The organism is Saccharopolyspora dendranthemae (assembly GCF_007829955.1).
GTDB lineage: Bacteria > Actinomycetota > Actinomycetes > Mycobacteriales > Pseudonocardiaceae > Saccharopolyspora > Saccharopolyspora dendranthemae.
The window spans coordinates 342,423-389,266 of record NZ_VIWX01000007.1; the positions used below are offsets into that span (position 1 = coordinate 342,423).

Annotated in this window: 45 protein-coding genes and 1 tRNA gene (1 of these 46 only partly in view); 35 read left to right on the forward strand and 11 right to left on the reverse strand. The window is 69.5% G+C overall.

Going from position 1 to position 46,844, the window contains the following annotated elements; translation table 11 throughout:
* The 5 genes from mfd to FHU35_RS28350 all read left to right on the forward strand — a co-directional run.
* Nucleotides 1-2,317, forward strand: the 3' portion of a protein-coding gene (gene mfd, locus FHU35_RS28330) for a transcription-repair coupling factor (RefSeq protein ID WP_145745317.1). Its footprint begins 1,268 nt before the window's first position; the window shows 2,317 of its 3,585 coding nt (coding positions 1,269-3,585); its start codon lies beyond the left edge, outside the window; it ends in the stop codon at nucleotides 2,315-2,317.
* Nucleotides 2,318-2,662: 345 nt separating this feature from the next.
* Nucleotides 2,663-3,595 carry a SurA N-terminal domain-containing protein gene (locus FHU35_RS28335; RefSeq protein WP_246110625.1) on the forward strand — a complete coding sequence of 311 codons (933 nt, stop codon included), beginning with the start codon at nucleotides 2,663-2,665 and terminating at the stop codon, nucleotides 3,593-3,595.
* An 84-nt stretch (nucleotides 3,596-3,679) separates the two neighbouring features.
* Nucleotides 3,680-4,669 carry a nucleoside triphosphate pyrophosphohydrolase gene (locus tag FHU35_RS28340; RefSeq protein ID WP_145745319.1) on the forward strand — a complete coding sequence of 330 codons (990 nt, stop codon included), beginning with the start codon at nucleotides 3,680-3,682 and terminating at the stop codon, nucleotides 4,667-4,669.
* Nucleotides 4,662-5,414, forward strand: a complete 753-nt coding sequence (locus FHU35_RS28345) for a lytic transglycosylase domain-containing protein (protein WP_145745321.1) — start codon at nucleotides 4,662-4,664, stop codon at nucleotides 5,412-5,414. The genes FHU35_RS28340 and FHU35_RS28345 overlap by 8 nt, the downstream gene beginning before the upstream one ends.
* A gap of 65 nt (nucleotides 5,415-5,479) precedes the next feature.
* The gene (locus FHU35_RS28350) at nucleotides 5,480-6,295 is read left to right on the forward strand and encodes a lytic transglycosylase domain-containing protein (RefSeq protein ID WP_145745323.1); all 816 of its coding nucleotides are present in this window, start codon (nucleotides 5,480-5,482) and stop codon (nucleotides 6,293-6,295) included.
* Between the two features lie 16 nt (nucleotides 6,296-6,311).
* Here the strand turns inward: FHU35_RS28350 and FHU35_RS28355 are convergent, their stop codons facing one another.
* Nucleotides 6,312-6,689: a tetratricopeptide repeat protein gene (locus tag FHU35_RS28355; protein WP_145745325.1), complete on the reverse strand. Its 378-nt coding sequence runs from the start codon at nucleotides 6,687-6,689 to the stop codon at nucleotides 6,312-6,314.
* A gap of 316 nt (nucleotides 6,690-7,005) precedes the next feature.
* Between FHU35_RS28355 and eno the strand changes: the two genes are divergently transcribed.
* The 3 genes from eno to FHU35_RS28370 are packed head-to-tail and all read left to right on the forward strand — an operon-like array spanning nucleotide 7,006 to nucleotide 9,344.
* Nucleotides 7,006-8,292, forward strand: coding sequence for a phosphopyruvate hydratase (gene eno, locus FHU35_RS28360; RefSeq protein WP_145745327.1), 1,287 nt, complete (start codon nucleotides 7,006-7,008; stop codon nucleotides 8,290-8,292).
* A gap of 3 nt (nucleotides 8,293-8,295) precedes the next feature.
* Nucleotides 8,296-8,847 carry an FtsB family cell division protein gene (locus FHU35_RS28365; RefSeq protein WP_186459656.1) on the forward strand — a complete coding sequence of 184 codons (552 nt, stop codon included), beginning with the start codon at nucleotides 8,296-8,298 and terminating at the stop codon, nucleotides 8,845-8,847.
* Nucleotides 8,841-9,344, forward strand: a complete 504-nt coding sequence (locus FHU35_RS28370) for a DUF501 domain-containing protein (RefSeq protein ID WP_425474194.1) — start codon at nucleotides 8,841-8,843, stop codon at nucleotides 9,342-9,344. Before FHU35_RS28365 ends, FHU35_RS28370 begins: the two co-directional genes overlap by 7 nt.
* A gap of 130 nt (nucleotides 9,345-9,474) precedes the next feature.
* On the opposite strand, the gene FHU35_RS28375 is transcribed toward FHU35_RS28370, so the two are convergent.
* A complete protein-coding gene (locus FHU35_RS28375) occupies nucleotides 9,475-11,064 on the reverse strand; it encodes an acyl-CoA dehydrogenase family protein (RefSeq protein ID WP_186459667.1) in 1,590 nt (529 codons plus the stop codon).
* A 231-nt stretch (nucleotides 11,065-11,295) separates the two neighbouring features.
* Between FHU35_RS28375 and FHU35_RS29745 the strand changes: the two genes are divergently transcribed.
* The 7 genes from FHU35_RS29745 to FHU35_RS28410 all read left to right on the forward strand — a co-directional run bounded on the left by FHU35_RS29745 (nucleotide 11,296) and on the right by FHU35_RS28410 (nucleotide 19,689).
* Nucleotides 11,296-12,801: a lytic transglycosylase domain-containing protein gene (locus FHU35_RS29745; RefSeq protein ID WP_246110626.1), complete on the forward strand. Its 1,506-nt coding sequence runs from the start codon at nucleotides 11,296-11,298 to the stop codon at nucleotides 12,799-12,801.
* 138 nt (nucleotides 12,802-12,939) lie between these two features.
* A complete protein-coding gene (locus FHU35_RS28385) occupies nucleotides 12,940-13,893 on the forward strand; it encodes a Ppx/GppA phosphatase family protein (protein ID WP_145745331.1) in 954 nt (317 codons plus the stop codon).
* A 206-nt stretch (nucleotides 13,894-14,099) separates the two neighbouring features.
* Entirely contained in the window at nucleotides 14,100-15,728 is a 1,629-nt protein-coding gene (locus FHU35_RS28390; RefSeq protein WP_186459657.1) for a peptide ABC transporter substrate-binding protein, read from the forward strand.
* A 63-nt stretch (nucleotides 15,729-15,791) separates the two neighbouring features.
* Nucleotides 15,792-16,718: an ABC transporter permease gene (locus tag FHU35_RS28395; protein ID WP_145745333.1), complete on the forward strand. Its 927-nt coding sequence runs from the start codon at nucleotides 15,792-15,794 to the stop codon at nucleotides 16,716-16,718.
* On the forward strand, nucleotides 16,711-17,676 hold the full coding sequence (locus tag FHU35_RS28400; RefSeq protein ID WP_145745336.1) for an ABC transporter permease: 966 nt from the start codon (nucleotides 16,711-16,713) through the stop codon (nucleotides 17,674-17,676). Before FHU35_RS28395 ends, FHU35_RS28400 begins: the two co-directional genes overlap by 8 nt.
* Before the next feature lie 11 nt (nucleotides 17,677-17,687).
* The gene (locus FHU35_RS28405; protein ID WP_145745338.1) at nucleotides 17,688-18,698 is read left to right on the forward strand and encodes an ABC transporter ATP-binding protein; all 1,011 of its coding nucleotides are present in this window, start codon (nucleotides 17,688-17,690) and stop codon (nucleotides 18,696-18,698) included.
* On the forward strand, nucleotides 18,691-19,689 hold the full coding sequence (locus FHU35_RS28410) for an ABC transporter ATP-binding protein (RefSeq protein WP_145745340.1): 999 nt from the start codon (nucleotides 18,691-18,693) through the stop codon (nucleotides 19,687-19,689). Before FHU35_RS28405 ends, FHU35_RS28410 begins: the two co-directional genes overlap by 8 nt.
* 67 nt (nucleotides 19,690-19,756) lie before the next feature.
* Here the strand turns inward: FHU35_RS28410 and sepF are convergent, their stop codons facing one another.
* Nucleotides 19,757-20,002 (reverse strand): cell division protein SepF, encoded by a 246-nt coding sequence (gene sepF, locus FHU35_RS28415; protein ID WP_145745343.1) that lies wholly within the window; start codon nucleotides 20,000-20,002, stop codon nucleotides 19,757-19,759.
* A 207-nt stretch (nucleotides 20,003-20,209) separates the two neighbouring features.
* Nucleotides 20,210-21,676: a S10 family peptidase gene (locus tag FHU35_RS28420; RefSeq protein ID WP_145745345.1), complete on the reverse strand. Its 1,467-nt coding sequence runs from the start codon at nucleotides 21,674-21,676 to the stop codon at nucleotides 20,210-20,212.
* Nucleotides 21,677-21,743: 67 nt separating this feature from the next.
* On the opposite strand from FHU35_RS28420, the gene FHU35_RS28425 reads away from it, so the two are divergent.
* From FHU35_RS28425 to FHU35_RS28440, 4 genes are all read left to right on the forward strand, one after another.
* Nucleotides 21,744-22,499: a uracil-DNA glycosylase gene (locus tag FHU35_RS28425; RefSeq protein ID WP_425474195.1), complete on the forward strand. Its 756-nt coding sequence runs from the start codon at nucleotides 21,744-21,746 to the stop codon at nucleotides 22,497-22,499.
* A 28-nt stretch (nucleotides 22,500-22,527) separates the two neighbouring features.
* Entirely contained in the window at nucleotides 22,528-22,848 is a 321-nt protein-coding gene (locus tag FHU35_RS28430) for a HigA family addiction module antitoxin (RefSeq protein WP_145745349.1), read from the forward strand.
* Nucleotides 22,849-22,970: 122 nt separating this feature from the next.
* Entirely contained in the window at nucleotides 22,971-23,396 is a 426-nt protein-coding gene (locus FHU35_RS28435; RefSeq protein ID WP_145745351.1) for a hypothetical protein, read from the forward strand.
* Nucleotides 23,397-23,484: 88 nt separating this feature from the next.
* Nucleotides 23,485-23,796 carry a VOC family protein gene (locus FHU35_RS28440; RefSeq protein ID WP_145745353.1) on the forward strand — a complete coding sequence of 104 codons (312 nt, stop codon included), beginning with the start codon at nucleotides 23,485-23,487 and terminating at the stop codon, nucleotides 23,794-23,796.
* A gap of 167 nt (nucleotides 23,797-23,963) precedes the next feature.
* On the opposite strand, the gene FHU35_RS28445 is transcribed toward FHU35_RS28440, so the two are convergent.
* The gene (locus FHU35_RS28445) at nucleotides 23,964-24,404 is read right to left on the reverse strand and encodes a DUF3224 domain-containing protein (RefSeq protein ID WP_145745355.1); all 441 of its coding nucleotides are present in this window, start codon (nucleotides 24,402-24,404) and stop codon (nucleotides 23,964-23,966) included.
* Nucleotides 24,405-24,469: 65 nt separating this feature from the next.
* Between FHU35_RS28445 and FHU35_RS28450 the strand changes: the two genes are divergently transcribed.
* From FHU35_RS28450 to FHU35_RS28485, 8 genes are all read left to right on the forward strand, one after another.
* On the forward strand, nucleotides 24,470-25,276 hold the full coding sequence (locus tag FHU35_RS28450; protein ID WP_145745357.1) for a helix-turn-helix domain-containing protein: 807 nt from the start codon (nucleotides 24,470-24,472) through the stop codon (nucleotides 25,274-25,276).
* Nucleotides 25,277-25,306: 30 nt separating this feature from the next.
* Complete coding sequence (locus tag FHU35_RS28455; protein ID WP_145745359.1) at nucleotides 25,307-25,876, forward strand: DinB family protein; 570 nt, start codon at nucleotides 25,307-25,309, stop codon at nucleotides 25,874-25,876.
* Nucleotides 25,877-26,190: 314 nt separating this feature from the next.
* Nucleotides 26,191-27,513, forward strand: a complete 1,323-nt coding sequence (locus FHU35_RS28460; protein WP_145745361.1) for an NAD(P)/FAD-dependent oxidoreductase — start codon at nucleotides 26,191-26,193, stop codon at nucleotides 27,511-27,513.
* Nucleotides 27,514-27,826: 313 nt separating this feature from the next.
* On the forward strand, nucleotides 27,827-28,960 hold the full coding sequence (locus FHU35_RS28465) for an ATP-grasp domain-containing protein (protein ID WP_145745363.1): 1,134 nt from the start codon (nucleotides 27,827-27,829) through the stop codon (nucleotides 28,958-28,960).
* Between the two features lie 99 nt (nucleotides 28,961-29,059).
* Nucleotides 29,060-29,133: transfer RNA gene (locus FHU35_RS28470), tRNA-Leu, on the forward strand.
* A 276-nt stretch (nucleotides 29,134-29,409) separates the two neighbouring features.
* Entirely contained in the window at nucleotides 29,410-30,276 is an 867-nt protein-coding gene (locus FHU35_RS29495; protein WP_246110627.1) for a hypothetical protein, read from the forward strand.
* A gap of 267 nt (nucleotides 30,277-30,543) precedes the next feature.
* The gene (gene yidC, locus FHU35_RS28480) at nucleotides 30,544-31,581 is read left to right on the forward strand and encodes a membrane protein insertase YidC (protein WP_145745366.1); all 1,038 of its coding nucleotides are present in this window, start codon (nucleotides 30,544-30,546) and stop codon (nucleotides 31,579-31,581) included.
* Between the two features lie 143 nt (nucleotides 31,582-31,724).
* Complete coding sequence (locus FHU35_RS28485; RefSeq protein ID WP_145745368.1) at nucleotides 31,725-32,516, forward strand: Bax inhibitor-1/YccA family protein; 792 nt, start codon at nucleotides 31,725-31,727, stop codon at nucleotides 32,514-32,516.
* A 163-nt stretch (nucleotides 32,517-32,679) separates the two neighbouring features.
* On the opposite strand, the gene FHU35_RS28490 is transcribed toward FHU35_RS28485, so the two are convergent.
* Together FHU35_RS28490 and FHU35_RS28495 are read right to left on the reverse strand one after the other, a co-directional pair.
* Nucleotides 32,680-33,900, reverse strand: a complete 1,221-nt coding sequence (locus tag FHU35_RS28490) for an acetyl-CoA C-acetyltransferase (protein ID WP_145745370.1) — start codon at nucleotides 33,898-33,900, stop codon at nucleotides 32,680-32,682.
* Between the two features lie 159 nt (nucleotides 33,901-34,059).
* A complete protein-coding gene (locus tag FHU35_RS28495) occupies nucleotides 34,060-34,983 on the reverse strand; it encodes an SGNH/GDSL hydrolase family protein (RefSeq protein WP_145745372.1) in 924 nt (307 codons plus the stop codon).
* Between the two features lie 241 nt (nucleotides 34,984-35,224).
* Between FHU35_RS28495 and FHU35_RS28500 the strand changes: the two genes are divergently transcribed.
* The 3 genes from FHU35_RS28500 (at nucleotide 35,225) to FHU35_RS28510 (ending at nucleotide 39,051) form a co-directional block, all read left to right on the forward strand.
* Nucleotides 35,225-36,592 (forward strand): cystathionine beta-synthase, encoded by a 1,368-nt coding sequence (locus FHU35_RS28500; RefSeq protein WP_145745374.1) that lies wholly within the window; start codon nucleotides 35,225-35,227, stop codon nucleotides 36,590-36,592.
* Nucleotides 36,593-36,690: 98 nt separating this feature from the next.
* Nucleotides 36,691-37,806, forward strand: a complete 1,116-nt coding sequence (locus FHU35_RS28505; protein WP_145742729.1) for an MFS transporter — start codon at nucleotides 36,691-36,693, stop codon at nucleotides 37,804-37,806.
* 105 nt (nucleotides 37,807-37,911) lie between these two features.
* The gene (locus FHU35_RS28510) at nucleotides 37,912-39,051 is read left to right on the forward strand and encodes a cystathionine gamma-synthase (RefSeq protein ID WP_145745376.1); all 1,140 of its coding nucleotides are present in this window, start codon (nucleotides 37,912-37,914) and stop codon (nucleotides 39,049-39,051) included.
* A gap of 141 nt (nucleotides 39,052-39,192) precedes the next feature.
* On the opposite strand, the gene FHU35_RS28515 is transcribed toward FHU35_RS28510, so the two are convergent.
* Complete coding sequence (locus tag FHU35_RS28515) at nucleotides 39,193-39,438, reverse strand: hypothetical protein (RefSeq protein WP_145742731.1); 246 nt, start codon at nucleotides 39,436-39,438, stop codon at nucleotides 39,193-39,195.
* 116 nt (nucleotides 39,439-39,554) lie between these two features.
* On the opposite strand from FHU35_RS28515, the gene ilvA reads away from it, so the two are divergent.
* Complete coding sequence (gene ilvA, locus FHU35_RS28520) at nucleotides 39,555-40,766, forward strand: threonine ammonia-lyase (RefSeq protein WP_145742733.1); 1,212 nt, start codon at nucleotides 39,555-39,557, stop codon at nucleotides 40,764-40,766.
* Between the two features lie 15 nt (nucleotides 40,767-40,781).
* Nucleotides 40,782-41,309, forward strand: coding sequence for an Lrp/AsnC family transcriptional regulator (locus tag FHU35_RS28525; RefSeq protein ID WP_145742736.1), 528 nt, complete (start codon nucleotides 40,782-40,784; stop codon nucleotides 41,307-41,309).
* A gap of 133 nt (nucleotides 41,310-41,442) precedes the next feature.
* Here FHU35_RS28525 and greA read toward each other — a convergent pair whose 3' ends face one another.
* Both greA and FHU35_RS28535 read right to left on the reverse strand, forming a co-directional pair.
* A complete protein-coding gene (greA, locus tag FHU35_RS28530) occupies nucleotides 41,443-41,931 on the reverse strand; it encodes a transcription elongation factor GreA (protein ID WP_186459549.1) in 489 nt (162 codons plus the stop codon).
* A 192-nt stretch (nucleotides 41,932-42,123) separates the two neighbouring features.
* Entirely contained in the window at nucleotides 42,124-42,564 is a 441-nt protein-coding gene (locus FHU35_RS28535; protein WP_186459550.1) for a DUF4307 domain-containing protein, read from the reverse strand.
* A gap of 203 nt (nucleotides 42,565-42,767) precedes the next feature.
* Between FHU35_RS28535 and mca the strand changes: the two genes are divergently transcribed.
* From mca to FHU35_RS28550, 3 genes are all read left to right on the forward strand, one after another.
* Nucleotides 42,768-43,652 (forward strand): mycothiol conjugate amidase Mca, encoded by an 885-nt coding sequence (gene mca / locus FHU35_RS28540; protein WP_145742742.1) that lies wholly within the window; start codon nucleotides 42,768-42,770, stop codon nucleotides 43,650-43,652.
* A complete protein-coding gene (locus tag FHU35_RS28545; protein WP_145742744.1) occupies nucleotides 43,649-43,975 on the forward strand; it encodes a hypothetical protein in 327 nt (108 codons plus the stop codon). Before mca ends, FHU35_RS28545 begins: the two co-directional genes overlap by 4 nt.
* A 106-nt stretch (nucleotides 43,976-44,081) precedes the next feature.
* Nucleotides 44,082-46,094 carry a thioredoxin domain-containing protein gene (locus tag FHU35_RS28550; RefSeq protein ID WP_186459551.1) on the forward strand — a complete coding sequence of 671 codons (2,013 nt, stop codon included), beginning with the start codon at nucleotides 44,082-44,084 and terminating at the stop codon, nucleotides 46,092-46,094.
* On the opposite strand, the gene trhA is transcribed toward FHU35_RS28550, so the two are convergent.
* Nucleotides 46,085-46,762, reverse strand: a complete 678-nt coding sequence (gene trhA / locus FHU35_RS28555; RefSeq protein WP_281290256.1) for a PAQR family membrane homeostasis protein TrhA — start codon at nucleotides 46,760-46,762, stop codon at nucleotides 46,085-46,087. The two genes, FHU35_RS28550 and trhA, sit on opposite strands and share 10 nt — an antisense overlap.
* Nucleotides 46,763-46,844: the final 82 nt, after the last annotated feature.

Here is a 46,844-nt window from a genome sequence, read left to right on the forward strand (position 1 = left end):
CCAGCGCGCGGCGCAGCAGTTGCGCGAAGCGGAGCTGCCCGCCTCGCTCGCCGAGGACGGGCTCGCCGACGAACCCGCCGCCGGAGTGGTCACCGTGGTGCGCGGCGGGCTCGAAGACGGTTTCGCCGCCCCCGAGATCGCGCTGGTGGTGCTCACCGAAGCCGACCTGACCGGCGGCAGGCACGGCACCTCCACCAAGGACATGCGCCGGATGCCCTCGCGGCGTCGCAACGCCGTGGACCCGCTGGCGCTCAAGACCGGCGATTACGTGGTGCACGACCAGCACGGCATCGGCAAGTACGTCGAGATGGTGCAGCGCACCGTCGGCGGCGCGACCCGCGAGTACCTGGTGCTGGAGTACGCCTCCAGCAAGCGCGGCCAGCCCGGCGACCGGCTCTTCGTGCCCACCGATCAGCTCGACGAGGTCACCCGCTACGTGGGCGGCGAGACGCCGACGCTGAACCGGCTCGGCGGCTCGGACTGGAAGAACACCAAGGCCAAGGCGCGCAAGGCGGTCAAGGAGATCGCCGCCGAGCTCGTGCAGCTCTACGCCGCGCGGCAGTCCTCGCCCGGCCATCCCTTCGGCGCCGACACGCCGTGGCAGCGCGAGCTGGAGGACGCCTTCCCCTACACCGAGACCGGCGACCAGCTCGCCGCGATCGACGAGGTCAAGGGGGACATGCAGCGCTCGGTCCCGATGGACCGGGTGATCTGCGGCGACGTCGGCTACGGCAAGACCGAGATCGCGGTGCGCGCGGCGTTCAAGGCGGTGCAGGACGGCAAGCAGGTCGCGGTGCTCGTGCCGACGACGCTGCTCGCGCAGCAGCACCTCAACACCTTCGCCGACCGGATGCGCTCGTTCCCGGTGACCGTCAAGGGCCTTTCCCGCTTCACCGACCCGGCGGAGTCCGAGCAGACGGTGAAGGGGCTCGCCGACGGCGAGGTCGACATCGTCATCGGCACGCACCGCCTGCTGCAGACCGGAGTCCGCTACAAGGACCTCGGCCTGGTGATCGTCGACGAGGAGCAGCGCTTCGGCGTCGAGCACAAGGAGCACATCAAGGCGCTGCGAACCCACGTCGACGTGCTGACGATGTCGGCGACGCCGATCCCGCGAACGCTGGAGATGAGCATGGCCGGCATCCGCGAGATGTCGACCATCCTGACCCCGCCGGAGGAGCGGCACCCGGTGCTGACCTACGTCGGCGCCTACGACCCGAAGCAGGTGGGCGCGGCGATCCGCCGCGAGCTGCTGCGCGACGGGCAGGTGTTCTTCGTGCACAACAGGGTCAGCGACATCGAGAAGGTGGCCCGCCAGCTGCGCGAGCTCGTCCCGGAAGCGCGGATCGTCACCGCGCACGGCCAGATGAACGAGGAGCGGCTGGAGAAGATCATCCAGGGGTTCTGGGAGCGCGAGCACGACGTGCTGGTGTGCACCACGATCATCGAGACCGGCCTGGACATCTCCAACTCCAACACGCTCATCGTGGACCGCTCCGACATGCTCGGCCTCGCCCAGCTGCACCAGCTGCGCGGGCGCGTCGGCCGGGCGCGCGAACGCGGGTACGCGTACTTCCTGTACCCGCCGGAGAAGCCGCTGACCGACACCGCGCACGACCGGCTGGCCACGATCGCCCAGAATTCCGAGCTCGGTGCGGGCATGGCCGTGGCGATGAAGGACCTGGAGATCCGCGGCGCGGGCAACATCCTCGGCGCGGAGCAGTCCGGGCACATCGCCGGCGTCGGCTTCGACCTGTACGTGCGGCTGGTGGGGGAGGCCGTGGACGCCTTCCGCAAGCACGCGGGCGCCGAACCCGCCGAAGGCGAGGACGAGCTCACCGACGTGCGGGTGGACCTGCCGATCGACGCGCACATCCCGCACGACTACGTGCCCGGCGAGCGACTGCGCCTGGAGGCCTACCGGAAGCTGGCCGCAGCGGCGAGCCCCGACGACCTGGAGTCCGTGCGCGCCGAGCTCACCGACCGCTACGGGCCGCTGCCCGAACCCGTGGAACGGCTGCTCAAGGTCGCCCGCTTCCGGCAGGTGTGCCGCGAGCACGGCGTCCGCGAGGTGACGTTGCAGGGAACGTCGCTGCGGTTCGCCCCGCTGGAGCTCCCGGATTCCAAGCAGGTCCGGCTCAAGCGCCTCCACCCGAAGGCGGTCTACAAGCCGGCCCTGCGCACGATCTCGTTGCCGCGTCCCACCGAAGGTGCGGCCGGGGGTCGGATGGGGGCGCCGCAGCTGCGGGATGAAGCGCTGCTGGAGTGGTGCGCCGACTTCCTCGAAACGCTTACTGCGAACCCTGTTCCGGCTTAGTGGGTTTCAGGCTCTGCGGTCTTGCTGGTGGGCGGTGCCGGTTTACTGAAACTACTCAGTGGTCTTGCTGCTGGGCGGTGCGGGTAGCGGAACCTCAGACGCCTTCTGGGTCCGGGATCCGAGACTTGAGTATGAACGGATACGCGGCGCTACGGCTGTCCTCCCCAGAAGGCGTCTGAGAACCCGCGGCGGTGCCGGTTGCTCAGGTGGGGCAGCGAGAAAGCGACTTCGTCGCTTGCCTGACGGGGCTCGGGTTGCTGGCTTGCCTCTCGTTGGTTGGCGAGATGTTGACTTCGGACAGTGTTTTGTCTTCATCTGAGGGTTACTTCGTGAGAAGGTGCCCGCGTGACGATCTCGCTGCGCCGTGGCCGCTTGTTCGCCTCTCTCGCCGTCGCCGGTGTGCTGCTGTCGGGTTGTGGGTCCGGCCCCAGCCAGGTCGGGGCCGCCGCGATCGTGGGTGATCAGCGGATTCCGGTGTCCGACGTGCAGTCCTGGTTCTCCGAGGTGCTGGCCAAGGAACCGGAGCTGAAACCGCAGCTGCGGCAGCAGGGTCAGTTCGACGAGCTCGGGCGGAGCCTCGCCGGGCAGCTCGTGCGCAAGGAGCTCGTCGAGCAGGCGGCGCGGGAGGACGGTCTCACCGTGTCCGAGCAGCAGGTCGACGACATGATCAACCAGTGGGGCGGTCCGCAGGCGACCGAGGGCAAGATCTTCACGCCCCAGAACCTGCGCGAGATGGCCCGCACCGAGGCGCTGGTGACCGAGCTCGGCAGGCGTCACTTCGACGGTCTCGCGGTCACCTTCGACTTCACCCAGGCCACCACCCGCTCCGAGGCCGACCGCAAGGCCCACCAGATGGCGCAGGGCGATGCCGCGGTCCGCGACCTCATCGCCGCTGACGCTCAGGCGGGCGTTCCTGCCGCCGCCGGCCAGAGGCTGCGCGCGGTGGACAGCCCGAAGCTCGCGGCCTCCACCCCGCTCTTCGGCGCCGAGCCGGGAACGGTCCTGGCGTTCGAGCCCGAGCCCAACTCGGGCCAGTGGCTGGTCGCGCTCATCCGCCAGCGCGAGGCAGCGCCCACGCCCCGCCCCGCGGGCGGTGTGGACGACCAGACCTTGCAGGGCGTCGGCACGTTCCTGCTGGGCGACACCGCCGATCGCGTCGGCGTCACCCTCAGCCCCCGCTACGGCGTCTGGGACCCGATCGGCCTCCAGGCGGCGCCGAACGAGAACGAGACCACCGGCTTCCGCATCGAGCCCGACCAGCAGGCGCAGGACAGCTGACCGCTCGTCGTGGGAACTCCCGCGATCCGCGGGTGTGGGGTACGTCGCTGAACCGCGGGTGTTCCGGGTTGGGACAATCGAGGCATGAGCGAGATCCGGGTGGCCGAAGGCACGGCGATCGTCCTGGTCGACGACCGGCTCGGCGAGGCGTTGCCGGCGGCCGCGTTGCCGCTGGTCCGCAAGGCTGATGCCCTCTACGCCGACAGCGGTCTGTCGGCCTCGACCCGGGTCGCTCTGGGCGTTCCGGTCGTCCCGGAGGACGTCGTCGAGCAGGCGGCGTCCGCGTCGGTCGTGCTGATCACCGGCGAGATCGACGCCACCGCCGAGGCGCTGCGCGCGGCCGGTGCGCCGGTCGTCGGATCACCCGCGCCCGCCGGTGTGGAGCTGCTGGACGCCGTCAACGTGATGGACCGGTTGCGCTCGCCCGGAGGGTGCCCCTGGGACGCCGAGCAGGACCACGACTCGCTGCGCCAGTACCTCGTCGAGGAGACCTACGAGCTGCTCGACGCGATCGCCGAGAAGGACCGCGAGGCGCTGCGCGAGGAGCTCGGCGACGTGCTGTTGCAGGTGCTCTTCCACGCCAGGGTCGCCGCCGAGGACTCCGGTGACCCGTTCGGCATCGACGCCGTGGCGGCGGGTTTGGTCAGCAAGCTCGTCAGCAGGCACCCGCACGTCTTCGCCGACGACGCGACGGTGCTCGACACCGAGTCGCAGCACGCGCGCTGGGAAGAGCTCAAGCAGCAGGAGAAGCGGCGGGAGTCCATCGTGGACGGAGTTGCGCTCGGGCAGCCGGCGGTGGCCCTGGCCGCCAAGCTCACCCAGCGGGCGAACCGTGCTGGAATCCCGCTGGCCGCAATGCCTTCCGGCGGGGACACCGGTTCCGCGCTGTTCGCGCTGGCCGCTGCGGGCAAGCTGGACGGGATCGACCCGGAGGACGCGCTGCGCGAAGTGGCGCTGTCCTTCGCCGCGCGCGTTCGCGAAGCCGAGCGCAGCGCCCGGGAATCGGGGAACACCGCGCTCACCGCCGACGACTGGTGCGAGCTGCTCGGTTCCTCGGCGGGATCCGATGCGTGACCGCTGGGTGCTGGCGTTACCGCTGGTGCTCGCCCTGGCCGCCTGCTCTCCGCCGCCCGCGGCCACGTTCGAGCTGCCCTCGGCGTCCGCTCCGCCCGATCCCGGTGTCGGTCCGCCGCCCGTCCGGCTGCTCGCGGCGGGCGAGTCGTCGCCGGAACGGCCGCAGGCGCAGCTGACCGACTGGTCCGAGCGGATGTCCGACGAGCTCAACGTCCCGCGCGCCGCGTTGCAGGCCTACGGCTACGCGCAGCAGATGATGAACACCTCCGCACCCGACTGCGGGCTGACCTGGACGGTGCTGGCGGGCATCGGCGCGGTGGAGTCGAGCCACGGCAGGCACGGCGGCTCCCGGCTCGACGGGACCGGCAGGCCCGAACCCCGGATCATCGGCCTGCCGCTCGACGGCAGCGCGGGGGTCAAGCAGATCCACGACACCGACGGCGGGGTGCTCGACGGGGACCCGGTGTGGGACAGGGCGGTCGGACCGCTGCAGTTCATCCCGTCCACCTGGCGCAAGTACCAGGCGGACGCCGACGGCGACGGCGTCGCCGACCCGCAGGACATCGACGACGCGGCGCTGACCGCAGGGCGGTACCTGTGCGCGGTCGGCCACGACCTGCGCGACGAGGACCGCTTCTGGGCTGCGCTGCTGGACTACAACCAGTCCCGCAGCTACGGCCAGGACGTCCTCGATCACGCCGACCACTACGGGAGGACCAGCCGGTCACTGCCGGCAGAGGGCTGATTCCGGAGGGTGGTCGGTGTCCTGAAGTGCTGGAACCCGACGCTACCTGCAAGTAGCCTGTCCGAGTGATCAGGATCTCGCCAACGGTGCTCGCGGCCCTCGGACGTCTCGCGCTCGCCGTATCGCTGCTGGCCGCACTGGTCGTCGGCGTCGCCCTGATCAACCTCCTCGGGGCCCCGCCGAAGGCGCAGGTGGCGGCACCACCCCGACCTGAGGACCCGAAACCCGCGCAGGTCGCGCCCGGTTCCATCGCACCCCCGGTCGAGGCGCCGCAGGTGGTGGAGGCCCAACCGCAGCCCGAGCCCGGCGTCGATCCGGTGCGCGAGTGGGCGAACCAGGTCTCGGCGTCCGTCGACATCCCGGCTCGCGCCGTCGTGTCCTACGTCAACGCGGACCTGGCGATGCGGCAGCACCAGCCCAGCTGCCAGATCTCCTGGACCACGCTGGCCGGCATCGGCCGCATCGAGTCCAACCACGGCCGCTTCGGCAACCGGCAGCTGCGCGAGGACGCCCGCCCGTCCGTGCCGATCATCGGCATCAAGCTCGACGGCGGACCCAACGTGCGGCTCATCCCGGACAGCGACGGGGGAACGCTCGACGGCGACGTCGAGCACGACCGCGCGGTGGGCCCGATGCAGTTCATCCCCTCGACCTGGCGCAAGTGGGCGACCGACGGCAGCGGCGACGGTCGAGGCGACCCGCAGAACCTCGACGACGCGGCCATCGCGGCGGGTCGCTACCTGTGCGCCAGCGGGCGCGACATGTCCACCGGGTCCGGCTGGTGGCAGGGCGTGATGTCGTACAACAACTCGGTCGAGTACGCCCAGAAGGTCTTCGGCCTCGCCGAGAACTACGCGGCCGCGGGCAACATCCGCCGCTGACCGGCCTGGGGCCGGGTCAGGACGAGCGGACGGCGATGTGGGCGTTGATCTCGCCGAGGGCTTCTTGGTACGCGGGATCCGGGTGCATGGTGGCGGCGAGGCGGAGCTGGGCCCTGGCCTCGTTCAGCCGGCCCTGGCGTTGCAGGGTGCGGCCGAGCACCAGGCGCGCGTAGTGGTCCGACGGGTCGAGGTCCAGCAAGCGCAAGAAGGCGCGCTCGGCCTTGCGCAGTTGCGCGGAGAAGAAGTACGCCCGCCCCAGCAGCAGCTGCACGCTGGGCTCGTCGCGGGCGACGTCGACAACGGGTTCGAGGACGCTGAGGGCTTCCAGCGGGCGGCGCTGCGTGACCAGTCGCTCCGCTCGCCGGAACGCTTCGACCGTGCCTTCTGTCGTCATGGCGCGGACAACGTTAATTCGCGATCGGCTGTTCCGAGACGTCCGACCGGATGGTCTTGTGGTGACGCACAGGCATCGGGCGCGCGTCACCGGGCCGACGTCGAGGTGCCGTGACCTCCGCGAAGGCGAACGGACGGCGAACACCGGGTGTGGAGATCGAGCGGCGCAGATCACGGCATCGCGAGTCTGCGGCGAGCGCTGCGCGGGCCCGGTTAGGCTCGTAGTCGGTTGTCGGGGCGGACAGCCGGTTCGCGGCGTGCGGGAACGTCGTGTCGGTTGCTCACGTCCTATGAATCCAAGCTGGTTAGGAGCACACGTGGCGATCATCGAACAGGTCGGCGCCCGCGAGATCCTCGATTCGCGCGGTAACCCCACCGTCGAGGTCGAAGTGGCATTGGAGGACGGCACGCTCAGTCGCGCCGCGGTCCCCTCGGGCGCCTCGACCGGCGAACACGAGGCCGTCGAGCTGCGCGACGGTGACGCCGGCCGCTACGGCGGCAAGGGCGTGGAGAACGCCGTCTCGGCCGTGCTGGACGAGATCGGCCCCGAACTGACCGGCCTGGACGCCACCGAGCAGCGCGTGGTCGACCAGAAGCTGGTGGACCTCGACGGCACGCCGGACAAGTCCCGGCTGGGCGCCAACGCGATCCTCGGCGTCTCGCTGGCGGTGGCCAAGGCCGCCGCCGAGGCCTCGGAGCTGGAGCTGTTCCGCTACGTCGGCGGTCCGAACGCGCACGTCCTGCCGGTGCCGATGATGAACATCCTCAACGGTGGCGCGCACGCCGACACCGGTGTGGACATCCAGGAGTTCATGATCGCGCCGATCGGTGCGGACACCTTCGCCGACGCGCTGCGCTGGGGAGCGGAGACCTACCACGCGCTGAAGTCGGTCCTGAAGTCCAAGGGCCTGGCGACCGGTCTGGGCGACGAGGGCGGATTCGCCCCCGACCTGCCCAACAACCGCGAGGCGCTGGACCTGATCGCCTCGGCGATCGAGAAGGCCGGCTACAAGCTGGGTCGCGACATCGTGCTCGCCCTCGACGTGGCCGCCACGGAGTTCTTCACCGAGGGCACCTACAACTTCGAGGGCTCCAAGCGCACCGCGGACCAGATGGCGGAGTACTACCAGGAGCTCGTGTCGGCCTACCCGCTGGTGTCCATCGAGGACCCGCTGGGCGAGGACGACTGGGACGGCTGGACCAAGCTGACCAAGCAGGTCGGCGACAAGGTGCAGCTGGTCGGCGACGACCTGTTCGTCACCAACCCGGAGCGCCTGGAGGACGGCATCAACAAGGGCGCCGCGAACGCCCTGCTGGTCAAGGTCAACCAGATCGGCACGCTCTCGGAGACCCTGGACGCGGTCAACCTGGCCACCTCGTGCGGTTACAAGAGCATGATGAGCCACCGCTCCGGCGAGACCGAGGACACCACGATCGCCGACCTGGCGGTGGCCACCGGCTGCGGCCAGATCAAGACCGGTGCCCCGGCGCGGAGCGAGCGGGTTGCCAAGTACAACCAGCTGCTGCGCATCGAAGAGGGCCTCGGCGACGCCGCCCGCTACGCGGGTGAGCTGGCGTTCCCGCGGTTCAACGCGGAGGGCTGAGCCATGCCGGCCGGGCGCGCATCCGATCCGCAGGGGCGCGGCGAGCGGAACGTTCCGCCGTCGCGTCGACGGGTGCGCGCCCGCCGCGCCCCGGCGAAGGGGCGCCCGGCCGGCAACTCGCCGAGGAGCAACAGCCAGCACCCGAAGCGCCGCCCGGCGAACCGCGCGAAGTCCAGCACCGGGGGAGCGTTCAAGCTCTCCTCGACGCGTCGCGCGGCCGTGCTGGCGCTGCTGGTGTGCGTGATGGCGCTGAGCGTCGCGGTGCCGCTGCGCACCTACCTCAGCCAGCGCGACGAGCTCGCCGCGCAGGAGACGCAGCGGGCGGAGCTGGAGATCCAGGTCCGCCAGCTGGAGCAGCGCAAGCAGGAGCTCTCCGACCCGGCGCAGGTCGAGGCGGAGGCGCGGGCGCGGCTCGGCTACGTGCGGCCGGGCGAGACGCCCTACATCGTGGAGGTCCCGCAGGCTCCGGCACCGCCGCCTCCGCGGGCGCCCGGTGACGACGGGGTGCCGTGGTACGAGGAGATGTGGAACTCGGTGTTGGGGAAGGAATCGTGACGGTGGATACGTCGCTGGTCAGCGAGGCGGACCGGGAGTGCGTCCGGCGCCAGCTCGGACGGCCGCCCAGAGGCCTGCGCGCGATCGCGGCGCGGGACGCCTCCGGTGATCCGACGGTCGTGCAGACCTGGCCCAGGCTGGAGGACGGCACGCCGTTCCCGACGCTCTACTACTTGACGGCCCCGGACCTCACGGCCCACGCCTCGACGTTCGAGGCCGAGGGCCTGATGAAGGAGATGCAGGACCGCTTGGCGACCGACGCCGAGCTGGCCGAGGTCTACCGGCGGGCTCACGAGTCCTACCTGGCCGAGCGCGACGCGCTGGAGTCGTTGGGCACCGACGTCAGCGCGGGTGGGATGCCGGACCGCGTGAAGTGCCTGCACGTCCACATCGCCCACTCGCTGGCGAAGGGGCCCGGTGTGAACCCGTTCGGAGACGAGGCCGTCGACCTCATTGCCGAGCGCTGGCCAGAACACCGCTACCTCGTCAACCCCTGACGCCCCTACCGCGCGTTGCGCACTAGCGGTGCGCACTGTCGGTGGTCGTCCTGTCCCAGTTTTAGTCCAAACCGAGCCATGATCATGTCCGAAATGTCGGCTCAGTTTGGACTAAAACTGGGAAATGCCCTCACTGGCCTGGGGCGATGCGGTCGAGGAGGTACTTCGGGTTCGAGATCGGGGTTGCGCCGAAGGTGCGGCCCGGTTCCGCCAGGCGCGTCGTGATGAAGGCGTCCGCGACCGAGGCCGGCGCGTAGCGCTGGAGCAGCGAGGCCTGGAGCGTCAGCGCCATCGACTCCGCCAGGGCCCTGGCCCGCTCCGGGCGAGGATCGGCCAGTTCCGCGCGGAGGCGGCGCAGAGCGTCGTCGTAAGCGGCGTTCTCGCCCGCGGCGACGTCGAGCTCGGCGAGGAGCGCGTCCCGGCTCGTCGGCTGCTTGGCCAGCGCGCGCAGCAGGTCGAGCGAGGTGACGTTGCCGGAGCCCTCCCAGATCGACATCAGCGGTGCTTCGCGGTAGAGCCGGGGCATCCCCGACTCCTCCACGTAGCCGTTGCCGCCGAGGCACTCCAGGGCCTCCGCCACCACGTACGGAGCGCGCTTGCAGACGTAGAACTTCGTCGCGGGCAGCGCCAGTCGCAGCAGGTCGTGCTCCTCCTGCTCGACGGCGGCGGACAGCCGCATCGCCAGCGTCGTCGCGGCCTCGGACTCCAGCGCGAGGTCGGCGATCACCTGCTGCATCAGCGGTTGGTCGGCCAGCCGCGCGCCGAACGCGCTGCGCTGCTGCACGTGGTGAGCGGCTTCCGACAGCGCGATCCGGATGTTCGCCGAGGCACCGAGCACGCAGTCCAGCCTGGTCATCGACACCATCTCGATGATGCAGCGGACCCCGCGCCCCTCCTCCCCGACGAGGTGCCCGATCGCGCCGGAGTACTCGATCTCGGAGGAGGCGTTGGACTTGTTGCCCAGCTTGTCCTTCAGCCGCTGCAGCCGGATCTCGTTGCGGGTGCCGTCGGGCAGCACCCTGGGCACCAGGAAGCAGCTCAGTCCGCTCGCGGTCTGCGCGAGCGTCAGGAACAGGTCGTTCATCGGCGCCGAGGTGAACCACTTGTGCCCGACGAGCCGGTAGGTGCCGTCGGCCAGCGGCTCGGCGGTGGTGGTGTTGGCGCGGACGTCGGAGCCGCCCTGCTTCTCGGTCATCGACATGCCGGCCAGCAGCGCCCCCTTGTCCTGCGGTGGGCGCAGCCCGAACTCGTAGCGGTCGGTGGTCAGCTTCGGCTCGTACTCGGCGGCGAGCTCCGGCGACCAGCGCAGTGCGGGGACTGCGGCGTAGGTCATCGAGATCGGGCACCCGTGCCCGGCCTCGGCCTGGGACCAGAGGTAGAACCCGGCGGCGCGGCGCAGGTGCGCGCCCGGCCCTTGCCCCCACGGGGCGGCGTGCAGGCCGTGCGAGATCGCGCGTTCCATCAGCCAGTGCCAGGACGGGTGGTACTCGACCTCGTCGATGCGGTTGCCGTAGCGGTCGTGGGTCCGCAGCTGCGGACCGTTCTCGTCGGCGAGCCTGCCGTGCTCGCGGGCCTCGGCCGAACCCGCCTCCAGCGCGAGCGGGGTCAGGTCGCCGACCGCGTAGCGGGTGAGCGCGGATCCCAGGGCCGGGTCGCAGGCGAGCGGGTCGAAACCGGACAGCGGAGTCGCCTGATTCGTCACCTGGTGGGTCGCTCCCACGCGCGGCTCGTCGATGAGCGTCATGCCCGGAGCGTAGGCACAAATCTCGGTGAGTTGAACGCCTCGCGCGATTGCAGGTCGATTCCGCGGGGGTGACAGTGGCGCTGGGGCGGCACCTCCGCTGGAGCGGCTCGGTCGGGTGAAGTCGGTCGGCGATCCCGCCAGGGGTGGTGTATCCAGGGATTCGGCTCTTTGGCGGATGTGCTCGACTCAGGCGTGGGGGTTTGACGAGTGGGGGACCGCAGGAAGCGCGACAAGGCCCGGCGGAACTACTCCCCGCCGGGCGCACCGGTGCGGGGGAGGAAGTGGCTGGCGGCCACCGCGATGGCGCCGATCCTCGCGCTTCCGGCGGCTCTGCTGAGCGCGTCGGCGCTGCCCGCGGGGCCGGGGGCGCACCACTCGCCGGAGCTGCGGGAGCTGGGCGCGAGCGGAAACCTGCCGCAGGCTCGCGAGCTCAACCCCGGGCTGCGGCACGGCGCCGCCGCCCCGGCGGAGCTCGGCGCCGTGCCGCAGGCCGCGCCCAGGGTGGAGCTGCCGACCGGTGAGCTCGGCATCCCGGAGCCCGTGCTGGCCGCGTACATGCAGGCCGCCCGGGAGGTGGAGCAGACGCAGGCGTGCGGACTGCACTGGTCGGTGCTGGCGTCGATCGGGCGCATCGAGTCCGGGCACGCCCGCAACGGCGACATCGACGTCCACGGCACGACGGCCCGCGCGATCCTCGGCCCGCAGCTGTCGGGCGGCCCGGGCGTCGCGGCGATCCCGGACACCGACGCCGGCACCCTCGACGGTGACGCGGTGTGGGACCGCGCGGTGGGGCCGATGCAGTTCATCCCGTCGACCTGGCGGAAGGTCGCGACCGACGGCAACCTCGACGGCGTCGAGAGCCCGCACAACCTGCCCGACGCGGCGGCCGCGGCGGGCACCTACCTCTGCCGAGGCGGCGAGGACCTGAGCGACCAGCGCGCTCTCGCGGCCGCCGTGTTCCGCTACAACCACTCGGAGGAGTACGTCCGCACGGTCCTGGTCTGGGCCGATGCCTACCGGCGCGGTGTCACGCCGACTCCGGCGGAGCTGGCACCGGAGACCAGCGACGTGCTTGCCGGTGCGCGGGTGACCGAGAGCCTGGACGCGATGTCGATGCCGGAGCCCGAGCCGCTGACGATCCCGGGGATCGACCCGGTGCCGCTGCCGGAGGACCCGCAACCGCAACCGCTCACGCTCGCGGAGCCCGCCCCGGAAACCGCTGCCACGCAGCCCGTTCCCACGCAGCCCGCGCCGGAGCAGTCCGTTCCTACGCAGCCCGTGCCGGAGCAGCCGCCGCTGGTGGCCCCGGTGGAGCCGACCGCGCCGGAACCGCCGTCCGCGCAGCCGACTCCGGAGACGAAGCCGTTCCCGCACCCGACGCCGGGACCCGAGACCACGTCGGCCCCCGAGGCCACGTCGGTTCCGGAGACCACGTCGGTTCCCGAGACGAAGCCCTCCCAGGAGACGACCCAGCCCGCAACGCCGTCCGAGCCGCTGCTGCCGACGTCGCCCTCCGGGAGCGCGGAGCAGTGCGAGACGTCCCTGCTCGACCGGGGCGAGTTCGCGATCATCGAACCGCACGCGGGTGACGACTTGGAACCGGGGGAATCGACTCCGCTGCTCGCGCAGCCGGGCAACGAGGTCTTCACCGATGCCGAGGGGATCGCGAAGGCCTGCACCGTCCCCGACGGCTACACCCCCACGCCGCAGTAATCGCCGGACCCCGGCACCGGGCCGCCCGCGTTTCACCCGAAATGTGGGCGGCCCGGCGCTTTTCCCGGCCCCCGCTCCGCCCGATAGCGTGGGGGAGCGCCGGAGGCACCGGTGCGCAGCTGGGCGAGGAGGGTGCTGATGGCACGGGTTGCGGCGATCGACTGCGGGACGAACTCGATTCGCCTGCTGGTCGCGGACGTCACGGTGCACGACGACGGCCGCAAGGATCTGCGCGACATCTACCGCACGATGCGCATCGTGCGGCTCGGCCAGGGCGTGGACGCCACCGGCCGGCTCGCGCCGGAGGCGATCGAGCGCACCCGGGAGGCACTGGTCGACTACGCCGCGATGGCCGCGCGCAAGGGCGTCGAGCGGGTCCGGATGGTGGCGACCTCGGCGACCCGCGACGCGGAGAACCGCGAGGACTTCTTCTCGATGGTCCGCGAGACGCTGGGCGTCGACGCCGAGGTGATCACCGGCGACGAGGAGGCGCGGCTGTCGTTCGTGGGCGCCGTGGGCGATCTCGACCCGCTGGACGGCCCGTTCGTGGTCACCGACGTCGGTGGCGGTTCGACCGAGGTCGTGGTGGGCAACTGGGACGGTGCGAACGCCGACATCATCGCGGCCCACTCGGCCGACATCGGCTGCGTGCGGCTGACGGAGCGCTGCTTGCGCAACGACCCGCCGACCGACGAAGAGGTGCTGGAGGCGGAGAAGGTCGCGCGGCAGGTGCTCGACGAGGCCTTCGCCCGGGTCGACGTCAGCGAGGCCCGGACCTGGGTCGGAGTGGCCGGAACCGTGACCACGCTGTCGGCCATCGCCCAGGATTTGCCTGAATACGACCCGCAGGCGATCCACCTTTCCCATATTTCCCAGAATCGTGTCGAACAAATCGCCGAACGACTTCTTTCTGAATCTCATGAGGAGCGCGCGAAGATCGGTTCGATGCACCCGGGTCGAGTGGACGTGATCGGCGGTGGTGCGCTGGTGGTCAAGGTCCTCGCCGCCGAGTTCTCCGAGCGCAGCGGCATCTCGTCGATGACGGCGAGCGAGCACGACATCCTCGACGGCATTGCCCTGTCGATCAGCTAGTTCCCACATGGTGGACACTCGGTCCCGATTGCAAAGAACGGGAACGGAGAATCGATTCAGAAAGTGACGGCTTTGTGACACTGCATTGCCGCCGCCCGGTTCTCACTTATGTTTACGCACGTCTGACGCGACGGTGAAGAACCGTCGTGCGTGATGACCCCGGAAAAAACCAAGGCTGGGGCGCGCGTGGAAGCGGGAGGACCTACATGCGAAAGGGACGTTTGGCCGCAATGGTCGCGGCCCCGCTGGTGGTGGCGATGCTCGCCACCGGCTGCGGTGGCGGTGGCAGCGGCTCGGGAGAGGACGGCATCGTCTCCTTGCACTGGAGCGAGCCCGAGAACCCTCTGGTCCCGGCGAACACCACCGAAGAGATGGGTGGGTTCATCGTTGACGCCCTGTTCACCGGCTTGGTGAAGTACCGGGCCACGGACATGGAGCCGGAGAACGCGGTCGCGCAGTCGATCGAGACTACCGACAACACGAACTACACCATCAAGTTGAAGCCGGGCTGGACGTTCCACGACGGAACTCCGGTCAAGGCCAAGAACTTCGTGGACGCCTGGAACTACGCGGCCTACGGCCCGAACGGTCTTCAGGGTGCGAGCTTCTTCGAGCAGATCGACGGCTACGAGGCCATGCAGAGCGAGGACCCCGACGAGGACGGTCCCGCGCAGGCGCCGAAGCCGGCGGCGGACAAGCTCTCCGGCCTGAACGTCGTCGACGACACCACGTTCACGGTCAAGCTCAAGGCCCCGCTGACCATCTTCCCCGTGATGCTGGGTTACTCGGCCTTCATGCCGATGCCGGACTCCTTCTTCCAGAACCCGGAAGCGTTCGAGGAGCACCCGATCGGCAACGGTCCGTTCAAGTTCCAGGACCGGACCCCGAACGTCGAGCTGAACGTCGCCGCGTACGACAAGTACGCGGGTGCCGACAAGCCGCAGATCAAGGGCGCCAACTTCAAGGTCTACAACGAGCTCGACACCGCCTACCAGGACCTGGTTTCCGGGAACCTGGACTTCCTGGAGGCCATCCCGGTCTCCGCCCTGGTCGGTGACAAGTGGAAGCAGGACCTCGGCGAGCGCGCGAAGCAGAAGCCGGGTCTGCTCACCCAGAACGTGGGCTTCCCGATCTACGACGAGCGGTTCAAGAACCCGCTGGTCCGCAAGGCGATCTCGATGTCGATCGACCGCAAGACCATCACGCAGCAGGTCTTCTCGGGTGGTCGTGACCCGGCGGACGGCTTCGCCACCGCCGCGGTCGAGGGCTACCGCCCGGGTCAGTGCGGCGAGGCGTGCGAGTTCAACCCGGAGAAGGCCAAGCAGTACCTGGCGCAGGCCGGTGGCTTCCCGGGCACGTTGACCCTCGAGTCCAACGCCGACGGCGGGCACGGCGAGTGGGTCCAGGCCGTGGCCGCGAGCATCCAGCAGAACCTGGGCGTCCCGACCCAGTTCGTGCCGGTGCCGACCTTCAGCGAATTCCGCCAGAAGGCCAACGCGTTCCAGTTCACCAGCATGTTCCGGACGGGTTGGAAGGCCGACTACCCGAACCTGGAGACGTTCCTGACGCAGCTGTACCGCACGGACGCGTCGTCGAACGACTACAAGTACTCCAACCCGGCGTTCGACAAGGCGCTCGACAAGGCGAACGCGGCCCCGACCATCGAGGACGCCACCAACGCCTACGCCGAGGCGGAGAAGATCCTGGGCGAGGACCTGCCGGTCGTTCCGCTCTGGACTCAGCCGGTGCAGTACGGCTTCTCGGAGAAGGTCGCCCAGGGTGAGGTTCTGGCCAACCGCAGGCTCGACCTCACCACGGTCAAGCTGAACCCGTAAAAATCGAGTCCGTGCCCGGCCCGCCGCGACCCGGCGGGCCGGGCACCTCTGAAGGAGGCCCGAATGGGTCGCTACGTGTTGCGGCGGTTGCTGCAACTGATCCCGGTCTTCATCGGGACGACTTTCATCATCTACCTGCTGGTGTGGGCGATCCCGGGCGATCCGTTCGCGGGCAAGTGCGGTGACCGCGGCTGCCCGCCGTCCTACATCGCGGAGATGAACGAGAAGTACAACCTCAACGATCCGCTGGTCGTGCAGTACTTCAAGTACCTGGGGAAACTGCTCAGCGGTGACTTCGGGGAGACCTACTCCGGAACCGCGATCTCGTCGCTGCTCGAACAGGCATACCCGGTCACCATCCGGCTCGCCATCGTCGCCCTGATCATCGAGGGCGTCATCGGCCTGCTCGCCGGTGTCCTGACCGGCCTGCGCGGCCGCGGCTTCCTGGACAACCTGGTGCTGGTGTCGACGCTGTTCCTGATCGCGCTGCCGGTGTTCGTCACCGGGTTCGTGCTGCAGATCGTGCTCGGCGCCGAGCTGGGGCTGATCAAGACCACGGTGTCCTCCGACCCCTCGATCGGTGAACTCATCGTTCCCGGTTTCGTCCTCGGGTCGCTGTCCATGGCCTACGTGTCCCGGCTGACGCGCACCAGCATCATGGAGAACAAGCACGCGGACTTCGTGCGCACCGCCGTCGCCAAGGGCCTCGCGCCCCGCCGGGTCGTCGGCGTGCACATGCTGCGCAACTCGATGATCCCGGTGGTCACCTTCCTGGGAACCGACCTGGGCGCCCTCATGGGCGGCGCGATCGTCACCGAAGGCGTGTTCAACATCCGCGGCATCGGTGGTCTGGTCTACAAGGGCATCACCACCCAAGAAGGCACGACGGTGACCGGGATCGTCACGGTCCTGGTCCTGGTCTACCTGCTGATGAACCTGCTGGTGGACGTTCTCTACGCGGTGCTCGACCCGAGGATCCGATATGACTGACCCACGCCCCACCACCCGCCTCGCCGAAACCACCGTTGCGGACGAGGTACCACGAGCGGACGGCCACAACGAGCGGTCCACGAACGAGAAGCCCCGGGGTCTCTGGAGCGACGCGTGGCGCGATCTGCGCCGGCGTCCGCTGTTCCTGGTCGCCTCCGCGCTCATCCTCCTGCTGCTGATCATCGCGGCGTTCCCGCAGCTGTTCACGCACGTGGACCCGAACTTCCAGATCCTGACCAAGGCGCGCGACACCCCGTCTGCGGAGGCGTGGTTCGGCTACGACAACCTCGGCCGCGACCTCTACGCCAGGACCATCATCGGCGCCCGCGCGTCGATCCTGGTGGGTCTGGCGGCGACGCTGCTCACCGTGCTGCTCGGCGGCCTGATCGGCATCGTCGCCGGGTACTTCGGCGGCATGGTGGACACCCTGATCTCGCGGTTCTCCGAGATCTTCATGGGACTGCCGTTCGTGCTCGGCGCGATCGTCATCCTGACCACCTTCAACGCCGACATCAAGACCCCCAGCGGCACCCGGATCATCACCCAGGTGGTGCTGACCATCGCGGTGCTGTCCTGGCCGATCTCGATGCGCATCATGCGGTCGGCGGCGATCGCCGCCAAGCAGCAGGACTACGTCAAGGCGGCCCGCGCGCTCGGCGCCAGTCCGAGCCGGATCATCATGCGGCACGTGCTGCCCAACACGCTGGCGCCGGTGCTGGTCTACGCGACCATCGCGCTCGGCGGGTTCATCGGTGCCGAGGCGACGCTGTCGTTCCTGGGCATCGGCCTGCGGGAGCCGGTCGTGTCCTGGGGCGTGATGATCGCGGACTCGCGCAACTACATCCAGGCGGCACCGCACCTGCTGCTGTTCCCGGCCGGTTTCCTGGTGATCACGGTCCTGGCGTTCGTGATGCTCGGTGATGCCGTCCGCGACGCGCTCGACCCGAAGCAGAAGTAGGAGAAACCGCTGTGTCTGAACACGAACAGAAGACCTCGGCGGAACCCCTGCTGGAGGTCGAGGACCTCCACGTCGAGTTCCGCACGCGGGACGGCGTCGCGAAGGTCCTCAACGGCGTCAACTACCACGTCGCCGCGGGTGAAACGCTGGCCGTGCTGGGCGAATCCGGCTCCGGCAAGAGCGTCACCGCGCAGACCGTGATGGGCATCCTGGACATCCCCCCGGGTGCGATCACCGGAGGTTCGATCCGCTACCGCGGTGAGGACCTGCTGACCGCCACCGAGGACCGCAGGCGAGAGCTGCGCGGCGACTCGATGGCGATGATCTTCCAGGACGCGCTGTCGGCCCTGAACCCCGTCTACACGGTCGGGTTCCAGATCTCCGAGCAGCTGCGCACCCGTCGCGGCATGTCCCGCAAGGACGCCACGAGCAAGGCCGTGGAACTGCTGGACCAGGTCAAGATCCCGAACGCCAAGCAGCGCGTGAAGGAGTACCCGCACCAGTTCTCCGGCGGCATGCGGCAGCGCGCGATGATCGCGATGTCGCTGGCGCTGGACCCGGACCTGCTCATCGCGGACGAGCCGACCACGGCGCTGGACGTCACCGTGCAGGCCCAGATCATGGACCTGCTCGACGAGCTGCGGCGAGACCGCGGGATGGGTCTGGTCCTGATCACCCACGACCTGGGCGTGGTCGCCGAGGTCGCGGACCGGATCGTGGTGATGTACGCGGGCCGCATCGTCGAGAAGGCCGACGCGCACTCGCTGTACAAGGCACCGGGCCACCCCTACACCGACGGTCTGATGCGGTCGATCCCGCGCCTGGACCTCAAGGGCCAGGAGCTGGAGACGATCAAGGGCCTGCCGCCGAACCTGATGGCGGTGCCGCCGGGATGCCCGTTCCACCCGCGCTGCCCGCGGGCCGAGGACAAGTGCCGCACGGAGGTGCCTGCCGACCACAACCTCGGGTTGGGCCGGATCAGCGCCTGCCACTTCGCGGAGGAGATGATGAGCCGTGGCTGAGCCGATCCTCCAGGTCCAGGACCTGGTCAAGCACTTCCCGGTGCGCGCGGGGCTCCCGCGGCGCACCGTGGGGCACGTGCGGGCTGTCGACGGCGTGTCCTTCGACCTGCAGCGCGGCGAAACCCTCGGTGTCGTGGGGGAATCCGGCTGCGGCAAGTCCACGCTGGCGCAGGTGCTGATGCGGTTGGAGAACCCGACCGGTGGCACCGCGCTGTTCGAGGGCCGCGACATCTTCAAGATGCGCGGTTCGGAACTGCGGAAGCTGCGCCGGGACATGCAGATCGTGCTGCAGGACCCCTACACCTCGCTGAACCCGCGGCGCACCGTCGGTGACATCGTCGGCGAGCCCTTCGAGATCCACCCCGAGGTGGCCCCGAAGGGCGAGCGGCGCCGCAAGGTGCAGGAGCTGCTGGACGTCGTGGGCCTCAACCCGGAGCACATCCACCGCTACCCGCACCAGTTCTCGGGCGGTCAGCGGCAGCGCATCGGCATCGCCCGCGCGCTGGCGCTCAAGCCGAAGGTGATCGTCTGCGACGAGCCGGTGTCGGCGCTGGACGTGTCGATCCAGGCGCAGGTGATGAACCTGCTGGGTGATCTGCAGGACGAGTTCGGGCTGTCCTACGTCTTCATCGCCCACGACCTGGGTGTTGTCCGGCACCTGTCGGACCGGGTCGCGGTGATGTACCTCGGCAAGATCGCCGAGGTGGGCACCGAGGACGACATCTACGAGCACCCGCAGCACCCGTACACCCAGGCGCTGCTGTCGGCCGTCCCGGTCCCGGACCCGACCCTGCGCGGCAAGCGCGAGGTCATCCGCCTCACCGGCGACGTCCCCAGCCCGGCCAACCCGCCGTCGGGCTGCCGCTTCCGCACCCGCTGCTGGAAGGCGCAGGACATCTGCGCCGAGAAGGCCCCGGAACTGGAGGTCCGCCTCGGCGGCCACCCCTCGGCCTGCCACTTCGCCGAGGAGCACCCGCACGTCATCGCCTGACGCCGCGCGAGAACCGGGCGCCCTCACCGAACTCGGGTGGGGGCGCCCTTTCGCGCGCTGCGTCGGGTCAGCGCCGCTCCGGCTGCTCGGGGTGGCTGAGGAGGAAGACCCTGGGGGCGACTCGTTGCATCTCGCCGCCCCGGGCGACGACCAGGCCCGCCGCGAAGTCGACGAGCTGGGTCGCTTCGGAACCCGGGACGTCGGTGAGATCCATCAGGACTGCGTTGCCCTGGCGGTAGTAGTCGCCCACGTAGTAGACGTCCTGGTAGTTCTGCGGGTGCAGCGTCTTGACCACCTGATCAGTGTCACCCACCGTCCGGCGGTGTCAAACGCAAGCGACCCCGTGCCGCCCCGAAATTTTCCAGATCGCGCGGCACCCGCAGGTGGGATTCGAATCCCGTAGGAGCTGTAGGCGCTCAGGTTCCGCTACCCGCACCGCCACGCAAAATGATTCATCAACAGCTCTTAGCCGGGCACGTCCCTGAACTGCTGAGATGTGCCCGGCTGTGCGGGGATTGAGTCAGGAGCCCGCGACGAAGTTCGCCAAGTCTTCGGACTGCTGGATCCGGGACGGCTCGTGGACGTACATCATGTGGCCCGCCGGGTAGTAGCGGACGTCGATGTTCTCCCGCAGCTCCTCCGGGACGGGCAGCCGTGCCAGCACGTGCTCGGCGGCGAAGTACGGCGTGGCGCCGTCGGTGTACCCGCAGCCCACGTGCACCCGCAGGTGCGGGTTGGCCTGCATCGCCGAGCCGAGCCGGTCCACGACCGACACCGCCGCGCCCTCGAACTCCTTGTACGACCAGGGCTGCACCCGGCCGGTCAGGGTCTCGTAGGGGAGGTCGTTGCGGTAGTCGAGCTCTTCGCGCAGGTAGTGGTTGATGGCCGCGGAGTAGGCGCCGCGGATGCCGGAGATGCTCGGGTCGTCGGTGAAGCGCTCGACCGCCGCGTCCGGCTCCCACCCGGTGAAGCGGCCGTCCATCCGGCCGACGGTCTTGCGCTCGTCGCGCAGCAGCTCGGTGAAGAAGCGGAGGTGCTCGATGCGCAGGTTGACGCGGTCCACGTAGTCCTCGGACAGGCCCGACAGCTCGGCGACCTTGCGCACCACACCGGCCCGCTCTTCGGCGGTCAGCCGGGCGCCCCGCGCCAGCGCCCACGCGTAGTCGCCTGCGGCGAACTTCTCGGCCTCGTCGAGGACGTCGCGCAGCGGGCGGTCGCCGTGCTTGCCGTGGTGGTGCGCGATGGCGGCGTAGGTCGGCAGGTACAGCGAGAACGGCAGGTCGTTGCCCTCGGTGAACCGGATCGTGCCCATGTCCAGTACCGACGAGATCAGCAGCAGTCCGTTCGGGTAGAGCCCGTGCCGCGACTGCAGGTGGTCGGCCACGGCCGCCGCGCGCAGCGTCCCGTAGGACTCGCCCGCGAGGTACTTCGGCGACATCCACCGGCCGTTGCGGGTCGTCCACAACCGGATGACCTCGGCGATCGACTCGATGTCGCCCTGGAAACCGTGGAACTCACCGGGTTTTCCGCCCTCGACGGCACGCGAGTAGCCGGTCGACACCGGGTCGATGAACACCAGGTCACTGTGCTTGAGCAGCGTCTCGGGGTTGTCGGCGAGCTCGTAGGGCGGCGGCGCGAGGTCGCCGGCGTCGCCCGAGAGCACCCGTCGCGGCCCGAGCACGCCCAGGTGCAGCCACACGCTCGCCGAACCCGGACCGCCGTTGAAGGCGAAGGTGACCGGGCGGTTGTCCTCCGGTGCGGCGTCGACGACGTAGGAGGTCAGGAACACCTCGGCCTTGGGCTTGTTCCCGTCGAACTTGCCGTCGGTGTAGACCTCGTCGCGGAGCACGACACGTCCCGTGGTCGCGGTGTAGGACAGCTCGGTCCCGTCCGCGGTGATCGCGTGGTGCGTGCTGACCAGATCGTCCACCGGCTCGGCGGGGGTGGTGTCCTGCTGCGTCGCCTCGTCGGCCTTCTCCTCTGCCATGCCGCCCACATTACGTGCCGGCGGAGGCGTTATCTGTCAGTTTTGCGGGGTGGACACGACCCCGGAGTTGATCACCGATCCGGTCGGCGACCCCGCCGACGCGGCCCCCGGCGCAGGCGATCTGACCGAGCTGGACGAGCTCGTCACCCGGTGCGCGGCCTGCCCCCGGCTCGTCGAGTGGCGGGAGGAGGTCGCCCGCGTCAAGCGGGCCGCATTCCGCGACCAGGAGTACTGGGGACGTCCGATCCCGGGCTTCGGGCCACCCGACGCGGAGATCGCGATCGTCGGCCTCGCCCCCGCGGCCCACGGCGCGAACCGCACCGGCCGGATGTTCACCGGCGACCGCTCCGGCGACGTCCTCTTCCGAGCGTTGCACGAGGTCGGGCTGGCCTCCCAGCCCGAGGCGGTGTCGCCGCACGATGGCCTGACCCTGCGCAACATCCGGATCACCGCCCCGGTCCGCTGCGCCCCGCCAGCCAACAAACCCACCCCGGCCGAACGCGACACCTGCCGCCCCTGGCTGGTCCGCGAGCTCGACCTCATGCGCCCCACCCTGCGCGTCGTGGTGGTCCTGGGCGGTTTCGGCTGGCAAGCCCTGCTCCCGGTGCTGGCCGACGCGGTCTGGCAGGTCCCGCGCCCCCGCCCCAAGTTCGGCCACCTCGCCCACGCGGAACTCCCCGCCACCGACGGGGGAACCCCGCTCCACCTCCTCGGCTGCTACCACGTCAGCCAGCAGAACACCTTCACCGGCAAGCTCACCCCGAAGATGCTCCGCGAGGTCTTCCAGCAGGCGAAGCAGCTGGCGGGCCGGAGAACGTCGTGAGCGTGAACTACCGCTGAAGGGAGCGAGGATGCCTGACGAGTTCGTCATGCCTCCGATTCACCCGGGGGAGAGCCTCGCCGAGGAGTACCTCGATCCGCTTGGCGTGACCCAGCACCGGCTGGCTGCGGCGATCGGTGTTCCGCCGCGCCGTATCAACGAGATCGTGCACCGCAAGCGCAGGATCTCGGCCGACACCGCACTGCGGCTAGCGCGCTTCTTCGGCACCTCGGGGCGGTTCTGGCTCAACCTCCAGTCGAGTTACGACCTGGAGCGGGAGAAGGACGCTCTCGGTGAGACCTTGGACCGGATCCGCCCTTTGGCGCGTGGGTACGACAACGCGAGCGGGTGAAGCTCTTCGGGCAGATCCCGGTTTTGGTCGAGCCACGAGCATGGTGATATCTGGGCCGACTCGGCGGCGTGCCGGGGAAAAGCTGTGGGTGTCTCCTCGGTGGCGCGGCTATGTTGGGCGTGATGACGACGACACCGCGCGCAACGTTCGAGCGGCTCCACGGGGGAGTGGAGTCCGGCGCGGTCGAGCGGTTGTGCGTCAAGCACGACCTCGATCTGCTCGTCGTGCACGGGAGCGTGGTCATCGAAGCGCCGCTGCGACCGCCAGCTGACTTGGATGTCGCTTGCCGTTTCCGGCGGGGATCAGCTCAGGACGTCATCGGGCTGATCAACGACCTCATCGACCTGACCGGATTCGACGGCGTAGACCTGCTGGTTCTGAACACGGCGGGCGTGGTGGCCACTGCTCGCGCACTGGGCCCGCAGAGCGTGCCGCTCTACGAGGCGGAGCGGAGCTTGTTCACGCTGGCGCAGATCGCGGCTTTGACGACCGAGATGGAGACCAGGCACCTTCGCCTGCTCGACCTCAAGCTGATGGCAGGCCGATGACCCGCAGGCACCTGGACATCGAAGTGGTCTACGACCAGGCGACGAACTGAGGGCAGCTGTGGCCGCAGGGCGAGGTTTCGAGATCTGCGTGGATGCCAACGAGCCTGATTCGCTGCGGCCCTTCTGGCGCGCGGCGTTGGGCTACGTCGAGCAGACCACGGCCGAAGGCGTTGTGGATCTGGTCGATCCATCGGGGCGGGGCCCGACCATCTGGTTCCAGCGAGTCGCCGAGCCCAAGTCGGTGAAGAACCGCGTGCACTTGGACGTTCGAGTCTCTCGGGAGGAACGTGGTCCGCTGGTCGACCGGCTGCTGGGGCTCGGAGGCCGTGAGATTCGGGTGGAGCCCGGCTTCACGGTGCTGGCCGACCCCGAGGGGAACGAGCTCTGCCTCACCCGCTGAGCTGTTGGGGAGCGAGCGCGGACACGTGCGCTCAGACGCCCAGGCCGCCAGCGATCGAGGTCGCCTGATCGGGTGGACCTTTCCCAGTTTTAGTCCAAACTGAGCCATGATCATGTCCGAAATGTCGGCTCAGTTTGGACTAAAACTGGGATCTGCCCCGCGCATCCTCAGGTGAGGGAGTAGGTCAAGACGAGTTCGTAGCCTTCTTCGTGGTGGCCTGCGATGGTGAGGTCGGCTTCGCCGCGGAGGTTTTCGAGGCCTCCGGTGCCCATGCCGGGGACGACCTGGACGTGCGCAGAGACCGAGGCCTTGTCCTGGTGGCCGAGGTGCTGGAAGACGCAAGAGCCTTCGTGACCTGCGATGGAGCCTTCGAAGTGCTCGAAGGCGAGGACCGGGGCCGCATCGGCCTTGTAGGAGATGAGGTAGGTCAGGGTGCTCGTGCCCTCGATCTCGCCGGTGTAGGCGTAGCGCACCTCGGCCCTGGTGATGCCCCGGTTCGGGTAGTAGGCGTCGCCCGCGGTGGTGCCTTCGCCGTCGATGTCGACGACGAGGTGTTCCGACCAGGCGGCCACGGTGAAGCGGGCGGCTGCTTTCTGCTGGTAGCTCATGGCCACGAAGCTAGCCGCGGCCGATTCGCCGGTCTTGAACAAACGCGACGGCCTACGCTGAGCCCATGTCGAAAGCCGGGCGGCCCGAGGCGATCGTGCGCCCGAGGGCGGGGGAGCGCGCGTTCGAGGTGGAACGCCTCGAACCGGATCCCGCGCTGGCCGAGTTCGTCGACTACTACTGGCTCGTCCGCTGGAACACCACCGGTGAGCACCGGCAGCAGGTCGTGCCGCAGCCGCGCGTTCACGTCGCGGCGGAGGACGGCAGGCTCCTCGTCCACGGAGTCTCCCGCGAACCGTTCTTCCGGACCCTGACCGGAGTCGGGCACGTGCTCGGTGCGGCCTTCCACCCAGGCGGCTTCCGGGCGCTGCTGAAGGGCAGCGTCGGGGCCATCTCGGGAACCGTCCGCACCGCCGAGGACGTCCTCGGCCACGACGACCGCGCCGCGGCCGAGCGGATCCTCTCCACCAGCGAGACCGCGGCGATCGTCCCGGTCCTCGACGCCTACCTGCTGGCCTGCGAACCCGAACCGGATCCCACCGGACGCGCAGTGACCGACCTGGTCGACGAGGTCCAGCGGAGACCGGACATCGCGCGAGTCGAGCAGCTGTCCGAGCACGCCGGTCTCAGCGCACGCGCCCTTCAGCGCCTGTTCTCCGACTACGTGGGAGTCGGGCCCAAGTGGGTCATCCAGCGCTCCCGCCTCCTCGACGCGACCGCGGCCGCGCATTCCGGTGAACCGGTCGACTGGTCCGGTCTCGCCGCGACGCTCGGCTTCAGCGACCAGGCCCACCTGACCCGCGTGTTCACCCAGGTCGTCGGAACGTCACCCGAGCGGTACCGGCGGGACCCCGGCACCGCCGACGATCGGTGAACGTCGGTGCGGCGTGGGAGGTTTCCGGGCATGACCGATGAGAAGGCGATGCTGCGGAGCTACCTCGACGCCGGACGCGAGGCCGTTCGGTGGAAGGCCGAAGGGCTCGCCGAGCACGACCTGCGCCGGCCGATGACCTCGACGGGGACCAACGTGCTGGGCGTGATCAAGCACCTCGCGACCATGGAACTCGGGTACTTCGGCGAGGTCTTCGGGCGCCCGTCAGGGATCCCGACGCCGTGGATGGAGCCGGACGCCGAGTTCGACGCGGACCTGTGGGCCACCGCCGACGAATCGAGCGCGTGGGTGCTCGACCTCTACGACCGCGCGTGCGCGCACGCGGACTCGACGATCGACGCGCTCGCTCTCGACTCGCCGGGATCCGTGCCGTGGTGGCCGAGCGGCGAGGTCACGCTGCACCGGATCCTCGTGCACGTGATCCAGGAAACCGGCAGGCACGCAGGGCATCTCGACATCGTCCGCGAACTCATCGACGGCGCCGTGGGTCGCGGTCCGCGCAACGACAACATGACCACCGACGATCAGGCGCGATGGCGGGAGCACCGCGACCGGCTGGAGCGGATCGCCCGGGAGGCCTGATCGGCCAGCAGGATTTCCGGCGCGCCACCGCGATTCGCGGATCCGCCGCAGGTGAGGCTCGACTTGATCAAGAAATGGTGCGGGCTTGGCGAGCCTCGCCGGAGATTCGGTAGGGTGAGCCGCAACCAGGACCCCTGACACCAGAGGCGATCTCTGGTCGAAGCCGCCCTCCGCGCTTGTTCGTTACAGAGCGCGTACGCAGCGCGTATGTTCGCCTACCGCGCGTTGATCGTGATCGATGCCACTCGCGACTGGCGTCACATTAAGGGGGGTAGCTGCAGCGCGCTCACGGTATGTGGTGCGACCATAAAGTCATGGCTGGTAAATCCGATCCCACGCGGATTCTCATCCTCGGCGGCGGTTACGTCGGCATGTACACGGCACTTCAGCTGCAGAAGAAGCTGGGGCGTCGTGAGGCCTCCGTGACGGTCGTCGATCCTCAGCCGCACATGACCTACCAGCCCTTCCTGCCGGAAGCGGCCGCGGGTTCCGTTGAACCCCGCCACGTGGTAGCGCCACTGCGACGAGTGTTGAAGCGGTGCCATGTGATCACCGCATCTGTCACCGAGATCAAGAACGACGAGAAGCTCGTCACGATCGAGAACCCGCAGAGCGGTTCCGAGACCCTCGCCTACGACGTCCTGGTCGTGGCGCTCGGTTCGGTGTCCCGGCTGCTGCCGATCCCCGGCCTGGCCGAGGAAGGCATCGGGCTCAAGACCGTGGGCGAGGCGACGTACCTGCGCAACCACGTGCTGGCCAAGATGGACGCCGCGGCCAACACCGACGACGAGGAGCTGCGCAAGCGGCTGCTCACGTTCACCTTCGTCGGTGGTGGGTTCGCGGGCGTCGAGGCGCTGGCCGAGCTGGAGGACATGGCCCGCTACGCGAGCCGTGACTACGCGAACCTGAGCCCGGACGACATGTCCTGGGCGCTCGTCGAAGCCGCCGGCCGGGTGATGCCCGAGGTCAGCGAGAAGATGGGCGTCTACGTCGTCAAGGCCCTCGAAGAGCGCGGCATCAAGGTCTACTTGAACACCTTTCTGAAGTCGGTCGAAGGCGGTCACGCCGTCCTGTCCGACGGCACGGAGTTCGACACCGACACCCTGGTGTGGAACGCCGGTGTGAAGGCCAACCCGGTGGTCAAGAGCAGCGATCTGCCGCTGGACGAGCGAGGCCGCGTCAAGGCCTCGGCGCACATGCAGGTCGAGGGGCTGCCCGAGGTCTGGGCCGCCGGTGACGTCGCCGCCGTTCCGGACCTGTCCAAGACCGACGAGGACCCGACCGCCACCTGCGCCCCGTCCGCGCAGCACGCCGTTCGCCAGGCCGACCAGCTCGCCAAGAACGTGCTGGCCTCCCTGCGCGGCAAGCAGACCAAGGAGTACCGGCACGCCTACGCCGGCTCGGTCGCCGGTCTGGGTCTGTACAAGGGTGTCGCCGACGTCTACGGCTTCAAGGCCAAGGGCTTCATCGCGTGGTTCATGCACCGCAGCTACCACGTGAGCCGGATGCCCACCTTCAACCGGAAGATGCGGATCGTCATCGACTGGACGCTGGCCTTCCTGTTCAAGCGGGAAGCCGTGTCCATGGGTCAGATCGAGAACCCCCGGGCCGCCTTCGAGCGGGCCGCCAAGAGCTGACGCCACTTCGAGCCGAACGACACCGAGGCCGCGCGTCGACGTTGACGCGCGGCCGTCCTGTTTTCAAGATCCTCGTCCAAGCGGTGGACAATGCGATCCGCTATCCTTGACAATCAGTAGCGAGTAAACGAAGACTCAGTTCAGGTGTTCACCTGAAAGGATGCGTCACCAGGGGGGAAGGGGTGAATCCCTTGACGCTCAAAGAACTGGCAGCGATCTTGCGCAGTGGGGACGCTCAGGACGGGCCGATCGCCGATTTCGAAGCGGATTACGCCGAAGCCTCGAAGGTGTTCCGGAAGAAGGACGACTGATCATGAGCGCGGCCGAGAACCGGCCCGCTGATCTGGGGGAACGGTCCGAACCGGAGCTCCGCCCGACGCCGGTGCTGCTGCAGGGGCAGGACTACTTCGTCCGCGCACCCGGCACTCCGCTGGACTTCCAAGAACGCATGTACCAGGCAGGACTGGTCGAGGAGGAACCCGGCGACCCGGTTCCCTGCGTTCTCGTGCTCTCGCGCGCGACCGACATGGAGATGAACGAGCTCTCCCTCGCGCTGGCCGAGCACGACATCCGCATGGTGCGCATCGACGCCGACCGCTGCCTGGACCTCCCACTGACGGTCTACGCGGATACTCCTCTGATCGAATTCCACCGCTGGCTCTTGCGCCCGGTACTGATCTGGCGGCGACACTTCGACATGACCGCCGTACCCGTTGACCCCGCAACTGTCTACGGGGCCTATGTTCGTGAGCAGTGGCAGGCGGTCGGCAACTGGCTGACCACGAGGGACGATTGGGATCGGGTGAACACGGGGCCGTCCGGCGAAGGTGTCGACCGGCTGACGCAGCTGCAGGACGCGGCGTCGGTCGGCATGCGCGTGCCGCGAACCGCCGTGACCACGATGCCCGGACGCAGCCGCCCCGGCGGAGCGCAGTGCATCGTGAAGACCGCCGGTCATCACATGCTCGAACCCGAACCCGGCGCGCTGCGCGGCTTGTTCCCGCAGCCCTTGGACATCCGCCGCACCGGCGACGAGGCGCGCGAGCCGGCCCCCGTGCTGGTCCAGCAGTACCTCGAAGCCGATGAGGAGCTGCGGGTGTTCGTGGTGGGGGAGCGCGCGATCGGTTTCCGGGTGAACAAGCTCGACCCGGCTCAGCTGTGGGTCGACCCGGAATCGGTCGTGGTGGAGCCGGTGGACGTACCCGGTGAGCTGGCTGGGCGGCTCCTGCAGCTGTGCGAGCGCTGGCAGCTGGACGTGGCGGGCTTCGACCTGCTGCGCGTCGGCGACGAGTGGGTGTTCCTGGAGGTCAACGTCAACTGCGACTGGCGCTGGTTCGAGCAACGCGCCGACAGCAAGGACGTGTCGAGTGCGGTGCACGACTGGGTTCGTTCGAGGTTCGACGAGCTCGCGGCATCCGCGACGGTGGGTGAATGGGGCAGCTGGTGACGAGACCACGCGGGTGTGGAATCTGTCCGCGCGCGGGAACCTTAGGCGGTTCTCCCGCGTCCTAGTGGCGACCCGGCACGTGTGCCGGTATCGGTGCTGGCCCCCGTAGCCCAACTGGCAGAGGCAGACGACTTAAAATCGTCAGAGTGTCGGTTCGAACCCGACCGGGGGCACTTTTCCAAGCTATCGGGTCATCCGATTTCGCACCTCCACCATCCGCGCGTTTCGCGCGACTCGTTCGAGTGATCTTCCCGGTTCGGCTTGTTGGTGAACTCCTTTCGTGCTTGGCGCGTGGCCCGAGGAGTCGCGTTCCGGTCTCGGTTCGGTGAAGCCCCGGCCGAGCGAGGGCCCGTGCAGTCGCTTGACCAGGAGGGCTCGCTGCTCGTTGAGGTGGCGATTACCCGGTGGGGGTTTCGCGCCCGGCGGGTCAACCGCGACAATGCGCGCTCATGGCCTACGAGCGAGACCCCCGGGCCGGACGGCCGGGACCGGGACAGCAGGGACCGCAGCAGCCGGGACCGCAGCAGGGTGGACCTCGGCAGCCGGGGCCGCCCCCCGGTCCGCCGGGACCGCCGCCGGGCGGCCAGCCCAGGCCGCCGCAGGTGCCGCCGGGGCAGGCGCCGCCCGGACCGGGCCCGCAGCAGATGCCCCCGGGACGGGTACCGCCCGGTCAGCCTCCGATGGGTGGCCAGCCGCAGCAGCCGATGCCGCCGCAGCAGCCGCCGGCTCAGCCTCCGCAGCAGCCTCCGGGCGGGGTTCCCGGCTACCAGCCGCCGGCCAACAACCCGTACCCCGAGACCCGCATCGACCAGCGCGTCGATCCGCAGGCCGACCCCTACGGCTACCGCGACGGCTACCGCGACGACCGCTACGACGATCGGTACGACGACTACTACGACGACCGGTACGACGACCGCTACCGGGAACCGGAGCGCGACCGGTACCGCGACGACTACGACCGCCGCGACCGCGACTACGACCGCCGCGATCGGGACCACGACCGCCGGGACCGCGACCACGACCGGCGCGACCGGTTCCACGGGCCCAGCGCGGACGCCATCGGCCGCACGATCCAGGTGCTCAGCGCGCTGATCGCGCTGGTGTTCGTGCTGCACATCATCTTCTCGGTGACCGGGGCCAACCAGGACAACGACTTCGTCGCCTTCACCTACGGCACCGCGAAGTTCTTCGTCTTCGGCTTGGGCGACGTGTTCACCCCGGGTGACGCGACGATCGGTCTGGTGCTCAACTACGGCCTGGCCGCGTTGATCTACCTGTTCGCCGGTCGGATCATCGCGCGAGCGCTCCGGCGGTGACGCTGGGTTGAACCGGACCCGGAAATTCCGGGTCCGGTATTGCACATGTCACCTGTCCGCGTGACCAGGGAAAACTTTCCGTGATCGCGGTACTGCGGGCCGGACTACCAGGGGGCGACCGTCGTCCGGTGTCCGGGCATGGCACCCTTGAACTGGCCGGACCTGCGATTCAGGTGGGTCCTGCCGCGCACGCACGGCCCGGGTTGCGCCGGATGGAAACGACGTCGGGCGCTCGCCCCCAGCGGCCCATTGACCAGGAGTAGCTGAGTGGAAAGTTTCTTCTCCTTCATCCTCTACCCGGTGTCTGCGATCTTGTGGTTCTGGCACAAGGTCTTCGGCACCGTGCTGGGGCCGGACAACGGCTTCGCCTGGGCACTGGCCGTGTTCTTCCTGGTGTTCACGCTGCGAACGGTGCTGATCAAGCCCGCGCTGAGCCAGATGCGCGCAGGCCGCAAGATGGCCAAGTTCTCGCCGCACATCCAGAAGCTGCGCGAGAAGTACAAGAACGACCGCCAGCGCATGGCGCAGGAGATGCAGAAGCTCCAGTCCGAGCACGGGGTCAACCCGCTCGGCGGCTGCCTTCCCGCGCTGCTGCAGATCCCGGTGTTCCTGAGCCTGTTCCACGTGCTCCGGAACTTCCACCCGGGCGCGCAGAGCAACTTCGTCTTCGACAAGGCCGGCGTCGACTCGTTCATCCAGGCGAACATCTTCGGCGCGAAGCTGTCGAACTGGATCACCCAGCCCGAGGCGGAGCTGGCGCTGTTCGGCACCACCCGGACGTCGATGATGATCGTGGCCATCCCGCTGATGGTGATCGCCTCGGTCGCGACCTTCTTCACCATGCGGTTGTCGGTGAAGAAGCAGACCGACGCCTCGATGGCCAACCCGCAGTCGGCCATGATGGCCAAGTTCATGATGTACATCGCGCCGATCGGCGCGCTCATCTCGGGCTGGTTCCTGCCGATCGCGGTGCTGCTGTACTGGCTGGCCAACAACATGTGGACGCTGGGTCAGCAGCACTTCCTGACCAAGAAGATCGACGCCGAGCAGGAGCGCGAGCGGCAGAAGGAGATCGAGGCCAAGAAGGCCACGCCGCGCCCCAAGCCCGGGCAGAAACCAGCCCGCGACGGCAAGGCCGAGGCCGGGCAGGAGACCGCGACGGCGACCGCCACCGAGGCCACGCCGTCCAAGCCCGCGCCTGGTCAGCGGCCTGGCGGCAAGCCCGGCGGGAAGAAGAACCAAGCGAAGAACCAAGCGAAGAACCGTCCCGGCAGGCAGGCGTCCAGAGCCAAGAAACGCCGTTAGGTAAATCGCAGGCAAAAGGCCGGTGGATCTTGTGTCCGCCGGCTTTGTGCTTCCGGTAAAGTCCGGTTTTACCGAACCGGGAACCGATCGGGACCACCGGTCGTTGGATCTGGTGACGGCGCAAGCACGCCCAGGAGGATGAGTTGCGCACTACGAGCAACCCCGCGTTCCGCAAGCTGCCGGAAATGGCCGGTGGCTACGCGAACTTCAATCACGGTCAGGGGCAGCAGTCCGCTCCCGGCCAGGCGCCGGCTGCTCCCCCGCAGGCCGCGCGCCCGATGACGATCGACGACGTGGTCACCAAGACCGCGATCACCTTGACGCTCGCCGTGATCACGGCGGCGCTGACCTACCTGGTCGGTCCGCCCGCGGTCATTCTGGCGCTGCCCGCGGCGCTGATCGCCCTGGTGATCTCGCTCGTCATCATCTTCACCAAGAAGGTCCGGCCCGCGCTGGTCGTGGCCTACTCGGCGTTCGAGGGCGTGTTCCTCGGCGGCATCAGCTACGTGTTCGGGTCGTCGTTCGGCTCGGCGATCATCATGCAGGCGGTCGTGGGCACCCTCGGTGTGTTCGCCGCCATGCTGGTCGTCTACAAGACCGGCGCGATCCGGGTGACGCCGAAGCTGACCAAGTGGATCATCGGCGCGGTCGCGGGTGCGGCGGTGCTGATGCTGATCAACCTGGTCGCCGGCTTCTTCATGCCGGGCGGTCTCGGCCTGCGCGAGGCCGGCCCGCTGGGCATCGGCTTCAGCCTGCTGTGCATCGGCATCGCGGCGTTCAGCTTCCTGCTGGACTTCGACGCCGCCGACAAGTCGATCCGCAGCGGTGTGGACGCCAAGTTCGCCTGGTACATCGCCTTCGGCCTGATGACCACGCTGGTCTGGCTGTACCTGGAGATCCTCCGCCTGCTCTCCTACTTCACCAGCAGCGACTAGAACGTTGTTCGTGGAGCAGCTGCTCAGCGGTGCCGGTAGCGGAACCTGAGAACCCGCGGCGGTGCGAGTTGCTCAGGTGGGTACTGAGAAAGCGGCTGACGCCGCTTGCCTGACGTGAAGATGGCCGCCACTCCTCGGAGTGGCGGCCATCTTCACGTCTAGCTCAGCTGAGGCGCTCGAGGACCATGGCCATGCCCTGGCCGCCTCCGACGCACATGGTTTCCAGACCGAACTGCTTGTCGTGGAACTGCAGCGAGTTGATGAGCGTGGTGGTGATGCGGGCGCCGGTCATGCCGAACGGGTGGCCCACGGCGATCGCGCCGCCGTTGACGTTCAGCTTCTCCAGCGGGATGCCCAGGTCCTTGTAGGACGGGATGACCTGCGCGGCGAACGCCTCGTTGATCTCCACGAGGTCGATGTCGTCGATGGTCTTGCCCGCGCGCTTGAGGGCCTGCTTGGAGGCCTCGACCGGGCCGAGGCCCATGATCTCCGGCGACAGGCCGGACACGCCGGTCGACACGACGCGGGCGAGCGGCGTCAGGCCGAGCTGCTTGGCCTTGGTGTCGCTCATGATCACCAGTGCGGCGGCGCCGTCGTTGAGCGGGCAGCAGTTGGCCGCGGTGATCCGGCCGTCGGGGCGGAACACGGGCTTGAGGCCGGCCACGCCTTCCTTGGTCACGCCCGCGCGCGGGCCGTCGTCGGCGGAGACGACGGTGCCGTCCGGAGTCGTGACCGGGGTGATCTCGCGGGACCAGAAGCCGTTGGCGATGGCCTTCTCCGCGAGGTTCTGCGACCGGACGCCGAAGTCGTCCATCTCGTCGCGGCTGACGTCCTTGAGCCGCGCCAGGTTCTCGGCGGTCTGGCCCATCGGGATGTAGACGTCCGGGACGAGGTCGAGCTCGCGCGGGTCGGTCCAGCTGTCCGCGCCCTGCTCGGCGGTCTGCTGGGTGCGGGCCTCGGCGTCGGCGAACAGCGGGTTGTGGGTGTCCGGCAGCGAGTCGGAGGAGCCCTTGGCCAGGCGCGACACGGCCTCCACGCCCGCGCTGATGAACACGTCGCCCTCACCGGCCTTGATGGCGTGCAGCGCCATCCGGGTGGTCTGCAGGCTCGAGGAGCAGTAGCGGGTGATGGTGGTGCCGGGCAGCTGGTCGTAGCCGAGTTCGACGGCGACCGCGCGGGCCATGTTGAAGCCCTGCTCGCCGCCGGGCAGGCCGCAGCCGAGCATCAGGTCGTCGATCTCGGCCGGGTTGAGCTCGGGGACCTTGTCCAGCGCCGCCTTGATGATCTGGGCGGTCAGGTCGTCCGGGCGGATGTCCTTCAGCGATCCCTTGCCTGCGCGGCCGATCGGGGAGCGCGCAGCGGAGACGATGACTGCTTCGGGCATGGGGAACTCCTTCGTTCGCCTGGGCGCGAAAGTTGGTTACTGACCGGTCACTTTAGAGGCGTTCCCACCATCCTGTCGGTGACGCCACTCACCCACAAGCCCAACCGACCGCTTGGTACGCGCGCTCTCCGCCGACGGCTCACCCGACCGAGTCCCGCATCAGGGGCGGTGATGGTGGAGGCGGCGGTTGAGGTGGGCCACGACCCTGCTGGTGGGGCGGCGGGCCTCGGCCGTCTCCGAGCGGGTCGGAGCCGGCGGCAGCGGCCCGCCCTGCCAGGCACCGATGGCGATGCACATGACCGGGAGCAGGATGTCGGCCGCGGCCTCGTAGCCCGCGCCCGAGGGGTGGAACTTGTCCGGGCTGAAGTACTCCGCGGGCCTGGCCAAGAACTCCGGGGACAGCAAGTCGGCCAGCGGCACCGCGTAACCCCCGCAGGCCTCCACGCTGCGGCGTTGGGCGCGGGCCAGCGCGAGGCTCCACCGGCTGGCCACCGAGCGCAGCGGCTGCGGGATCGGCCGGATCGAACCGAGGTCCGGGCAGGTGCCCACGACGACCTTCACGTCCGCCTCGACCAGCCGCCGGACCTGGTCGCCGAGCAGCTCGGCGCACCGGGAGACCGGCAGCTTCGAGGTGACGTCGTTGGCCCCGATGATGATCAGCACCGCTTCCGGTGGACGCCGCAGGACCGCGTCGACCTGCGCGGACAGCTCCTGGGTCCGCGCCCCGACGATGGCGTGCGTGGTCAGTGCGACGGGCCGGTCCACCTCTTCCGCCAGCCCCTGCGCGACCCGGACGCCGGGCAGCTCGCGCGGGAGGCTCGCGCCCAGACCGGCCGCCGAGGAATCGCCGAGCACGGCCATCTCCAGCGGCTGGACGTCCTCGGGGACCTCGTCGCGCGGTACCGGTCCAACGCCGGTGGGCAGGTGCACGCCGTCGGCGCGCAGCGGTTCGGCGGCCGGGGGTCCGATGACCCGCCGAGCGTGCCCCGCCTGCCCGTTGAGAAATCCGTACGCCGCTCCGGACAGGCCTCCCGCCGTACCGGCGGCCAGCAGTGCGAGCCGCAAAGCCTTCGCCGCGATCATCTCGGCCCCTCCCTCCGCACCGCCCCGGGGACGGGAATCGTGACCCGTCCGACCAGGGGCGCGCTCGGCGAAACGCCCCCTGTCCCCACTAGGGGAACGCCGCCGAACCCGAAAAAACTTCCTCAACCGTGTGTCGTCCGGAAGGTCCCTTGGGTTAGCACCTGACCAGCCGATTACGCTCGGCATCACACCCGCGCCGGAGACCCGCCGGGCGGGACCGACCGACGACTTAGGACGAGGCGTGGACTACGTCGAGCACGTCACCGAATTGGTGGGCAACACTCCGCTGGTCCGGCTGAACGCGGTGGCCACCGGCAAGACCCCGGTGCTGGCGAAGGTGGAGTACCTCAACCCCGGCGGCAGCGTGAAGGACCGCATCGCGCTGCGCATGATCGACGCCGCCGAGGCCTCCGGCGAGCTCAAGGCCGGCGGCACCATCGTCGAGCCGACCTCGGGGAACACCGGCGTCGGACTGGCGATGGTCGCCCAGCGCAGGGGATACCGCTGCGTGTTCGTCTGCCCGGACAAGGTCAGCGAGGACAAGCGCAACGTCCTCAAGGCCTACGGCGCGGAGGTCGTGGTGTGCCCGACCGCCGTCGAGCCCGAGCACCCCGATTCCTACTACAGCGTCTCGGATCGCCTGGTCGAGGAGATCGACGGCGCCTGGAAGCCCAACCAGTACGCCAACCCGCAGAACCCCGAGTCCCACGTGCACTCCACGGGCCCGGAGATCTGGGAGCAGACCGAGGGCAAGGTGACGCACTTCGTCGCAGGCATCGGCACCGGCGGCACGATCTCCGGCACCGGCGAGTACCTGAAGAAGGTTTCCGGCGGCAAGGTCAAGATCGTCGGGGCGGACCCGGAGGGATCCGTCTACTCCGGCGGTCACGGCCGTCCCTACCTGGTGGAGGGCGTCGGCGAGGACTTCTGGCCGACCACCTACGACCAGGGCGTCTGCGACGAGATCGTGCCGGTCACCGACGCCGAGTCCTTCGAGATGACCCGGCGCCTCGCCAACGAGGAGGCGCTGCTGGTCGGCGGTTCCTGCGGCATGGCCGTCGCCGCGGCGCTCAAGATCGCCGAGAAGGCGAGCCCGGACGACGTGATCGTGGTGCTGCTGCCCGACGGCGGCCGCGGCTACCTCGGCAAGATCTTCAACGACTCCTGGATGGCCTCCTACGGCTTCCTCTCGCCGGACGTCGGCGGTGGCCGGGTCGGCGACGTGCTGCGCCGCAAGGACGGCACGATCCCCGAGCTGGTGCACACGCACCCCAGCGAGACCGTGGCGGAAGCCGTGGCGATCCTGCGCGAGTTCGGCGTCTCCCAGATGCCGGTCGTGCGCGCGGAGCCGCCGATCATGGCGGCGGAGATCGCGGGCGCGGTCAACGAGCGCGACCTGCTGGACGCGCTGTTCGCGGGCCGGGCGCACCTCGCCGACACCGTCGAGCAGCACATGTCCCCGCCGCTGCCGACCATCGGTGCAGGTGAGGAGATCAGCTCGGCGATGTCGGCGCTGACCGGCGCGGACGGCGCGATGGTGCTCATCGACGGCAAGCCGGCCGGAGTCGTGACCCGCCAGGATGTGCTCGGATTCATCGCCGGTCGATGACGAGTTGATGTGGAAACGGCACTGCGCTCAGACCTGATCAGATAGCGTGGTGCCGAAGTATGCCCAGGACTTTGGACGCCGCAAGGGAGTAGTACCCGATGAGCTCTCCGCAGCCGCCGGACGGCGGTCAGCAGGGTTCGGACCCGATTTCGAACCGGATGGACCCCCAGGACGAGAACCAGGCTGGCGGTGACTCGACCCAGGTCGTGCGTCCTGTCCAGTCGCAGGGGCAGCAGCAGCCGCAGTCCGAGGCGACGCAGGTCGTCCGGCCCACGGGCCAGCCGCAGCAGGGCGGCGACTCCACCCAGGTGGTGCCGCCGTCGATGCAGCCTCCGCAGCCGATGTACCAGCAGCCGGGCCAGGGCGGCCAGCAGCAGGGCGGCGCGGACGCGACGGCGATGGTGCCGCCGTCCATGCAGCCCCCGCAGCCGATGTACCAGCAGCCGGGCACGCAGAGCCAGCCCGGCGGCTTCCCGTCGCAGCCGCAGCAGCAGGGCACTCCCGGCGGAGGCTTCCCGGCTCCGCAGGCCCAGGGCGGCTTCCCGCCCCCGCAGGCCGGCTTCCCGGGTCAGGGCCAGTCCGGACCGGGGCAGGGCGGTGTGTCGACCCTGCCGATCGCGCAGTGGGTGACGATCGGTCTCGCGGCTCTGGGGCTCATCGGCTCGATCATCAGCGGCATCATGACCATGTCCTACTTCCCGGGCGTCGGGATCGCCACGATCTTGGTCTCGCTCCTGTTCTGCGGTGGGTGGATCTTCGCCGCTTACTCGGGTGGGCAGGGCAAGCAGTGGGGACGGATTCTCGTCACCGTCTTCGCGGGCTTGGGGGTCCTCGGTGGCCTGATCAACATCGCCATCAGCCCGCTCGCCGGAATCCTCGGCCTGCTGGTCGGTGCGGCGATCCTGGTGCTGTGGTGGTTGCCGTCGACCACCGCCGCGATGAACGCTCTCGCCGGCGCCCCCGCTCCGCAGGCCGCTGGTGGGTACGGCCCGCCGCAGGGCGGCTTCGGCCAGCAGCAGCCGCCGCAGCAGTTCGGCCAGCCCGCCCCGCCGCAGCAGTTCGGCCAGCAGCCCCCGCAGGGCTACGGTCAGCCGCCGCAGCAGGGCTTCGGCCAGCAGCAGCCCCCGCAGGGCTACCCGCAGTCCGGTGGCTTCCCGCAGCAGGGCGGCTACCCGCAGCAGCCGGGTCAGCCGCCGCAGCCGCCGCAGTGGTGAGCTGACGCGAAGCACCCGAAGTGCTCCCGGCCTGACCAGGTCGGGAGCACTTCGCTTTTCGGGCCCGGATCACCGGATCGCCCCAGGAGTAATACGCTGCTCCACATGAGTGACGGCTTCGCCACCCGCGCGATTCACGCGGGACAGGAGGCAGACCCGACGACCGGTTCGGTGATCGTGCCCATCCACGCCACCTCGACCTACGCGCAGGACGGCGTCGGCGGGATGCGCTCCGGATACGAGTACTCCCGGACCGGCAACCCGACCCGGACCGCGCTGGAGCGCTGCCTGGCCGAGCTGGAGAACGGCAGGCACGCGCGTGCCTACGCCTCCGGCATGGCGGCCACCGACGCCGTGCTGCGCTCCGAGCTGCGCCCGGGCGATCACCTGGTGATCCCGGATGACGCCTACGGCGGCACCTTCCGGCTGATCGACAAGGTGCTCACCGGCTGGGGCATCACCTACACGCCCGCCCCGGTGTCCGATGTCGACGCGGTGCGCGCGGCGATCCAGGACAACACCAAGCTGGTCTGGGTGGAGACGCCCACCAACCCGCTGCTCAACATCGGTGACATCGCCTCGCTGGCGCAGGTCTCCGCCGACGCGGGCGTGAAGTTCGTCGTCGACAACACCTTCGCCTCGCCGTTCCTGCAGCAGCCGCTGGAGCTCGGCGCGACCGCGGTGGTCCACTCGACCACCAAGTACCTCGGCGGGCACTCCGACGTGGTCGGCGGCGCCGTGGTCACCTCCGACGACGCGCTCGCCGAGCAGCTGGCGTTCCTGCAGAACGGCGCGGGCGCGGTGCCCGGCCCGTTCGACGCGTTCCTGACGATGCGCGGGCTTAAGACCCTCGCGGTGCGCATGGAGCGCCACAGCGCGAACGCCGAGCGGATCGTCGCGGCGCTCAGCGGGCACCCCAAGGTCGCGAAGGTCCTCTACCCGGGTCTGCCGGACCACCCGGGGCACGAGGTCGCCGCCAAGCAGATGAAGCACTTCGGCGGGATGATCTCGTTCCTCCACGCCGACGGCGAGCAGGCCGCGCTGGACGTCTGCGCCCGCACGCGGCTGTTCACCCTCGCCGAGTCCCTGGGCGGCGTCGAGTCGCTCATCGAGCACCCGGGCAAGATGACGCACGCCAGCACCGCGGGTTCGATGCTGCAGGTCCCCTCGGACCTGGTCCGCCTGTCGGTCGGGATCGAAGAGGCCGACGACCTCGTCGAGGACCTCCTGGCCGCTCTCGGCTGAGCACGGGCAAGAAGGCGGTCGCGCAAGGGCACGACCTGGGCCGTTCCCAGTTTTAGTCCAAACTGAGCCGACATTTCGGACATGATCATGGCTCGGTTTGGACTAAAACTGGGAGCTGGCGACCCGGCGCGGCCGCCCACCTCACCTGGCCAGGAACGGGTCCGCGCCGTCCGGAGCGGGGGACTCGACGGGCTCGCGCGGGGTGACCGGGAGGTCGCTGGGCTGCAGGCAGCCGCCGATGAGCTCCACGACGCCGTCGTGCTCGTGGTAGGTGCCCGGGTCGTCACAGCCGGAGCCGAGCACCACCAGGACCGCCGCACCGGAGAGCGCCGCCGCCGTGACCATGCCTGCCAGGAGCGGCAGCACACCGCTGCTCGGCTGCGCCATGATTCCCTCCCAGCAGTGCCTCGACCAGCGCTTCGCGCTCGGTGACCGGTCCGTCCACTGAGCGTACCGAACCTGGCGCGCTAGTACCGGTAGATCAGCGGTGGCACGATTGCCGCATGCAGCTCGTCGACCTGGAACGAATTCGCGAAGCGGACGCCCTGCTCGCCAAGGTGGCCCGGCGGACACCGATGGAGCACTCCCGGATGCTCGGTGAGCACACCGGCGGCGAAGTTCACCTCAAGTGCGAGAACCTCCAGCGCACCGGCTCCTTCAAGCTGCGCGGGGCCTACGTGCGGTTGCTCGGGCTCTCCGCCGAGCGCCGCGCCGCCGGTGTGGTGGCCGCCAGCGCGGGCAACCACGCGCAGGGCGTCGCCCTCGCGGCGCAGCTGCTGGGCATCCCCGCCACCGTCTACATGCCCGAACAGGTCCCGCTGCCGAAGCTCGCCGCGACCAAGGCCTACGGAGCCCAGGTGACGCTGCACGGCGCGGTGCTCGCCGAAACCCTCGCCGCGGCCAGGGAGCACGCTGAACGTACCCGTGCGGAGTTCATCCACCCCTTCGACCACCCGGACATCGTCGCCGGTCAAGGGACTGTCGGGCTCGAGATCCTGGAGCAGCTGCCCGAGGTGCGCACCATCCTCGTGCCGACCGGCGGGGGAGGGCTGGTCGCGGGCGTGGCGGCCGCGGTGAAGGCCACGCGCCCCGACGTGAAGGTGCTGGCCGTCCAGGCGGAGCGCGCCGCCGCGTGGCCGGTGTCGCTGGCCGCCGGGAAGCCCGTTCCGATCAGCGACACCCAGACGATGGCCGACGGGATCGCCGTCGGGGAACCGGGAGCGGTGACCTTCGCGCACGTCTCGGACCTGGCGGACGGGGTCCTCACGGTCAGCGAGGAGTCGTTGTCGCGGGCCCTGCTGCTGTGCCTGGAGCGGGCGAAGCTCGTCGTCGAGCCGGCCGGGGTCGCTGCCGTGGCCGCACTGCTGGAACACCCCGAGCAGGTCGTCTCGCCGACCGCCGCGGTGGTGTCGGGCGGCAACATCGACCCGCTGCTGATGCTCCAGCTGATCCAGCACGGCATGACCTCGGCCGGCCGGTACCTGTCGCTGCGGGTCCGGTTGCCCGACCGGCCCGGCTCGCTCGCCGCGATGCTGGCCAAGCTCGGTGAGCTCAACGCCAACGTCATCGACATCGAGCACTCCCGGATCTCCGGCGCGCTCGCCCTCGGGGAGGTCGACGTCGAGGTCTCGCTGGAGACCAGGGGTCAGGAGCACCGCGAGTACGTCGTGACCCAGCTCGAAGACGCCGGTTACACGATCCTCGCCCGCCGCTGAGCAAGGAGTTCCCCCGTGACTGCGACCAACGGTCCCGACGAGCTGGACGCCCGGCTGCTGCTCCTGCTCTCCGACGAGCCTCGGCTGGGCGTGCTGGAGTGCTCCCGCCGGCTCGGCGTCGCCCGCGGCACCGTGCAGGCCAGGCTGGACCGGCTCGTCCAGCGCGGTGTCCTGCAGGGGTTCCCGCCGGAGCTGGACCTGGCCGCGATGGGGTACGGGCTCACCGCGTTCGCGGTGCTGGAGATCGCGCAGGGCCACCGCGGAGTCGTCGCCGACACGCTGGCCGCGATCGACGAGGTGTGCGAGGTGCACGCGACCACCGGCCAGGGCGACCTGTTCGTGCGCATGGTCGCCCGGTCCAACGACGACCTGCAGCGCGTGATCGACGAGGTGGTCGGAGTTCCCGGCGTGCGGCGCACCTCGACGTCGATCGCGCTGTCCACTCCGGTCCCGCCGAGAGTGCGTCCGCTGCTGCGCCGACTTTCCGGGGAAAAGCGAGCGGGCGTCCCGGAATCCGGAACGCCCGCGGACCGAGCGGATTAGCCCGGTATCGATTCTTAATTGCGGTGAAACCGCATCAAGGTTTCACCGCATATATGCCCTGTGAAGCCAGATCAACAAAGGGACGCGCAGCGACTCGAAGCCGCTGCGCGTCAAAGAAGTGCGCGATGAAAGATCAGCCGTCGAAGGGCTCGGCCTTGACGAGCGTGACCTTCATGTTGCCGCCGTTCGGGAGTTCGTACTCGCGGCTCTCGCCCTCCTCGGCGTCCAGCAGAGCTTTGCCCAGCGGCGAGCTGGGGGAGTAGACCTCGAGGTCGCCGTGGGCGCCCTCTTCACGGTTGGCGAGCAGGAACTGCTCGGTCTCGTCTTCGCCGTCGTAGCGGACGGTCAGCACGGAACCGGGCTTGGCCACGCCGGACTCGGTGGGCACGTCGCCGACCTGGGCGGTGCGCAGCAGTTCCTGCAACTGGCGGATGCGGGACTCGACCTGGCCCTGCTCCTCGCGGGCGGCGTGATACCCGCCGTTCTCGCGCAGGTCGCCTTCCTCGCGGGCTTCGTTGATCTTCGCGGCGATCACCGGGCGGTTGGCCACGAGCTCGTCCAGCTCACCCTTGAGCCGGTCGTAAGCATCCTGGGTCAGCCAGGTCACCTGGGTCTCGCTCACGGTCACCACTCCTCGTCGACTTCTCGACCCGCACTACCCGCGGGTCAAATTGCAATTCCGCCCTTTTCTCGGCCAATGCCAAGTAACGGAAAAACACGGCCCTCAGCGGGGGCCGTGCTGCGCTCGACGATAGCACGAATCAGCACGCAAAGGGGCCGGATTCTCCTCCCGCCCGACGTGCAGCGGGGCGCTTCACCCGGTTGGCCGCGTGTGAGTGGACAAATATTCAGGAACGTTGTAAGTGCAGCCGTACACCTCCCCGATGGTCGCTCGGGCGGATGTACGAAGCACAGTGTCCTGCCGACTCACGCCGTTCGCCGGGTGAACCAGGACCTCGCGCCTGCCGACCTCCTCGCCGGCCTCGGATCGACCTCGCACCACGCAGTCCGCGGGCCGCTGCGGGTCGTCCCGCTGGACCTCGAGGGTGACCCGGACGGAGTGGTCGTCGATCACCTCGAAGGCCACCTGCTTGCCCTCGATGGGCGTGGAACCGAGGTTGCGGTAACCGATGAGCGCGACGCCCGTGAGGGCCAGGGCCACGACCACGAGCAGCACCCAGCGGAGGACGGGACGGGTGTGCGCGCTGCGAGCGCGCGAGCCGTACCGGTCCGGCGGGATCTGCTGCTGCGTCACGGCGGCCTTTCGGCGCGGGCGGTGGATCTGCGGCCGGAACCACAAGGGGCGAGGGCCGGGAAGTCGGTTCCACCGGGAACAATGGAGGACGACATCCACGTTGAGTATCCCTGGAGCGCCCAGCGGGCCGACGGCGGGGCCGTCGAGGACTGGGGGCCTCGCACAGGGCGGATGCTGCTACTAGCGGGAGGAACAAGCGGGCGATGGCGGACAAGCTGCGACTGATGACGGTGCACGCGCACCCGGACGACGAGTCCAGCAAGGGGGCCGCGACCACCGCGCGTTACGTGGCCGAGGGCCACGATGTGATGGTGGTCACCTGCACGGGAGGTGAAGCGGGCAGCATCCTCAACCCGGCGATGGACCGGCCGGAGGTCGTCGAGAACCTGACCGAGGTGCGCCGCGAGGAGATGGCGAACGCGGCCGGGATCCTCGGCGTCGAGCACCGCTGGCTCGGCTACGTCGACTCCGGGCTGCCGGAGGGCGACCCGCTGCCGGCGCTGCCGGAGGGCGTGTTCGCCACGGTCCCGATCGAGGAGTCCACCCGCGAGCTGGTCAAGGTCGTGCGGGAGTTCCGGCCGCACGTCGTGATCACCTACGACGAGAACGGCGGCTATCCGCACCCGGACCACATCCGCTGCCACGAGATCTCCGTCGCGGCCTTCGACGCCGCCGGTGACCCCGACCTCTTCAAGGGCGACGGCGAGCCCTGGCAGCCGCTGAAGCTCTACTACTCGCACGGATTCGCCCGCAAGCGCATGCAGCTGTTCCACGAGTCGCTGCTCGGCGAGGGCAAGGAATCGCCCTACACCGACTGGCTCGAGCGCTGGGACGCGCAGAACCGCCCCGATCCGGACGACCGGGTCACCACGCGCGTGCCGTGCGGGGAATACTTCGAGAAGCGGGACGACGCTTTGCGCGCCCACGCGACCCAGATCGATCCGACGAGCCGCTGGTTCGCGGTCTCGTGCGAGGTCCAGCGCGAGCTGTGGCCGACCGAGGACTACGAGCTGGTGCGTTCGCTGGTCGACACGACGTTGCCGGAGGACGACCTGTTCACCGGCGTGCAGGAGAAGGTGTGCGCATGAGTGCCCAGGAGACCGTCGCACTGGTGCTGGCCCAGACGCCCGGACCGCCGCAGGACCCGGGCGGGCAGGGCGAGGACTTCGGCAAGTCCTCCCCGCTGGGGCTGGTGCTGCTGATCGTGTTCGCCATCTCGGTGGTGCTGCTGGTCCGCTCCATGACCAAGCACCTGAAGAAGCTGCCGGTCGTCTTCGACGAGGACAAGGCCAGCGCGGCCACGCCGGCTCGCGTCAAGCGGGCCGAGGCCGCCGCCGCGAAGGAAGCCGAGGAGACCGGGGAACCGGAGGCCGCCGAGGAGCCGACGGGCTCCAAGGCGAAGACCGAGTAGGACCTGCGCGCGACGGGGCCATCCGGAACACCGGGTGGCCCCGTCGCGCGTTCTCAGGAACACCCTCACCAGTGCGGCGGGATGATCGAAATGGGAAGGTGAGGGCATGGTGAACCGGCTCGCGGACTCGACGAGTCCGTACCTGCTCCAGCACGCGGACAACCCGGTCGACTGGAGGCCGTGGGGCTCCGAAGCGTTCGAGGAGGCGCGCCGCCGGGATGTCCCGGTGCTGCTGTCGATCGGGTACGCCGCCTGCCACTGGTGCCACGTGATGGCGCACGAGTCCTTCGAGGACGACGACACCGCTCGCCTGATGAACGAGCACTTCGTCAACATCAAGGTGGACCGCGAGGAGCGGCCCGACATCGACGCGGTCTACATGGAAGCGACCCAGGCCATGACCGGCCAGGGCGGCTGGCCGATGACCTGCTTCCTCACGCCCGACGGCGAACCGTTCCACTGCGGCACCTACTACCCGGGCTCGCCGATGCCCGGCATGCCGTCGTTCTCGCAGCTGCTCGCCGCCGTCGCGCAGGCGTGGGACGGGCGCGGTGACGAGGTGCGCAAGGCCGCGACCCGCATCGTCGAGCAGCTCAACGAGCAGCGCTCACCGCTGCCGGAGTCGATCCTCGACGACGAGGTGCTCACCGGTGCGGTCGGCCGCCTGCGCGGAGAGGCCGACCGCCAGAACGGTGGTTTCGGCGATGCGCCGAAGTTCCCGCCGTCGATGGTGCTGGAGTTCTTGCTGCGCCACCACGAGCGGACAGGATCGGCCGAAGCGCTCGAACTCGCCGAGCACTGCTGCTCCGCCATGGCGCGCGGCGGCATCTACGACCAGCTGGCGGGTGGTTTCGCGCGGTACAGCGTCGACGCCGCCTGGGTCGTTCCGCACTTCGAGAAGATGCTCTACGACAACGCCCTGCTGCTGCGCGCCTACGCGCACCTGGGCAGGCTCGGTGACGACCTCTCCGCCCGGGTGGCCAGGGAGACCGCGGGGTTCCTGCTCCGCGATCTGCGCACTCCCGAGGGCGGTTTCGCGGCGTCGCTGGACGCCGACACCGACGGCGTCGAGGGCCTGACCTACGTGTGGACCCCCGATCAGCTGCGCGAGGTGCTCGGCGCCGAGGACGGCGACTGGGCGGCGTCGCTGCTGGTCGTGACCCCGGACGGCACCTTCGAGGAGGGCGCCTCGACGCTGCGGCTGCCGCGCGATCCCGACGACCCGGCCCGGTGGGCGAGGGTGCGGGAGAGCCTGCTGGCCGCCAGGGAGCAGCGCTCTCAGCCGGGCAAGGACGACAAGGTCGTCACCGCTTGGAACGGCATGGCCATCACCGCGCTCGTCGAGGCCGCGACCGCGCTGGAGGAACCGTCCTGGGTGGAGGCCGCGGCCGGTGCCGCCGAGCTGCTGCTCTCGACGCACTTCGCAGGCGGGAGGCTGCTGCGGACCTCGCGGGACGGCGTCGCGGGCACGGCGGCGGGAGTGCTGGAGGACTACGCCTGCTTCGCCGACGGTCTCCTGTCGCTGCACCAGGCCACCGCCGACCCGCGCTGGCTGACCACCGCGTGCGAGCTCCTGGACGTCGCGCTCGACCAGTTCACCGACGCCGAGAACCCGGGCGCGTTCTACGACACCGCCTCCGACGGTGAAGCCCTGGTGCGCAGGCCCTCCGACCCCACCGACAACGCGAGCCCGTCCGGCGCAGCGGCCCTGACCTCGGCGCTGCTCACCGCATCGGCTCTGGTCGGCCCGGGTGATACCGGCCGCTACCGCGCCGCCGCGGAGCAGGCGCTCTCCCGGGCGGGTCTGCTCGCCCAGCGCGCACCCCGCTTCGCCGGGCACTGGCTGGCCGTCGCCGAGGCGCGAGCCCAGGGGCCGCTGCAGATCGCGGTCGTGGGAACGGACGAGACCGCCCGAGCGCAACTCCTCGCGGCGGCCCGCAGCAGGGTGCCCGGAGGTGCCGTCGTGGTCGCCTCGACGCCGGAAGCGGCCGGGGTTCCGCTGCTCGCCGACCGACCTCTGGTCGACGGGGAGGCGGCCGCCTACGTCTGCCGCGGCTACGTCTGCGACCGCCCCGTCACGAACTCGGGCGACCTGGTGGAGAACCTGGCTCAGGCGTAGAGGGCGAGCCAGATGGCCACGTGGTGGCAGATCGCCGCCGCCGTGACCGTCGAGTGGAAGAACTCGTGGTACCCGAACGTCTTGGGCCACGGGTCCGGCCAGCGGGTGGCGTAGAAGACCGCGCCCAGCGTGTAGAGGGCGCCGCCCACGATGAGCAGCACCAGGACCGCCACGCCGGCGTTGTTGAGCAGGTCGGGGAGCACGAACACGGCCACCCAGCCCAGCGCGATGTAGACCGGGACTCCGACCCAGCGCGGCGCGTTCGGCCAGGCGAGCTTGAGGATCACGCCGCCGAGCGCGCCCGCCCACACCACGGCGAGCACGACGGCGCCGGTCGTCGGCTGCATCGCGATCATCGCCAGCGGCGTGTAGGTGCCGGCGATGAACAGGAAGATCATCGAGTGGTCGAGCCGGCGCATCCAGGTGCGCGCGCCGACCGAGTTCCAGGTCTTGCGGTGGTAGAGCGCGCTCACGCCGAACAGGCCGAGCACGGTCGCCGAGTAGATCGAGGTGCCCAGCGCGGCTTCACCGGACACCGTCGCTGCGGCCAGCGAGATGAGCGTCGCGCCGGCGGCGAAGAACGCCAGCAACGACCAGAAGTGGATCCAACCGCGCATGCGCGGTTTGGTGATCGCGTGCGGGACTCGGGAAGAGACGGCGTTGGTCACGACTCAAGGTTACGGGACCGTAGGTTTCCGTCGGCTGTGATGTCCGTTGCTCCGGGGGCGCGTGAGGCGGGATCGGCGCGCC

What these genes read in the sequence shown, in the direction of transcription:
- FHU35_RS28430 (WP_145745349.1), top strand. Translation starts at nt 22,528, where the DNA reads ATGCCTGACGAGTTCGTCATGCCTCCGATTCACCCGGGGGAGAGCCTC.
- FHU35_RS28465 (WP_145745363.1), top strand. Translation starts at nt 27,827, where the DNA reads ATGAGCGCGGCCGAGAACCGGCCCGCTGATCTGGGGGAACGGTCCGAA.
- FHU35_RS28450 (WP_145745357.1), top strand. Translation starts at nt 24,470, where the DNA reads ATGTCGAAAGCCGGGCGGCCCGAGGCGATCGTGCGCCCGAGGGCGGGG.
- FHU35_RS28550 (WP_186459551.1), top strand. Translation starts at nt 44,082, where the DNA reads ATGGTGAACCGGCTCGCGGACTCGACGAGTCCGTACCTGCTCCAGCAC.
- FHU35_RS28435 (WP_145745351.1), top strand. Translation starts at nt 22,971, where the DNA reads ATGACGACGACACCGCGCGCAACGTTCGAGCGGCTCCACGGGGGAGTG.
- FHU35_RS28455 (WP_145745359.1), top strand. Translation starts at nt 25,307, where the DNA reads ATGACCGATGAGAAGGCGATGCTGCGGAGCTACCTCGACGCCGGACGC.
- FHU35_RS28495 (WP_145745372.1), bottom strand. Translation starts at nt 34,983, where the DNA reads ATGATCGCGGCGAAGGCTTTGCGGCTCGCACTGCTGGCCGCCGGTACG.
- FHU35_RS29495 (WP_246110627.1), top strand. Translation starts at nt 29,410, where the DNA reads ATGGCCTACGAGCGAGACCCCCGGGCCGGACGGCCGGGACCGGGACAG.
- FHU35_RS28510 (WP_145745376.1), top strand. Translation starts at nt 37,912, where the DNA reads ATGAGTGACGGCTTCGCCACCCGCGCGATTCACGCGGGACAGGAGGCA.
- FHU35_RS28515 (WP_145742731.1), bottom strand. Translation starts at nt 39,438, where the DNA reads ATGGCGCAGCCGAGCAGCGGTGTGCTGCCGCTCCTGGCAGGCATGGTC.
- mca (WP_145742742.1), top strand. Translation starts at nt 42,768, where the DNA reads ATGGCGGACAAGCTGCGACTGATGACGGTGCACGCGCACCCGGACGAC.
- FHU35_RS28420 (WP_145745345.1), bottom strand. Translation starts at nt 21,676, where the DNA reads ATGGCAGAGGAGAAGGCCGACGAGGCGACGCAGCAGGACACCACCCCC.
- FHU35_RS28340 (WP_145745319.1), top strand. Translation starts at nt 3,680, where the DNA reads ATGAGCGAGATCCGGGTGGCCGAAGGCACGGCGATCGTCCTGGTCGAC.
- FHU35_RS28365 (WP_186459656.1), top strand. Translation starts at nt 8,296, where the DNA reads ATGCCGGCCGGGCGCGCATCCGATCCGCAGGGGCGCGGCGAGCGGAAC.
- FHU35_RS28400 (WP_145745336.1), top strand. Translation starts at nt 16,711, where the DNA reads ATGACTGACCCACGCCCCACCACCCGCCTCGCCGAAACCACCGTTGCG.
- FHU35_RS28445 (WP_145745355.1), bottom strand. Translation starts at nt 24,404, where the DNA reads ATGAGCTACCAGCAGAAAGCAGCCGCCCGCTTCACCGTGGCCGCCTGG.
- FHU35_RS28355 (WP_145745325.1), bottom strand. Translation starts at nt 6,689, where the DNA reads ATGACGACAGAAGGCACGGTCGAAGCGTTCCGGCGAGCGGAGCGACTG.
- FHU35_RS28490 (WP_145745370.1), bottom strand. Translation starts at nt 33,900, where the DNA reads ATGCCCGAAGCAGTCATCGTCTCCGCTGCGCGCTCCCCGATCGGCCGC.
- FHU35_RS28390 (WP_186459657.1), top strand. Translation starts at nt 14,100, where the DNA reads ATGCGAAAGGGACGTTTGGCCGCAATGGTCGCGGCCCCGCTGGTGGTG.
- ilvA (WP_145742733.1), top strand. Translation starts at nt 39,555, where the DNA reads ATGCAGCTCGTCGACCTGGAACGAATTCGCGAAGCGGACGCCCTGCTC.
- FHU35_RS28460 (WP_145745361.1), top strand. Translation starts at nt 26,191, where the DNA reads ATGGCTGGTAAATCCGATCCCACGCGGATTCTCATCCTCGGCGGCGGT.
- FHU35_RS28505 (WP_145742729.1), top strand. Translation starts at nt 36,691, where the DNA reads ATGAGCTCTCCGCAGCCGCCGGACGGCGGTCAGCAGGGTTCGGACCCG.
- FHU35_RS28345 (WP_145745321.1), top strand. Translation starts at nt 4,662, where the DNA reads ATGCGTGACCGCTGGGTGCTGGCGTTACCGCTGGTGCTCGCCCTGGCC.
- FHU35_RS28395 (WP_145745333.1), top strand. Translation starts at nt 15,792, where the DNA reads ATGGGTCGCTACGTGTTGCGGCGGTTGCTGCAACTGATCCCGGTCTTC.
- FHU35_RS28385 (WP_145745331.1), top strand. Translation starts at nt 12,940, where the DNA reads ATGGCACGGGTTGCGGCGATCGACTGCGGGACGAACTCGATTCGCCTG.
- FHU35_RS28545 (WP_145742744.1), top strand. Translation starts at nt 43,649, where the DNA reads ATGAGTGCCCAGGAGACCGTCGCACTGGTGCTGGCCCAGACGCCCGGA.